Annotated in this window: 49 protein-coding genes and 7 pseudogenes (1 of these 56 only partly in view); 23 read left to right on the forward strand and 33 right to left on the reverse strand. The window is 73.2% G+C overall.

Features of this window, described 5'->3' with window-relative positions; translation table 11 throughout:
• Nucleotides 1-476 precede the first annotated feature (476 nt).
• A complete protein-coding gene (locus ACZ34W_RS18905) occupies nt 477-1,640 on the reverse strand; it encodes a hypothetical protein (RefSeq protein WP_465605518.1) in 1,164 nt (387 codons plus the stop codon).
• A 659-nt stretch (nt 1,641-2,299) separates the two neighbouring features.
• Nucleotides 2,300-3,556, reverse strand: a complete 1,257-nt coding sequence (locus tag ACZ34W_RS18910; protein ID WP_465605520.1) for a serine hydrolase domain-containing protein — start codon at nt 3,554-3,556, stop codon at nt 2,300-2,302.
• 330 nt (nt 3,557-3,886) lie between these two features.
• Between ACZ34W_RS18910 and ACZ34W_RS18915 the strand changes: the two genes are divergently transcribed.
• Entirely contained in the window at nt 3,887-4,264 is a 378-nt protein-coding gene (locus ACZ34W_RS18915) for a nuclear transport factor 2 family protein (RefSeq protein ID WP_329485116.1), read from the forward strand.
• Between the two features lie 70 nt (nt 4,265-4,334).
• On the opposite strand, the pseudogene ACZ34W_RS18920 reads toward ACZ34W_RS18915, so the two are convergent.
• Nucleotides 4,335-4,508, reverse strand: a pseudogene (locus tag ACZ34W_RS18920) (IS630 family transposase); the annotation flags it as partial.
• A 119-nt stretch (nt 4,509-4,627) separates the two neighbouring features.
• Between ACZ34W_RS18920 and ACZ34W_RS18925 the strand changes: the two are divergent.
• The 6 genes and pseudogenes from ACZ34W_RS18925 (at nt 4,628) to ACZ34W_RS18950 (ending at nt 8,271) form a co-directional block, all read left to right on the forward strand.
• On the forward strand, nt 4,628-4,999 hold the full coding sequence (locus ACZ34W_RS18925) for a hypothetical protein (RefSeq protein WP_329485117.1): 372 nt from the start codon (nt 4,628-4,630) through the stop codon (nt 4,997-4,999).
• A gap of 368 nt (nt 5,000-5,367) precedes the next feature.
• A pseudogene (locus ACZ34W_RS18930) lies at nt 5,368-5,445 on the forward strand (winged helix-turn-helix transcriptional regulator); the annotation flags it as partial.
• 290 nt (nt 5,446-5,735) lie between these two features.
• Entirely contained in the window at nt 5,736-6,053 is a 318-nt protein-coding gene (locus tag ACZ34W_RS18935; protein ID WP_465605522.1) for a hypothetical protein, read from the forward strand.
• Nucleotides 6,050-6,316, forward strand: a complete 267-nt coding sequence (locus ACZ34W_RS18940) for a DUF4235 domain-containing protein (protein WP_329485119.1) — start codon at nt 6,050-6,052, stop codon at nt 6,314-6,316. Before ACZ34W_RS18935 ends, ACZ34W_RS18940 begins: the two co-directional genes overlap by 4 nt.
• 610 nt (nt 6,317-6,926) lie before the next feature.
• On the forward strand, nt 6,927-7,496 hold the full coding sequence (locus tag ACZ34W_RS18945) for an Asp23/Gls24 family envelope stress response protein (protein WP_465605839.1): 570 nt from the start codon (nt 6,927-6,929) through the stop codon (nt 7,494-7,496).
• Between the two features lie 565 nt (nt 7,497-8,061).
• Nucleotides 8,062-8,271, forward strand: a complete 210-nt coding sequence (locus ACZ34W_RS18950; protein ID WP_465605524.1) for a hypothetical protein — start codon at nt 8,062-8,064, stop codon at nt 8,269-8,271.
• A gap of 105 nt (nt 8,272-8,376) precedes the next feature.
• Here the strand turns inward: ACZ34W_RS18950 and ACZ34W_RS18955 are convergent, their stop codons facing one another.
• Nucleotides 8,377-8,910: a hypothetical protein gene (locus ACZ34W_RS18955; protein WP_465605526.1), complete on the reverse strand. Its 534-nt coding sequence runs from the start codon at nt 8,908-8,910 to the stop codon at nt 8,377-8,379.
• Nucleotides 8,911-9,109: 199 nt separating this feature from the next.
• Nucleotides 9,110-9,273, reverse strand: a pseudogene (locus ACZ34W_RS18960) (LLM class F420-dependent oxidoreductase); the annotation flags it as partial.
• 391 nt (nt 9,274-9,664) lie between these two features.
• Between ACZ34W_RS18960 and ACZ34W_RS18965 the strand changes: the two are divergent.
• From ACZ34W_RS18965 to ACZ34W_RS18975, 3 genes are all read left to right on the forward strand, one after another.
• On the forward strand, nt 9,665-9,910 hold the full coding sequence (locus ACZ34W_RS18965; protein WP_359838276.1) for a hypervirulence associated TUDOR domain-containing protein: 246 nt from the start codon (nt 9,665-9,667) through the stop codon (nt 9,908-9,910).
• Nucleotides 9,911-10,108: 198 nt separating this feature from the next.
• Nucleotides 10,109-10,363, forward strand: a complete 255-nt coding sequence (locus tag ACZ34W_RS18970; protein ID WP_465605529.1) for a nitroreductase/quinone reductase family protein — start codon at nt 10,109-10,111, stop codon at nt 10,361-10,363.
• A complete protein-coding gene (locus ACZ34W_RS18975) occupies nt 10,363-11,220 on the forward strand; it encodes an SMI1/KNR4 family protein (protein WP_465605531.1) in 858 nt (285 codons plus the stop codon). The genes ACZ34W_RS18970 and ACZ34W_RS18975 overlap by 1 nt, the downstream gene beginning before the upstream one ends.
• An 840-nt stretch (nt 11,221-12,060) precedes the next feature.
• Here the strand turns inward: ACZ34W_RS18975 and ACZ34W_RS18980 are convergent.
• Nucleotides 12,061-12,975, reverse strand: a complete 915-nt coding sequence (locus ACZ34W_RS18980; protein ID WP_465605533.1) for an oxygenase MpaB family protein — start codon at nt 12,973-12,975, stop codon at nt 12,061-12,063.
• 386 nt (nt 12,976-13,361) lie between these two features.
• A complete protein-coding gene (locus ACZ34W_RS18985; RefSeq protein WP_465605841.1) occupies nt 13,362-14,501 on the reverse strand; it encodes a PucR family transcriptional regulator in 1,140 nt (379 codons plus the stop codon).
• A gap of 87 nt (nt 14,502-14,588) precedes the next feature.
• On the opposite strand from ACZ34W_RS18985, the gene ACZ34W_RS18990 reads away from it, so the two are divergent.
• Together ACZ34W_RS18990 and ACZ34W_RS18995 are read left to right on the forward strand one after the other, a co-directional pair.
• Nucleotides 14,589-15,653 carry a ferredoxin reductase gene (locus ACZ34W_RS18990; protein ID WP_465605535.1) on the forward strand — a complete coding sequence of 355 codons (1,065 nt, stop codon included), beginning with the start codon at nt 14,589-14,591 and terminating at the stop codon, nt 15,651-15,653.
• A gap of 7 nt (nt 15,654-15,660) precedes the next feature.
• The gene (locus ACZ34W_RS18995; protein ID WP_465605537.1) at nt 15,661-16,785 is read left to right on the forward strand and encodes a fatty acid desaturase family protein; all 1,125 of its coding nucleotides are present in this window, start codon (nt 15,661-15,663) and stop codon (nt 16,783-16,785) included.
• Between the two features lie 33 nt (nt 16,786-16,818).
• On the opposite strand, the gene ACZ34W_RS19000 is transcribed toward ACZ34W_RS18995, so the two are convergent.
• Both ACZ34W_RS19000 and xylB read right to left on the reverse strand, forming a co-directional pair.
• Nucleotides 16,819-18,012: an ROK family transcriptional regulator gene (locus ACZ34W_RS19000; RefSeq protein ID WP_465605539.1), complete on the reverse strand. Its 1,194-nt coding sequence runs from the start codon at nt 18,010-18,012 to the stop codon at nt 16,819-16,821.
• 73 nt (nt 18,013-18,085) lie between these two features.
• Nucleotides 18,086-19,516, reverse strand: coding sequence for a xylulokinase (gene xylB / locus ACZ34W_RS19005; protein WP_465605541.1), 1,431 nt, complete (start codon nt 19,514-19,516; stop codon nt 18,086-18,088).
• Nucleotides 19,517-19,612: 96 nt separating this feature from the next.
• Between xylB and xylA the strand changes: the two genes are divergently transcribed.
• Nucleotides 19,613-20,785 (forward strand): xylose isomerase, encoded by a 1,173-nt coding sequence (gene xylA, locus ACZ34W_RS19010; protein WP_465605543.1) that lies wholly within the window; start codon nt 19,613-19,615, stop codon nt 20,783-20,785.
• Between the two features lie 132 nt (nt 20,786-20,917).
• On the opposite strand, the gene yjfF is transcribed toward xylA, so the two are convergent.
• The 4 genes and pseudogenes from yjfF to ACZ34W_RS19030 form a co-directional block, all read right to left on the reverse strand.
• Entirely contained in the window at nt 20,918-21,889 is a 972-nt protein-coding gene (yjfF, locus tag ACZ34W_RS19015) for a galactofuranose ABC transporter, permease protein YjfF (RefSeq protein ID WP_465605545.1), read from the reverse strand.
• A complete protein-coding gene (locus tag ACZ34W_RS19020; protein WP_465605547.1) occupies nt 21,886-22,971 on the reverse strand; it encodes an ABC transporter permease in 1,086 nt (361 codons plus the stop codon). Before ACZ34W_RS19020 ends, yjfF begins: the two co-directional genes overlap by 4 nt.
• Nucleotides 22,968-24,491 carry a sugar ABC transporter ATP-binding protein gene (locus ACZ34W_RS19025; RefSeq protein ID WP_465605549.1) on the reverse strand — a complete coding sequence of 508 codons (1,524 nt, stop codon included), beginning with the start codon at nt 24,489-24,491 and terminating at the stop codon, nt 22,968-22,970. Before ACZ34W_RS19025 ends, ACZ34W_RS19020 begins: the two co-directional genes overlap by 4 nt.
• Before the next feature lie 78 nt (nt 24,492-24,569).
• A pseudogene (locus ACZ34W_RS19030) lies at nt 24,570-25,013 on the reverse strand (substrate-binding domain-containing protein); the annotation flags it as partial.
• A gap of 287 nt (nt 25,014-25,300) precedes the next feature.
• On the opposite strand from ACZ34W_RS19030, the gene ACZ34W_RS19035 reads away from it, so the two are divergent.
• Nucleotides 25,301-27,799: a glycoside hydrolase family 9 protein gene (locus ACZ34W_RS19035; protein ID WP_465605551.1), complete on the forward strand. Its 2,499-nt coding sequence runs from the start codon at nt 25,301-25,303 to the stop codon at nt 27,797-27,799.
• 268 nt (nt 27,800-28,067) lie between these two features.
• On the opposite strand, the pseudogene ACZ34W_RS19040 reads toward ACZ34W_RS19035, so the two are convergent.
• From ACZ34W_RS19040 to ACZ34W_RS19080, 9 genes and pseudogenes are all read right to left on the reverse strand, one after another.
• Nucleotides 28,068-29,010: pseudogene (locus ACZ34W_RS19040) on the reverse strand (glycoside hydrolase family 6 protein).
• 46 nt (nt 29,011-29,056) lie between these two features.
• Nucleotides 29,057-29,665: an aldose epimerase family protein gene (locus ACZ34W_RS19045; RefSeq protein ID WP_465605553.1), complete on the reverse strand. Its 609-nt coding sequence runs from the start codon at nt 29,663-29,665 to the stop codon at nt 29,057-29,059.
• A 148-nt stretch (nt 29,666-29,813) separates the two neighbouring features.
• The gene (araA, locus tag ACZ34W_RS19050) at nt 29,814-31,322 is read right to left on the reverse strand and encodes an L-arabinose isomerase (RefSeq protein WP_465605555.1); all 1,509 of its coding nucleotides are present in this window, start codon (nt 31,320-31,322) and stop codon (nt 29,814-29,816) included.
• Nucleotides 31,319-31,522, reverse strand: a complete 204-nt coding sequence (locus ACZ34W_RS19055; RefSeq protein ID WP_465605557.1) for a hypothetical protein — start codon at nt 31,520-31,522, stop codon at nt 31,319-31,321. The genes araA and ACZ34W_RS19055 overlap by 4 nt, the downstream gene beginning before the upstream one ends.
• Nucleotides 31,486-32,007, reverse strand: coding sequence for an L-ribulose-5-phosphate 4-epimerase (locus ACZ34W_RS19060; RefSeq protein ID WP_465605559.1), 522 nt, complete (start codon nt 32,005-32,007; stop codon nt 31,486-31,488). Before ACZ34W_RS19060 ends, ACZ34W_RS19055 begins: the two co-directional genes overlap by 37 nt.
• The gene (locus ACZ34W_RS19065) at nt 32,004-33,701 is read right to left on the reverse strand and encodes a ribulokinase (RefSeq protein WP_329485143.1); all 1,698 of its coding nucleotides are present in this window, start codon (nt 33,699-33,701) and stop codon (nt 32,004-32,006) included. The genes ACZ34W_RS19060 and ACZ34W_RS19065 overlap by 4 nt, the downstream gene beginning before the upstream one ends.
• 300 nt (nt 33,702-34,001) lie before the next feature.
• Entirely contained in the window at nt 34,002-34,769 is a 768-nt protein-coding gene (locus tag ACZ34W_RS19070) for a hypothetical protein (protein WP_465605561.1), read from the reverse strand.
• Nucleotides 34,770-34,927: 158 nt separating this feature from the next.
• Nucleotides 34,928-35,262, reverse strand: a pseudogene (locus ACZ34W_RS19075) (aldo/keto reductase); the annotation flags it as partial.
• A gap of 366 nt (nt 35,263-35,628) precedes the next feature.
• Nucleotides 35,629-36,276, reverse strand: coding sequence for a TetR/AcrR family transcriptional regulator C-terminal domain-containing protein (locus ACZ34W_RS19080; RefSeq protein ID WP_465605563.1), 648 nt, complete (start codon nt 36,274-36,276; stop codon nt 35,629-35,631).
• A gap of 80 nt (nt 36,277-36,356) precedes the next feature.
• Here ACZ34W_RS19080 and ACZ34W_RS19085 point away from each other — a divergent pair, with 80 nt between their 5' ends.
• On the forward strand, nt 36,357-36,797 hold the full coding sequence (locus tag ACZ34W_RS19085) for an ester cyclase (RefSeq protein WP_465605565.1): 441 nt from the start codon (nt 36,357-36,359) through the stop codon (nt 36,795-36,797).
• Between the two features lie 99 nt (nt 36,798-36,896).
• On the opposite strand, the pseudogene ACZ34W_RS19090 reads toward ACZ34W_RS19085, so the two are convergent.
• Nucleotides 36,897-37,040: pseudogene (locus ACZ34W_RS19090) on the reverse strand (IS5 family transposase); the annotation flags it as partial.
• A 332-nt stretch (nt 37,041-37,372) separates the two neighbouring features.
• Nucleotides 37,373-37,891, reverse strand: coding sequence for a DinB family protein (locus ACZ34W_RS19095; protein WP_329485159.1), 519 nt, complete (start codon nt 37,889-37,891; stop codon nt 37,373-37,375).
• A gap of 153 nt (nt 37,892-38,044) precedes the next feature.
• Here ACZ34W_RS19095 and ACZ34W_RS19100 point away from each other — a divergent pair, with 153 nt between their 5' ends.
• On the forward strand, nt 38,045-38,416 hold the full coding sequence (locus tag ACZ34W_RS19100) for a hypothetical protein (RefSeq protein ID WP_465605568.1): 372 nt from the start codon (nt 38,045-38,047) through the stop codon (nt 38,414-38,416).
• A gap of 29 nt (nt 38,417-38,445) precedes the next feature.
• Here the strand turns inward: ACZ34W_RS19100 and ACZ34W_RS19105 are convergent, their stop codons facing one another.
• The 8 genes from ACZ34W_RS19105 to ACZ34W_RS19140 all read right to left on the reverse strand — a co-directional run bounded on the left by ACZ34W_RS19105 (nt 38,446) and on the right by ACZ34W_RS19140 (nt 45,692).
• Entirely contained in the window at nt 38,446-38,937 is a 492-nt protein-coding gene (locus ACZ34W_RS19105) for a S1 RNA-binding domain-containing protein (RefSeq protein WP_465605570.1), read from the reverse strand.
• Nucleotides 38,938-38,986: 49 nt separating this feature from the next.
• Nucleotides 38,987-39,340 carry an STAS domain-containing protein gene (locus ACZ34W_RS19110; protein ID WP_465605572.1) on the reverse strand — a complete coding sequence of 118 codons (354 nt, stop codon included), beginning with the start codon at nt 39,338-39,340 and terminating at the stop codon, nt 38,987-38,989.
• An 81-nt stretch (nt 39,341-39,421) separates the two neighbouring features.
• Nucleotides 39,422-41,068: a SpoIIE family protein phosphatase gene (locus tag ACZ34W_RS19115; protein WP_465605574.1), complete on the reverse strand. Its 1,647-nt coding sequence runs from the start codon at nt 41,066-41,068 to the stop codon at nt 39,422-39,424.
• Nucleotides 41,065-42,831: an ATP-binding response regulator gene (locus ACZ34W_RS19120; RefSeq protein ID WP_465605576.1), complete on the reverse strand. Its 1,767-nt coding sequence runs from the start codon at nt 42,829-42,831 to the stop codon at nt 41,065-41,067. The genes ACZ34W_RS19115 and ACZ34W_RS19120 overlap by 4 nt, the downstream gene beginning before the upstream one ends.
• A gap of 32 nt (nt 42,832-42,863) precedes the next feature.
• Nucleotides 42,864-44,060, reverse strand: a complete 1,197-nt coding sequence (locus tag ACZ34W_RS19125; RefSeq protein WP_465605578.1) for an ATP-binding SpoIIE family protein phosphatase — start codon at nt 44,058-44,060, stop codon at nt 42,864-42,866.
• A complete protein-coding gene (locus ACZ34W_RS19130) occupies nt 44,048-44,473 on the reverse strand; it encodes an anti-sigma regulatory factor (protein ID WP_329485168.1) in 426 nt (141 codons plus the stop codon). Before ACZ34W_RS19130 ends, ACZ34W_RS19125 begins: the two co-directional genes overlap by 13 nt.
• Complete coding sequence (locus ACZ34W_RS19135; protein ID WP_329485169.1) at nt 44,470-44,850, reverse strand: STAS domain-containing protein; 381 nt, start codon at nt 44,848-44,850, stop codon at nt 44,470-44,472. Before ACZ34W_RS19135 ends, ACZ34W_RS19130 begins: the two co-directional genes overlap by 4 nt.
• Complete coding sequence (locus tag ACZ34W_RS19140) at nt 44,847-45,692, reverse strand: STAS domain-containing protein (protein WP_465605581.1); 846 nt, start codon at nt 45,690-45,692, stop codon at nt 44,847-44,849. The genes ACZ34W_RS19135 and ACZ34W_RS19140 overlap by 4 nt, the downstream gene beginning before the upstream one ends.
• Nucleotides 45,693-45,992: 300 nt before the next feature.
• On the opposite strand from ACZ34W_RS19140, the gene ACZ34W_RS19145 reads away from it, so the two are divergent.
• The 3 genes from ACZ34W_RS19145 (at nt 45,993) to ACZ34W_RS19155 (ending at nt 51,530) form a co-directional block, all read left to right on the forward strand.
• Nucleotides 45,993-50,168, forward strand: coding sequence for a SpoIIE family protein phosphatase (locus ACZ34W_RS19145; RefSeq protein ID WP_465605583.1), 4,176 nt, complete (start codon nt 45,993-45,995; stop codon nt 50,166-50,168).
• Nucleotides 50,168-50,482 carry an STAS domain-containing protein gene (locus tag ACZ34W_RS19150; protein WP_352292881.1) on the forward strand — a complete coding sequence of 105 codons (315 nt, stop codon included), beginning with the start codon at nt 50,168-50,170 and terminating at the stop codon, nt 50,480-50,482. Before ACZ34W_RS19145 ends, ACZ34W_RS19150 begins: the two co-directional genes overlap by 1 nt.
• 169 nt (nt 50,483-50,651) lie before the next feature.
• A complete protein-coding gene (locus ACZ34W_RS19155; protein ID WP_465605585.1) occupies nt 50,652-51,530 on the forward strand; it encodes a nuclease in 879 nt (292 codons plus the stop codon).
• Between the two features lie 82 nt (nt 51,531-51,612).
• On the opposite strand, the gene ACZ34W_RS19160 is transcribed toward ACZ34W_RS19155, so the two are convergent.
• Nucleotides 51,613-52,020 carry a winged helix-turn-helix transcriptional regulator gene (locus ACZ34W_RS19160; protein WP_329485174.1) on the reverse strand — a complete coding sequence of 136 codons (408 nt, stop codon included), beginning with the start codon at nt 52,018-52,020 and terminating at the stop codon, nt 51,613-51,615.
• Nucleotides 52,021-52,120: 100 nt separating this feature from the next.
• Here ACZ34W_RS19160 and ACZ34W_RS19165 point away from each other — a divergent pair, with 100 nt between their 5' ends.
• The 4 genes from ACZ34W_RS19165 to ACZ34W_RS19180 form a co-directional block, all read left to right on the forward strand.
• Complete coding sequence (locus ACZ34W_RS19165; protein WP_465605588.1) at nt 52,121-52,972, forward strand: alpha/beta fold hydrolase; 852 nt, start codon at nt 52,121-52,123, stop codon at nt 52,970-52,972.
• Between the two features lie 189 nt (nt 52,973-53,161).
• Entirely contained in the window at nt 53,162-53,494 is a 333-nt protein-coding gene (locus tag ACZ34W_RS19170; RefSeq protein ID WP_465605590.1) for a hypothetical protein, read from the forward strand.
• A 91-nt stretch (nt 53,495-53,585) separates the two neighbouring features.
• A complete protein-coding gene (locus tag ACZ34W_RS19175; RefSeq protein WP_465605592.1) occupies nt 53,586-53,882 on the forward strand; it encodes a DUF3253 domain-containing protein in 297 nt (98 codons plus the stop codon).
• 160 nt (nt 53,883-54,042) lie between these two features.
• Nucleotides 54,043-56,370: the 5' portion of an excinuclease ABC subunit UvrA gene (locus ACZ34W_RS19180; RefSeq protein WP_465605593.1), read on the forward strand. The gene runs 18 nt beyond the window's last position; only the first 2,328 of its 2,346 coding nucleotides appear in the window; its start codon is at nt 54,043-54,045; its stop codon lies beyond the right edge, outside the window.

Below are 56,370 nucleotides of genomic sequence, written 5' to 3' on the forward strand. Positions count from 1 at the left end.
TGAAGCGACGGCTGTCCAACGTGGTCTACCGGATCATGAAACGCGACCATCGGAACCAGCTCACCACCGCTGCTTGACACACAGAGGCGCTATGAGGTCACAGGCGCCCGACCGGCCGCGTGCATGATGGCACCGCCCGGACGGCCGACGATTCCAGCCAAGGACAGCCAGAGCGTCAGTCAGTCGATGGGTCAGACCGCCGAGCGGTGCCATCTACATCCTCACAGTCAGCCGACGATCGACCTGGCCCCCAACGAGATCCGCCACCTGGTGAACGCACTAATCCTCGATCAGCCGCGCTCTCCACTGGTCGATCGGGCGGCCGGACGCACCACGGACGAGCCCGCCACAGCCACTACCGGCGCAGACTCGCCACCTGATCACGAAGTGCGGCCGGAGTACCTGCAGCGGTTCCCCGCCGCCCCTGTGCCCCGGGAGGGCCCGCCGCCGTGCGAAGGAGCGGGCCCGGAGGCTGGTCAGCCCTTGCGCGGGTAGGCGACCAGGCCACCCTCCGAGACCGACGCGACCTTGAAGACGCCCACCCCGGCCAGGTCGGCCACCGGGACGCCGTCCACACCGTCCAGCGCCTGCGCGGTCCCGGTGGCCAGCGACAGCTGGACGGGCGCCTTGGAGCCGCCGATGCCGCCGTCCTTGGTGAGTGAGGTGCCATAGGCCGTTCCGTCGTCGGTGACGACGGTGAAGGTCAGCGGCTTGCTGCTCTTCGTCTCCTCGAAGCAGTAGCCCTTCTTCGCGGTGAGGTCGAAGGCCAGGTGCTCGGAGACCAGGTAGCGGCCGTTCGGCGAGAGCGCCGAGGCGGGGGCCCCTCCGGTGCCGATCAGCGGCTTGTCACACAGCACCGACGCCTTGACCTGGCCGCTCTCGCCGTCCAGGACGGCCCACACGTTGTGGCTGCCCTGGTCCTTCTCCTGCCAGCGGGCCAGCAGTTGGCCGCCGGCCACCGGCCAGACCGCCGCCTGGGCCGGATCCGCCTCGGGCGGTGCCACCGTTGTGTTGTCCCAGCCCGCCGGCGACCAGAACCTGGTCGCGTCCAGGCTGTTGCTGACCACCGGGCCCTTGCCGGTCATCGCCACGACCGGGCCGTTGCACTGAAGGCAACCCGTGGGCGCGGTGAGCGATTTGGGCTCGACGGTCTGCTGCGCGCCGGTGGCCGCGTCGACCACCGTGACCTTGTCGGTCACCGAGTCCAGCAGCAGCTTGCCGCCACCGCCGTCGAGCACCTCGTGCCGGCCGCCGCTCGGCATCGGGATCTCCAGGTGCTGGGCGGGGACGGCGTCCTGGCCCGAACCTTCGGCGGCGAAGACGTCGATCGAGTAGATCTGCTGGGCCTTGGTCAGCGCGTCCCCGCCGGACTTGCCGGTGGACCAGAGCACCACGAACTCCTTGCCCCCGGCGGACACCACCATCAGCCTGGGCGCGTACGCCTCGCCGAGGCCCTTGACCGGCTTGCTCACCCACCGGACCTTCCCGGTGCCGGCCTCCCGCGCGGTCAGCAGATACGTCTGGTCCGTGCCGGACAGCGTGACCACCAGCCCGGCCTTCGGCAGCACCCCGTAGCTCACAGCCTGCTGGGCCGTCAGCTGCCAGCGCGCGGTGTTCCCGTACGCCGTCGGGACCTTCATCGCGAGCGTGGGCGCATCCGACGGAGCCGACGGAGCACCGTTCCCGGCCGTCGTCGAGGCCGCTCCCGCAGCCGCCCCCGCACTCGCGCCGTCACCAGTCCCACCACTTCCGCCGCTCCCGCACGCCGTGAGCACCCCCGCCGCCAGTAGGACGCCCGCCACCCTGGTGATCCGCACCCGAAAACCTCCTCCCCCGAAGGGGAACGCGCACCAGCGCGCTCCCCCGGTCAAGCCGTTCTGGTCGCGATACGGTACCAACGCGGCGGACCTTCGTGACCCGGTTTTCCCGCCGCTCCTGTGACAGTCCGTCAACAAAGCGGCCCCGTACTCCGCGGCCGTCCCGGGGCCCGGCGGGTCGCCGCCGCGCGGCACCCGGGTCGCAGCCCGGAGGCTGCGCGGGAGGGGTGCGGTGCCGCCGGGGCAGCACCGCACTGGCTATCCGGACGAGGGGAACGGGAGCCGAGGGTGGTCCTCACCGCGGACCCGGCCCCGGGACAGCGACCGCGGTGATGTGGCGGTCACCTCGCAGGCGCACACGATCCGGCCGAAGGCCGGGCAGGTGCCACGTCCGGATCCGGGCCACCGCCCCGTTCTCCTCGTCAAGGCGGGGGCCAATCCCCCGGGAATCGGCACGAAGGGGGGCCGGCCCGCCCGGTGGTCTACCGGCAGAGGGCCGCGTCCACGTCGGCGGCGATGCGCGGCTTGGCCTCGACGGCGGGCACGGTGGTGACCGCGATGTTGGCGGCGCGGCCGTCCTCCGTGACGCCGCCGCGGGTCACATAGCCGGGGAGGGTACCGCCGTGGCCCCAGTAGACGCCGCCGCACGTCAGCGGGAAGCTGGCCAGACCCAGCCCGTAGCGGGCCCCCTGGCCGAAGGAGTCGTCCACCGGGACGGTCGTGCGCATCTGCGCGAGCAGCTCCGGGGCGAGCAGGCCGCCGCCGATCAGCGTCGTGTAGAACCGGTTCAGATCGGTGTTCGTGGACACCAGCGCCCCCGCGGCCCAACCCCAGGACATGTCCTGGCGCGTCACGTCGGTGAGCGGGCCGTCCGGCGTCAGCCGGTCGTAGCCCTCGGGGTGCGCCTCGTGCACGGTGGTGTCCCCCGGAACCGGGAAGTAGGTGTGGCGCAGACCGATCCGGTCGATGACGCGGTGGGTGATCTCCTCACCCACCGGCCGGCCTGTGATCCTCTGGATGATCATCCCGGCGACCAGGTAGCCGGTGTTGCTGTACTTCCAGCCGTCGCCAGGGGTGAAGTCGGACGGGTGGGCGAGCGCGAGGTCGAGGAGCTCCCGGGGCTCGTGGTAGCGGTCCAGCCGGTCGCCCTCCAGGTATTCCGTGTAGTTGGGCAGCCCCGAGGTGTGCTGGAGGAGCTGACGGACGGTGATGTTCCGTCCGTCGATGCCGTCGCCGTGCAGCAGGCCGGGCAGGTAGGTGTCGACGAAGGCGTCGAGCCCCACCTTGCCCTCGCCGACCAGTTGCAGCACGACCACCGAGGTGAAGGCCTTGGTGTTGCTGCCGACCCGCACCTGGCCGTCCACCGGCACCTTCGCCCCGGTGGTCAGGTCACCGACTCCGGCCGTGTACCGGCGGGTCCGGCCGTCCCGGCCGGTGACGGTGGCCAGCGCGGCCGGAGCCTTGAAGTCCCTCATGAGGGCCTCCAGTCGCTGCTGGACTCCGTCCGGCCGACGCGAGCCGGACGCGGCGTCACCGACGGTCGCCGGGTCGGCGGCGAAGGCCGCGGAAGCCCCGGAGCCCGGAGACGCCGTGGAGGCCGTGGCAGCCGTGGCGGAGGTCGGCACGCCGATCGCCAGCGTGCCGAGCGTCAGCGCGCCGGCGACGACGGCCACCGCTGCGCGGGCCCGCCCGCCGGGTCGGAGACGGAGGCGGAACCGGGGCGACACACGCTCGTTCACGAAGGAACTCCTGTCGATCGAGGGTTCCCGGGGCCTCCCGGGTGGTTCCCAGCGAACCACCCACCGCCCATGAGGCTCGTCCGCGCGCAGGACGAGACCACCCCCTCGCCGCTGCGCCCCCGGGATAACACCTCCGGGACCCCGGTCCCACCCACCCGTCCTCCCGGAGCCCCACGCTCGCGCCGTGAGCGGCACCCCCTTCCCTCTGCGCCCCCACCGTTGCGGTGGACCGCTTCGTCGCAGCGCTCGTCCTGTGACCGGGACGGTCCACCGTGATCGGAAGGCGGCTCGCGGGATGAGCGCACGCGCCATGGCTGGTATTACTGGGGGATGCAGGAAGAGACGGCACGCTCCGCGATCGACACGTTCATCTCCGCGTTCAACACCTCGGACGACAGCTATGTGACTGCCCTGCTCTCCCGGGCCCTGACCTCAGACGTGGTCTTCTGGGGACCGTTGGGTCGCAGCGAAGGAATCGCGGCAGTCGAGCGGTTCGTGCTGGACATCCGACGCCACCCGGCGGGGAGCGGCACCATGGTGCGCTGCTCAGCGGTGGACATGCCTGACGAGTGGGCCCGGTACCAGTGGGTCTTCACCACGCCGGACGGAGGCCCCCGCCTGGCGGGAACGGACGTCGTCCATCTACGGCGGAGCCTCATCGACCAGTTCATCGTCTTTGCGGGGGAGATCGAGCCGTCCGCCTCCTGATTCGTCGTTCTGTCGCTGTCCTTCTCCTGAACTTGCCCCGTCGGCGTTCGGGGCTGCGGTCCGCGGTCGCTCAGGCCGCGGTGTTGAGGGGGCGTCCGCCCCGGCGGATGCCCTTCTCACTGCGGACACGCGCACGCTCGCGGCGCTGGGCGGCGAGGACGTCGGGGTGGCGGGCGTTGCTGTTGCGCCGGCGCAGGTAGGCGTGCGGGGCCCGGGTCTGGACGGTGTGGTTGGGGTGATGGGAGGTCGTCACCGACGGATCAGCAGCCGCGGAAGTACCGGACGCCGTGGTGCCCCGAGCCCCTGGCCGTCGGCCGCGCGCCGTGAGATCGTCCGCAGGTGACCGACACCGCTGCTGGGGCAATGACCTCGGAACGCCCGGACGACCGCGTTGCGTCCGCGCTCCGCTTCTCGACGGAGCTCGTCGCATGGGTGGCCACCCCCTGGGCGCTGGCCGACTACTCGTGGCTGCTTGCCACCCTCTCCGTACTGGCCCTGATCGGCCTTCCGACGTTGTTCTCCACCCCGGGAGACAAAGCCAACGTGGTCGTCGCCGTGCCGGGTTGGGCCACGATCCTGCTGGTACTGCTCCAGCTCGCGGCGGCGGTGGTCTCCTCGTGGCTGGCCTGGCCCGCCTGGGTGGCGGCCCTCGTGACCGTACTGGCCGCCGCCACCCTCTTCACGGAGCGTCGACGCTGGCGGTGGCTGGTCTCCGCGCACCGACGCGCGGGCTGAGGCTGCCCGCTGCGGAGTTGACCCGGCCCGGGTCCGTCGCGGGGTCCGCGACATCCGCGCCGACGCCCCGCTCCCCCGGCCAGCGTGCCGAAACCCTCCGGCCCGGCCCCGGGCGGTCCCAGGTGCGAAGAACGGCAAGCCAGCCCCCCGCCATGACGTCGGCGAGAATGAACGCGAACCCACGCTCCAAGCGCGCCTGGCCCGTCGAGGTCGAAGGTCAAGCTGGGATCGCTTCTCAGCACTGCCCATGATCTGGTCCAGAACGGCGGTCGGGCTGCCACCCCCGCGCCGCCGGCGGCACACTCCACGTCACACCAACGCCGCAGCCAGGCAAGCCAGTTCGGGGTTCGACCGCTGACCTCCCCCTGCTGGCCGCACTCGACCTGTTCGGGCGGCGGTGGAGCCTGCGCATCCTCTGGGAGCTGAGCGGCGGCCCCGTGCGGGCACTGCGAAAGGCGCTGGAGAAGCACGGCGTTGTCGCCGGCCAGCCACGGCGCGGCGGCGAAACCGCCCGCTTCGGACGTACCTCGCCACCGATACCCCGTCAACCCACCACCCCGTTTCCACCCGGACGGGATCACCTGGGCCGCCCGCGCCGAACAAAGGCGGATGCGCGGCGCGTTCGGGGGTAGCCGGGGCTGTACCGGCCCAGCCGCACCTGCGGAGGACTCGGCCGTACATCGGACGCCGACGGGCGGGCCACGCACCCGGCCCTCGCCGACGAAAGGGGACAGCTGTGAAGAACCCGGCACAGGAGACCGTCGCGCACACCGCCGAGGCGGTTCGCGACACGGTCACCAAAACCGCCCGGACCCTGCGTGACCACGCCCCGAAGGATGTCCTGGACCGCGCCGGAGACCTGGCGGCCCAGGCCCGTGGTACGGCGGCGCATGCCGGGCGTGTCGCGGCGGACCACACCCCGGCGCAGGTCCGCTCGAAGGCGGGCCGGGCCGTGGGCGCCGCCCGCGCCAACCGGTCGCCGCTGCTGGCAGCCGCCGCGGCAGCCGTCCTCGCGGTGGTCCTGCTCCGCAGCCTGCTCGGACGGCGCCGGTGAAGGCCGCCAAGATCGCCTACAGGCCGGTCGGCCTGCTGCTGGGCGCATCCGCCGGCCTCCTGGCCGGCGCCCTCTTCAAGCAGACCTGGAAGGTCCTGGGCCACGACGACGACGCGCCGAACGCGACCGACGAGCACCGTACCTGGCTGGAGATACTCGTCGCGGCCGCCCTCCAGGGCGCGATCTTCGGCACCGTGAAGGCCGCCGTCGAACGGGGAGGCGCGGCCGCCACCCACCGCCTGACGGGCACCTGGCCCGCCTGAACCACGGCACTTTCGAACTGGAACAGCGCCCCCGGCTCCGGTTCGCGCCGAGCCCTACGACCCCCGGCGGTCGCCCCGTTCACGCCCGGGCCGGGGGCCGGGCGTGAACGGGGCCTCCACCCCACCGGCCGGACACCGGGCCAACCCGTTTCCACTGGTTCCACCGGTTTCCGCCAGTGCGGGAGCACAAGCGGGGACGTCGAGCACGAGCTGGCACCGGGCGTCCTGCGCCTGCTGCCCCGCGGGACGGCCCGCGGCGTGTTGTCCGCGGGGTCGGAAGCCCTCGCCCACCTGACGGTTCACCGCCGACGCCCGGGCCTGGCCGTCCGGCCCAGCCCCTGAGCCTCCTGTCCGTCCTGGGCGATGGCCCCGAGGACGGCGCAGGCGTGGGCACGTGGCCCTGGGTGTCCAGCCAGGGGAGGCGGCGGTCGGAGAAGTCGAGGCCGGCCTTGCTCGGTCATCTCCAGTAGCCGGTCCTCAGCCGCCCGCCCGGCTCCCGGCGCCACGGCACCCGATCGCCGGTCGAACCAGGGTTGGTCCACCCGGTGGTGGGAAGGCGCTCGGTGGTCGGCCGGTACGGTCGGCCACGAGGTGCAGGCGGTGAACGATGATGACCTATCCCACCAACCCGACGAGCAGCGGTGCGGTGCAGAAACCCGCGACGACGGCCCCCACGCCTCCCGGCGACTACGCGGCCGCAGCAGCCGAGCCCTCGTCGGCGCCCGGTACCGGGCCCGGACGCCCCGGGCCGAAGCGCCCCGGTCCCGTGGCCGCGGTCCGGCAGCAGGACGCCTCGGGGCCGCCCGCCGGCAGAACGACCGTTCTGAAGGGCGCGGTGGCACGGATCGTGGCCACCGCCGCCTGCGAGGTACCGGGTGTCCACCGGCTGGGCGGCGGACCTTCGCTCACACATGGCAATCACGGGGGCGCTGATCGGAACGACCCCGCTCGCGGGGTGGAGGTGGAGGTCGGCGAACGGCAGGCCGCCGTCGACCTCGATGTCGTGACGGAGTACGGGTTCTCCATCCCGCGCACGGTCGACGCTCTCCGGGCCGCCGTGGTCGCCGCAGTGGAGCAGATGACCGGCCTGGAGGTGGTCGAGGTGAACGTCCGCGTCACCGATGTCCACCTGCCGCAGGACGACCTCCCGGCGGCGGGCGAGACACCACGGGTCATCTGACCCGGACCCTCAGGGCCGTCCGGGGGACCCACCCTTACGGCCTGTCCTGGCGCCCGGTCGGCCGGTCCCGGTCGGCCCGATCACCGCGGGTCCGCTCCCGCACTCCACGGGCCGGCTTCGAGCACCGGGTAGCAGGAACGACCGGCCGCCCGCGCGGGCACGGACGGCCCCTGAGCCTCCTCTCCAGCGGCAGGGCACGCGCATGGCCAGGGGGGGCGACATCGTGTGGTTGTGCGGCGGGGACGTGGTCGGGGAGGCGTTCGCAGAACGTTCCCAGCGGGTGGCGGGCCAGAGCCGTGGCGTGAGGGCGGGGTCGGGCCAGCCCGCCGGTGCAGAGCAGGGCAGAACAGGAGGGTGGAGCCGGGTCGGCAGCTGGACGGTGACGTCGGCGCGGGTGGCGCCGGCCTTCTGAAGATCCGCGCCCTCCTGGTCGTCCGGGCCCGCTACGCAGCTGCGCCAGTCGAGGCGCTGGTGGTGGACACGGGCGAGGCCGCCCAGGAGACCCGACACGGCCGACGCGCCGCCTCGGGCCCCGGTGAGACGCACCGACACGGAGGGAGGCGGCGTGCGCGGCTCCGCTCGCGTCGGCCACCGTGCCGAGGACGGCGGCGAGGGCGAGGGCGGCCGGGGCCCCGCTGGAGAGGCTACTCAGCGCAGCCTCGGCTGCACCACGGAGCACCCCGGGCGCAGCGCCTGCGCGGGGAGCGTGACCCCCGCCGATCCGCCGCTGCCCGGCGAGATGCGGCCCGAGCGGCCGGCCCACGGCGGCAGGTGAGAGCCGCAGGGCTGCCGGTCGGGCCCCCGGAGGCCGCCCGGAGCGAGCGCGACCGCGCCGCGCAACCCGGGCGGCCGGTGCCGGGCGGTCCTTCAGGGGCGCGCGTCAGGCCCGGCGGCGGGAGAGCGCCACGACAGCGGCGGCGACGAGCATGGCGGCACCGGCGGCGGCCAGTACCGGCCCGGCGTACCGGGCGGACTGGAGCACCACGTCCCGGGCCGGGCCCTCCCCGTCGCGCGCGACCGCCGACCCGGCCGTGTCGGTGAAACCCGCGATACCCGCCTTCGCCCGCACCGCCCCGGCGCGCAGGCTGTCGGTGGCCCCGTCGAGTCCCTCCTCCACGGCGTGCCGGGCCTGGTCCGCGCCGTGGCCGACGAGTTCCCGGGCGTGCTCGGCGGTGTGGCTGACGCGCTCCCGTGCGTCGGCCACCCCGTGGCTGACCCGTTCCCGGGCCTGCTCGGTGCTTCGGAGCACGCGTTCCCGGGCCTGTTCGGCTGCCTCGCGCGCCCGGGCTGCGACGTCGCTGCCGGCTTCGCGCTCCGCGCCCGTGTCGGCGAGACGGTCGCGGGCCTCCTCGGCCTGCGAACTCAGCTCCGCCATGGTGCGGGCGGACTCATTGGTGCTGTGGTCGGCGTCCATCGGGGGCACACTCCTCGGTCACGTCGATGTGTCGGTCTCGTCGATGTCGGTCAGGTCGACGGGGCGGTCAGGGTCGGCGGGTCGGTCAGCTGGACGGGGGTAGGGGCGGTCGTGCGGTTGACGTCAGCGCAGGGCCGGCGGGCAGGCTCTCCCGGACGGACGCGGCCCGGTGGGGCCCGGCAGTGGGAGGTGGACCGCGTCACAGCTCACGCAGGGCGGGGAGCAGGGTGCGCTCGGACCAGTCGAGGAAGACCTCCCGGTGGTCACCGCCGCCTGGACCAGCGCCACCTCGTCGAACCCCGCGTCGGCGTACGCCCGGACCGCTTCGACGAAGCCCTCGACGCGGTCGCCGCAAGGTGCCGCGAGGAATCGACTCGGCGACGGGTCCAGCCACGGAGAGTAGTCGTCTGAGATGGCAGCGAAGTCGTAGCCCGCCTGCTCGGCGTGGACGACGTCCCGCACCAGGTGCCGGGGGCCGGCCCGCCCGCTCATCACCGTGTAGCCGAATCTCACCATGTCCGGACGCCTGCCCGGGTCCCGCGGAACCACACTTCCTTGTTCGGTCGTCGGCCCGAGACGGGGCGGCGGGCGCCGCTTCGAGCGACGCCCGCCCGCCTCACGACCGACCGCCGCGCCGGGGCAGCGGCCGGCTGGAGCTCCACGCTCCCGGCGGGGCCCGCGAGATTCGCTTCGGCCGGGGATGGGCACACGCCCGGTCGGACCCACGACGCGGTCGGAGCCGGGAGGACGCACCATGACGACCAAGTCCCACGCCACCGGGAACGGGCGGAAGCGGCTGCGGCGAGGCGACCACGTCTCCTGGCGGAGTCACGGAACCACCGTGACCGGCCGGGTCGAGCGGGAGATCACCTCGCAGGTCGAGGCCGCGGGCCGGACGGTCGACGCCTCACCCGAGGAGCCGCAGTACGAGGTGCGCAGCTCCGCCTCCGGGCGGACGGCCGTACACCGGCCGTCCGCCCTGCGCCGACGGAAGGACTGACCGGACACGGCGGCGCCGGCACGCACCGCTCGCCCTGCCGGCGCGTCAGCAGGAGCGGCTTCAGCCGGAGCGGCGTCAGCAAGAGCGTCGGCGGGTCGCCCTCCGAGAGGAACACGAGAACGTCATCGGCCTTGCAGCGTGAGTCGGCGAGGTCGAAGAGGGACCCGAGCGCGGGCCGGCAGGACCGCTCGAAGGCTCGTGCCCGGCCCAGGTCCGGTATCGGCCGAGCGGGCCGCCGCCCGGCCGCTCATGGCGGAGCACTGGCCCGCCTACGAGGAGTACCAGGCGAAGAACGACCGGGAGATCCCGGTGGTCGTGATCGAGCCGACGGCGTTCGGTCGGCCGCCGGGCCGCCCGGCCGGGCGACCCGGCTCGACGCCGTCGTCCGGCGGGGACTGTCCCCTCCCGGCGGTAGGGTCGTGCCGCCGACGCACCGACCGAGGGGGACCCTGATGACCGACCGCACGACCGACGGCGCCGCGAGCACGCCCAGCGCGGCCCAGGGCGCCGGCAGCGCCGCCGGCGACGACGCCGTACGGACCGCGGGGCGGCTGCGGCGGGTGGCGAAGTCCTCCGAGGGGCTGGTGGTCCTGGACCCGGGGATCAGCGACGAGGAGATGGACGGCTGGCCGGCGCCGGTGCCCGAGGAGATCCGCGCGCTGCTGCGGGTCGTCGGGGGCGTGCGGATCGCGGTCTCGCGGTCCGCGGTCAACGGCCACCTGTCGATCGAGCACGTCGACCTGGGTCACCCCTTCAACCGGGGCTGCTACCCGGCCGGTGACAGCAGCTGGTACGTGGAGCACGCCGGCGGCGCCGGCACCCACTGGTTCGTCTACCTCGACCACGGCGACGGCCACACCTACGTGGACGTCGACCGGGTCACGGGGGCGTGGGGCCCGGTCTTCCGTTTCTGGGACGCCACCGACTCCGTGCGCGTGGCGCCGTCGCTGACCGCCTGGCTGGAGCGCCTCGCCGACTGCCTGGAGGAGTCACTCGCCTCGGCCCGGGCCGAGGCCGGACCCGGCACCGCCATCGAGGTCAGGACGTTCGGCCGCCACTTCGGCGATCGGTGGCCGGACCCGGAGCGGGAGGCGACGACGGTGGAGCCGGTCACCGCCGCGGCGGCCCGGTTGAGCGGTGACCCCCTGCTGCGCGAGGCCGCAGCGGCCCTGCCCGACGACGCCCTGCTCGCCGATCTGCGGTCCGTCACCGGCCCCGCCGCCGTCGACTTCCCGCTGCCGGTGAGCTGCCGCTACGCCCGCTGGTCGGCCGGGGCCCTGCTGTCCGCCACCGCGTGGGACGGCGAATAGCTCCGCGGGGCGGGGCCGTCGGCCCACTTGGCTGAATCTCGCCCCCGGTCGGCGGGCCGACGCCCGTGTGGTCCCGGCCGCGCGGGGAACGCGGGCTCCCGGACGGCGCCGGACACGAGGTCCGGCGCCGCACGGCTGGACGAGAGAGGGCGATCCTCATGATGGCGACAGTGGCGGTGCTGGCTCTGACGATCCTGCTCTTCAGTGCCGGACTCGGTCTCACCGTGGCGGTGGCGGGCCTGGCGAATCGGTTCGGGCGGTCGGCCGCGCGCCGCCGGCGATGACCGGTGGGCGACTGACCCCGTCGGCAGGGGCCGCCAGTGCAGGACGGAGGAGAGCGCCGCACCGCACCCCGCCAGGAACCAGGCCAGGCGGCCATGGGTGCGGGCCAGGCCGATCACCGGAACGGCGAGCGCCTCGCGCCGCCGTTCCAGGCGCCGGGGCTCCACCGCACCCTCCCGGCCGACCGCCCCCGGCAGGCGGCCACCTCGCGGGCCAGCGCCCGGTCCTTCGGTGTCCGGTCCTTCGGTGTCCGGTCCTTCGGTGTGAGGTCCCCACCCTGCTGTCCCGAGCTCCTGACGTCGCTGTGCACCCCTTCCCCCCGGTCAGGGCGGGGGTCGCCGATGGCCGCCCGGCTGCGGGCCGCGGACGGGCTCCGGACACTGCGCTTCCCGGCGCTCCCGGTACGGCGCCCTGGCGCAGGAGGAGTTCAGCGAACCCGGCCACCGGTCTGGTCCTGGCCGTGATCGGCGTCGTCCTCCGGGCGGCGGCCGCCGCCACTACTGGGAGACGCCGGGCGGCCGTCCTTTCGGGCACCGAGGTCCTGACCAGGGGTCCTGGTCAGGTCGGGACGCCCGGGTCCGCCCGCCGACCCGCCTCGCCCCCGGGCGGGCGGGTCATCGCCCATCTGATCCCCCTGGTCACGCCGGCCGCGCCCAGCCGGACCGCCGGCCCCTCCACCACCGGCAGGTAGGGCAGGCGGAGTTCCCGCCGCGCCCACCCCGGCAGCAGCGAGACCGCGCCGGCCGCGAGCAGCCCGTACGGCGGGCGGACCACCCACGGCAGGGGCGGCCGGAGGAGGATGAACCGCGCCGCGTCGAGGGCTGCCCTGGTCCGGTGCAACTCGGCGCGGTACGCCGCGAGGACGCCGGCGAGCTGCCGCTGGTCGCGCGGCGGGTCGACGACACCCAGCGCGGCGGCCACGACGGCGGCGTCGGCCACGTAGCCGTCATAGGCCTCGTCGTCCAACGACCTTTCCCCGTAAGCCCGGTGGGCACGGAGGAAGCTGTCGACCTCGGCGGCGTGCACCCAGCCGAGCAGGTGTGGATCACCGGCCCGGTACGCCTCCCCCGAGGCACTGGTGCCGCGGACCCGCTCGTGCACCGCCCGCACGTGGTCGACCGCCCGCTGCGCGTCGGCCGCCGTCCCGAACGTGGTGACCGCGAGGAACGTGCTGGTGCGCTGGAGCCGGCCCCACGGATCGCCCCGGTAGCCGGAGTGCGCCTCGACGGCGGCCATCGCCAGCGGGTGCAGCGACTGCAGCAGGAGCGCCCGGAGTCCGCCGACGAACATCGAGGCGTCCCCGTGGACGACCCGGATGGGCCGGTCCGGGCCGAACCACCGGGGGCCCGGCGTCTCGTGGATCCGGCTCCGGGTGGCCGGGCCCTGCGGCCCGGCCACCCGGGCGAACAGTTCCGCCCCGGCGCGCCGCCGGAGCGCGGCGAGGGCCGGGATGCCGGAGATGCCATCGGTCATACCTGCCACTGTAGTTCCGCGCCGCGCCGACGGGCCGCCACCGACGGGCCGCCGCCCACGGGCCGCGCCTCCGGCCGGGCCGGTCGCACGGCGATCCCCGCTACCGGCGGCAGGGATCACGGGCGCGGGTGACGGCCCGTGGAGAGCCGGGCGGGGCCGGCTTCGCGGGGACCGTCGGAGCGGACGCACCGGCGCCCGGAGCGGCGGCCTACGAGCCGTTCCCGTCGTCGGTGCCGGAGACGGGCGGACTCAGGTGTCCGCACCGGGCGCCGCACGCGGCCGACCGCGCACCTGACCTGGGAGGACGTGGCCCGGCCTTCGGTTGGGGAATCGCTTCTGATCCCTGGCCCGCGCGCGGACGCGGTCGTGGACGCCCGGAGTACGCGTCAGCCGGCCGGAAGACCCACCGCCAGGGTCAGTTCAAGGACCCGGTACGGCGATGCGAGATCCGGGAACAGCTCCCGCAGCTGCGACATCCGGTACCGGACTGTCTGGGGATGGACGAACAACGCCGCCGCCACCTCGTCCCGCCTGCCCTGGTGCAGCAGCCACGCTCGCAACGTCTCCTCCAGCCGCCGCGCGGTCGCGACGGGCAAGGTCCGCAACGGTGCGAGCGCGCGGGCACGCAGGTCTGAGAACGCGTCCATGTCGGCGCTCAGCACCAGCTCGGGCAGGTGGGCCTCGGTGTCGCGGATGTCAGCGGAGAGGGAGCGCGCGCGTACGGCTCGTGCGTACGAGGCGGACGCACGAGTCCACGGCCGGGCCGGGCCGACCACGGCGGTGCGGTCGGCCAGCTGCCGCAAGAGATGCGATCGGTCGGCATCGGGAACGAGCAGCACACCGGTGGCGTCCGGCAGATCATCGAGGACGAGGGTGCCCGGGTCGAGCGCGCGGTAGGCAGGCCGGGCCTGGGCGGCGGGCAGCAGGACCGCGGTCAGCGAATTCGGAGGCTGCCACCCGGCCCGTTGAACCGAGGCCAGCAGCACGTCCGGGCTCGCGTCGGCGAGGAGGTCGCGGGCCAGGTGTTCCAGGTGGCGCTCGCGGGCCCTGCCCCGAGCCGCCAGTTCGTCGGCGTGGCCCGCGGCGCTCGCGGCGGAGAGCTCGTCGATATAGGCGAAGGTCAGCTCCGCGAACTTGGCGACCTCGGCGGCGGGCAGACCTACGGGTACGGCACCCGCTGCCAGACACCGCCAGGCCACGCGGGCGCCGACGCGGTAGGCGCTGAGCAGGGCGTCCATCGAACGGCCGTCGCGCACCTCGCCGCGGCCCAGCTCGTAGGCTGCGTCACCGGCGTCGCCGCCCGTGGCATTCCCGCTCGCGAGGTCCAGGTAGTGGCCCAGGGCGGTGCGGACGGCTCGGCGGATGGTGCCGCCCATGCGGCCCGAAAGGGCGTTCGCGTAAGGAGGGACCTCGTCGATGATCGCCTGGACGACCTCGTCGGCGGTGGACCTCAGCGCGGCCCGAAGCGCGGTGACCGTCGTCTCGTCCAGGACCAGCTCGCTGGCCCTCCGGATTGCTTGACTCACGCTTTTGTTCCCTGCGAACAATTCGGTCGACCAGATTCACGTCCTACGGTCAGGACTTTACACCCTGAGGCGCAGCAAGCTGGAGTCATGACGAGTGCAGCCCTCCGCAAGAGGGCGTGGAAACTGCTGGAGATGGTCACGACGCCGCTGCTGCCGTCGGACTACCTCGACCTGGTCAGCCCGCTGCGTGCGGGCGCCGACCTGCGCGGGCGCATCGAGGCCGTGCACCCCGAGACGGGTGACGCCGCGACCGTCGTGATCAGGCCGGGGCGGGGCTGGCGCGGCCACGCGGCCGGTCAGTACGTGCGGATCGGGGTCGACGTCGACGGGAGGCGCCTGTGGCGTGCCTACTCCATCACCTCGCCGACAGACCGCCAGGACGGCCGGATCACGATCACCGTGAAGGCGATCCCGGACGGCAAGGTCAGCAACCACCTGGTCCGCAGGGCGACACCGGGCACGCTGGTCCAGCTCGACCAGCCGACCGGTGACTTCGTGCTGCCGCCTGCCAAGCCCGCCAAGGTGCTCTACCTGACGGCCGGCAGCGGCATCACGCCCGTGATGGGCATGCTGCGCGACGTCGAGTTGGATGACGTCGTCATGGTCCACTGTGCGCCGCGGCCCCAAGACGTGATCTTCCGCAACGAGCTGCACGGCCTGGTCGCGGACGAGAAGCTGCGCCTCGCCGAGGTGCACAGCGCCACGGACGGCAAGCTCGACATCGCCCGCCTCGGCGAACTCGTGCCTGACTGGGCCGAGCGCGAGACCTGGGCCTGCGGGCCCGCGGGCCTGCTCGACGCCGCGGAGGAGTACTGGACCGAGCACGGTGTCCGGGAGCGCCTGCGCACCGAACGCTTCCGACCCCGCATCGTCGTCGCCGGCGACGGCGACGGCGACGGCGAGGTCACGTTCAGCGCCACCGGCACGACAGTCGACGCGGACGGCGCCACGCCGTTGCTGGACATCGGCGAGGAGGCCGGCGTGCTCATGCCCTCCGGGTGCCGCATGGGCATCTGCTTCGGCTGCGTCACGCCGCTCAAGGCGGGCGCCGTCCGCGACCTGCGCACCGGCGAGATCACCGAGGCCGAGCCGGGCGTCCTCATCCAGACCTGCGTGTCCGCCGCGGCGGGCCCCTGCGACATCGAACGGTAGACGCACCTTGACCGCCATCGACCCCACCGCCCACCTGACCGCGCAGCAGATCGAGGAGCTCGGCCGCGAGCTGGACGCGATCCGCGACGAGGTGATCGCCGACCGCGGCGAGAAGGACGCCGCCTACATCCGCAAGGTCATCTCGGCGCAGCGCAAGCTCGAGCTGGCCAGTAGGGGCGTGCTGCTGTTCTCGGTCTTCCCGCCCGCGTGGCTGCTCGGCACCGCCGGCCTGTCCGTGGCGAAGATCATGGACAACATGGAGATCGGCCACAACGTCCTGCACGGCCAGTGGGACTGGATGCGGGACCCGAAGATCCACTCCACCACCTGGGAGTGGGATCACGTCTCGCCGGCCGAGCAGTGGAAGCACTCGCACAACGAGTTGCACCACACGTACACCAACGTGATCGGCAAGGACAACGACCTCGGCTACGGCATCATGCGCGTCGACGAGGACCAGAAGTGGCACCCGGCCCACCTCGGCCAGCCGCTGTGGAACTTCCTCAACGCCTGCTTCTTCGAGTACGGCATCGCGGCGTACGACCTGGAGCTCGGCAAGAACCTGCACAAGCGCCGCCGCAAGGACCCGGAGTTCCGCGCGCGGGCCAAGGCCGTGGGCCGCAAGATCCGCAAGCAGGTGCTCAAGGACTACGTGATCCACCCACTGCTGTCAGGCCCGTCGTTCCTCACCACGCTCGCCGCCACGTTCACCGCGAACCTGGTCCGCAACATCTGGTCACACTCGGTGATCATGTGCGGGCACTTCCCCGAGGGCGTACAGGTCTTCGAGCGCCGGTCGATCAAGGGCGAGACACGCGGCCAGTGGTACCTGCGCCAGATGATGGGCTCGGCGAACATCAGCGGCAGCAGGGCCATGCACTTCATGACCGGCAACCTGTCGCACCAGATCGAGCACCACCTGTTCCCGGACCTGCCGAGCAACCGGTACGCCGAGGTCGCGGTGAAGGTGCGCGCGCTGTTCGAGAAGTACGAGCTGGAGTACGTCACCGGGCCGCTCCCCGCGCAGGTGTTCTCCGCGTGGCACAAGGTCTTCCGGCTCTCGCTGCCCACCAAGAAGCCCGAGGTCATGACCCCGGCCGGGCACGCGACGGTCGTGGTCCAGCACCACTGACACGGTGACGGCCCCGGGACGCTCCGCGGGCCGTCAGCCGACGGACAGCAGGGTCGGGTCCGCCATGATCCGGCGGATCGTGGTCTGCGCCGCGCCCAGCACGGGTCCGCGACGCCCCAGGGCGGACGAGCGCAGCGCCTCCGGGGCCCAGGGCCGGACGGTGACCCGGTCGGTGAGTTCGGCACGGACGGACGGCAGCAGCCACGCGGCCAGTTCGGCGTAGGTGCCGCCGAGGACGAGGCCGTCCGGGTCGATGAGGTCGACGGCGGAGGTGAGGGCGAGGCCCAGGGCACGGCCGGCGCGGTCCAGGGCCGCCAGGGTCGGCGGGTGCCCGGCACCGGCCCGCTCGGCCAGCAGGGCGACCGGGTCGCCGGCCTCCGCGGGTGCGGCCGGACCCGGGTCGTGCTGCGCCAGACCGGCCTCTCGCAGCACGGCCGCCTGGCCCGCGTACTGCTCCAGGCAGCCGCGCGCGCCGCAGACGCACCGGAGGCCGTCCGGGTGGACGGGGATGTGGCCGAGTTCGCCGGCGAAGCCGCGGGCGCCGCGGAACACCTGCCCGTCGATGACCAGGGCGGCGCCGATCCCGGCGTCCGCGGAGACGTGCACGAAGGTCTCCGCGGCCTGCTCGGCGTTCCAGTACTCGGCCAGGGCCCCGAGGTTGGCCTCGTTCTCCGGCTCGGGCGCGGTGTCCGGATCGGGCCAGTGGTCGGCGACGCGGACGGTGTGCCAGCCGAGGTTGGGCGCGCGATCGACCTGTCCGGCGGGTTCGTTCGGCACCACCCCGGGCACGGCCAGGACCCGCCCCTCGACGCGGAGGCCGAGGTCGCGGGCCTCGGCCTCCGCGTCGGCGGCCAGCGCGGCGACCTCCGCCAGCACCTGCCCGGCCGGCCGGCGGGCGTTCGACCGTTCGACCCGGCGCCACACCCGGGGTTCTCCGCGCAGGTCCACGACGCACGCGCCGAGGTGCATGACGCCGATCTCCAGACCGAGGCCGGCGGGGCCCCGGTCGCTCACCGACAGCGCGCGTCCGGGGCGGCCGACCCGTCCGTCGGGGGCGGTATCCGTCTCGGTCAGCGCACCCCGCCCGATCAGTTCGTCGACCAGCGAGGAGACGGCCGCCCGGGTCAGACCGACGCGTGCGGCGACATCCGCGCGGGACAGCGGGCGGCTGAGCGGGTTGTGCGCGGCGACCGTGCCGAGGACCACCGAGAGGTTGCGCCGTCGCATGTCCTGTTGCGAAGCGGGCCCGGAGCCCCGGCTGTGCCCCGTTCTGCCGACCACTCCCACGCGCGGGCCCCTCCTACCGGTCCTCGGCCGGGGCTCCCTGCAAGGCCCCGGCCCGACGCAGGGTACCGCTGATCCGTTCGAGTGCGTCCGCGTCCCGTGCCACGGGCTCCAGCACCGGGCCGTCGGCGGTGCGCCACCGGCGGGCCACCGCGTCGGCGGGCTCGCCCGTGAGCAGGGCGGCGGCTTGGGCGGCCGCGCCGAGTGCGACCGGTTCCCGCGCGACGGGTACCCGCACGGCCCGGCCCGAGAGCCGCAGGACGGTCCGCTGCCAGGCGCGGCCCCGGGCGCCGCCCCCGATCAGCAGCAGCGGCTCGTCGCCCGCCGGCTCCTCGCCGCCCGCGCGCAGCACCTCCTCCAGGGCGGTGAGCAGGGCGTGGGCCGCGCCGTCGTAGGCGGCTTGGAGCACCTCCCCCGGTGTGGTGTCGTGACGGAGTCCGTGGACCAGGCCTGACGCGCCGGGCAGGTCCGGTGTGCGTTCGCCGTCCAGGTAGGGCAGCACCACCACAGTGCCGCCGTCCTCGACCTCCTCGCGCCCGCGTCCGAGGAGGCCGGCGACGCGGTCGACGGCGAGGGTGCAGTTGAGCGTGCAGGCGAGCGGCAGCCAGCCGCCGAGGGCGTCGGCGAAGCCCGCGACCGTCCCGCTCGCGTCCACCGGCCTCTTCCGGCCGACGGCGCAGACCGTCCCGGAGGTGCCGAGGCTGAGCACGGGCTGCCCGGGCCGCAGTCCCAGCCCGAGGGCGGCGGCCATGTTGTCGCCGGTTCCGGCGGCCACCAGGGCCCCCTCGCGCAGCGCCGTGCCGGGGCGGACCAGGCCGGCCGGTGCGCCCGGCACGAGGACCTGCGGCAGCAGGGCCGGGTCGAGGCCGATGCGGTCGAGGACGTCCTCGTCGTAGCCGTCCGGCCCCCACCAGCCGGTCCCCGACGCGTCGCCGCGGTCGGTCACCGCCTCCCCGGTCAGCCGCTCGGTCAGGAAGTCGTGCGGGAGGCGGACGGCCGCGACACGGTCGGCCGCGGCCGGCTCGTTGGCGCGCAGCCAGGCCCACTTGGGAGCGGTGAAGGCGGCCGTCGGCAGGCTGCCGGTGCGCCGGACGATCTCCGCCGGGCCGATCCCGGCTCGCAGCGCGGCGGCCTGGGGGGCGGACCGGACGTCGTTCCACAGCAGCGCCGGGCGCACCGGTGCGCCGGCCGCGTCGAGGGTGACCAGGCCGTGCTGCTGGCCGGCGATCGAGACGGCGGACGCGCGTCCGGCCCAGCCCGTCCGCGCGACGGCCTCTTCGAAGGCCCGCCACCACTGCTCGGCATCGCTCTCCCGGCCGGCACCCTCGCTGACGGTGTGCGGGGCTCGACCCTCGCCCAGGACCGTGCCCGTGTCGATGTCGACGGCGAGGGCCTTGGTGGACTGGGTGGAGCTGTCGACGCCGATCACGACACGCTGCTCAGCCATGCGTTCCTCCGATGGGGGGTTCCTTCTGACGCCCCGGCATACTAATTTGTTGAGAGCCCTGACAAACACCCCTGCGCACCGATCCGGAGCCGCTCCATGTCCAGCGACCCGCTCGCCCCCACCCCCGCGCACAAGTTCACCTTCGGCCTGTGGACCGTCGGCTGGCAGGGTCGCGACCCCTTCGGCGACGCGACCCGCCCCGCCCTCGACCCCGTCGAGACCGTGCAGCGGCTGGCCGGACTCGGCGCCTACGGCGTCACCTTCCACGACGACGACCTGATCCCCTTCGGCGCGGACGACGCCACCCGCGAGGAGACCGTCAAGCGCTTCCGCGCCGCGCTGGACGCCGCCGGACTGAAGGTCCCGATGGCGACCACCAATCTGTTCACCCACCCCGTCTTCAAGGACGGCGCCTTCACCGCCAACGACCGCGGCGTGCGGCGCTACGCGCTGCGCAAGACGATCCGCAACATCGACCTGGCCGCGGAGCTCGGCGCCTCGGTCTACGTCGCCTGGGGCGGTCGCGAGGGCGCGGAGTCCGGCGCGGCCAAGGACGTGCGCACCGCGCTCGACCGGCTGAAGGAGGCCTTCGACCTGCTCGGCGAGTACGTCGAGCAGCAGGGCTACGACCTGCGGTTCGCGATCGAGCCCAAGCCCAACGAGCCGCGCGGCGACATCCTGCTGCCCACGGTCGGCCATGCCCTGGCGTTCATCAACGAGTTGGAGCGCCCCGAACGGGTCGGCGTCAACCCGGAGGTGGGCCACGAGCAGATGGCCGGGCTCAACTTCCCGCACGGCATCGCCCAGGCCCTGTGGCACGGCAAGCTGTTCCACATCGACCTCAACGGCCAGTCCGGCATCAAGTACGACCAGGACCTGCGCTTCGGCGCGGGCGACCTCCGGCAGGCCTTCTGGCTGGTGGACCTGCTGGAGTCGGCCGGCTACGACGGCCCGCGCCATTTCGACTTCAAGCCGCCGCGCACCGAGGACTTCGACGGCGTCTGGGCCTCGGCCGCCGGCTGCATGCGCAACTACCTGCTGCTGGCCGAGCGCTCCCGCGCCTTCCGGGCCGACCCGGAGGTGCAGGCCGCGCTCGCCGCATCCCGGCTGCCCGAACTCGCGCTCCCCACCGCCCAGGACGGCCTGGCCGGCCTGCTCGCGGACCGCTCCGCCTTCGAGGAGTACGACGTCGACGCCGCCGCGCGGCGCGGCATGGCCTTCGAGCAGCTGGACCAGCTGGCCCTCGAACACCTCCTCCGGGCCCGCTGACCCCGTCACGGCGAAGCCGGGTCGTGCGAGCCGCACGACCCGGCGCCCCCCGGTGCTCACCTCGGCCGATGGCCGCGGTCCGGTACCCACCCCGGCACGGCCGGGGCGGGCCGGCCGGGGTGGCGCGGTGTTCTACCGACGCCGGACGGTGTTCAGGCGCTGGAGGACGATGAAGACGAACAGCAGCCCGCCGATCACGATCCTGGTCCACCATGAGCTGAGGGTGCCCTGGAAGTTGATGACGGTCTGGATCAGGCCCAGCACCAGCACACCCAGCACGGTGCCCAGCAGGTAGCCGGAGCCGCCGGTGAGCAGGGTGCCGCCGATCACCACGGCGGCGATCGCGTCCAGTTCCAGGCCGACCGCGTGCAGGCCGTACCCGGAGAGCATGTAGAAGGTGAGCAGCACACCGCCGAGCGCCGAGCAGAAGCCGCTGATCGCGTACACGGTGGTCTTGGTCCGCCCCACCGGCAGACCCATCAGCAGGGCGGACTGCTCGCTGCCGCCGAGCGCGTACACGTTCCGCCCGAGCCGGGTGTAGTGCAGCACGACGAACCCGGCCGCCAGCACCAGCAGGGCGATCAGCACGCTCGGCGAGACGAACAGGTCGCCGAGCGGGATCCGGGTCTGCGCCATCGCGGTGTACCACGGATCCGTGATGGAGATCGACTCGATGCTGATCGTGTAGCACAGTCCCCGGGCCAGGAACATGCCTGCCAGCGTCACGATGAAGGGCTGGATCTCGAAGACGTGGATCACCCACCCCATCACCCAGCCGCCGGCCGTGCCCATCAGCAGTACCAGCGGGATGACCACCAGCGGCGGCCAGCCGTGCCGCTCGACCAGCCAGGCGGAGACCATGGTGGACAGCGCCACCACCGCGCCGACCGACAGGTCGATGCCGCCGGTCAGCACGACGGAGGACATCCCGACCGCGACCACGAGCAGGAAGGCGTTGTCGATCAGCAGGTTGAGCAGGACCTGCCCGGAGAACAATCCGTCGTACCGCACCGAGCCGACGGTGAACATCGACACCAGCAGCACGGAGGTGACCAGCAGCGGGATCTGCTCGCGAACTCTGGTCAGCAGGGTGTTGGCGTTCACGCGCCGACCTCCCGGTCGGTGATGGTGGCGGCGGGGCCCGGCCGGACGCCGCTGCGGCGGCCGGCGCCGCGCCGGGCGAGCTTGGCACGGAAGTTCGGCGACTGGATCAGACAGACCGTGATCACCACGAAGGCCTTGAAGACCAGCGTGGTCTCCGGCGGGATGCCGATGGTGTAGACGGTGGTGGAGAGGGTCTGGATGATCAGCGCGCCGAGGACGGTGCCGCCGATCGAGAACCGGCCGCCGTTGAGCGAGGTCCCGCCGATCACCACCGCGAGGATGGCGTCGAGTTCGATCCACAGCCCGGCGTTGTTGCCGTCCGCCGCCGAGACGTTGGAGGAGACCATCAGTCCGGCGACCGCCGCGCACAGCGCGCTGAACACGTACACCAGACCGACCAGGCGCATCGCCCGGATTCCGACCAGCTGGCTAGCCACCGGATTGCCGCCGACCGACTCCAGCAGCAGGCCGAGCGCGGTGGAGCGGGTGAGCAGTGCGGTGAGCAGCGCGACCAGCCCGCTGAGCAGGATCGCGAACGGCATCGCCAGCCAGTAGCCGCCGCCGATCAGCTTGTACGGTTCGCTGGTGATCGTGATGATCTGGCCGTCGGTGATCAGCTGGGCGACGCCGCGTCCGGCGACCATCAGGATCAGGGTGGCGACGATCGGCTGCACGCCGACCCGGGCCACCAGCACCCCGTTCGCGAGGCCCAGCAGTACCGCCGTGCCGAGTGCTGTGCCGACCGCGCCGAGCACCGTGCCGAGGCTCCCCGGGTCGGTGGCCTCGCTGATGTGGAGGCAGGCCAGCGCGCCGGCGATGGCGACCGTGGAGCCGACCGAGAGGTCGATCCCACCGGTGGCGATCACCAGGGTCATGCCGAGCGACACCAGGATCAGCGGCGCGCCGAAGTGCAGGATGTCGACCGTACTGCCGTACAGGTGACCGCCCTTGAGGTGGAGGGCGAAGAAGTCCGAGGTGAAGGCGAGGTTCGCGAGCAGCAGCACGGCCAGCACGGCGGCCGGCCAGAACAGCCGGTGCCGGGTCACCGCCCAGGCCCTCGGGGTGGTCGGCGCCGTGGTCATTGTTCCGCTCCGCTCGCGATGGTGGCCAGGACGCGCTCCGGGGTGAGCTCGCCGTCGTTGTCGAGTCGGGCGACCATCCGGCGGTCGCGCAGCACGCCCACGCGGTGGCTGAGCCGCAGCACCTCCTCCAGTTCGGCGGAGATGAACAGCACCGCCATGCCCCTCTCGGCGAGGTTCGCGACCAGCTTCTGGATCTCGGCCTTGGCGCCGATGTCGATGCCGCGGGTGGGCTCGTCCAGGATCAGCAGCTTGGGGTCGGTGATCAGCCAGCGGGCCAGCAGCACCTTCTGCTGGTTCCCGCCGCTGAGGTTGCGGACCAGCGCCTCCGGGTTGGCCGGGCGGATGTCCAGGGCGCGGATCCAGCGCAGCGCCAACTCGTCCTGCGTGGTGCGCGACAGCGGACGGGCCCAGCCGCGGGCCGCCTGTAGCGCCAGCACGATGTTCTCCCGGACGGTCAGCTCGCCGACCAGGCCCTCGGTCTTGCGGTTCTCGGAGCAGAACGCGATGCCGTGGGCGATCGCGTCGCGCGGGCCGCGCAGGTCCGTCTCGGCGCCGTTGATCCGCACGGTGCCGCGGTCCTTGTGGTCGGCACCGAACAGCAGCCGGGCGGCCTCGGTCCGGCCGGACCCCAACAGGCCTGCCAGGCCGACCACTTCACCGGGGCCGATGGCGAGGTCGTACGGCTCGACGGCACCCCGCCGGGCCAGGCCCTCGGCTTCCAGGAAAGCCCGGCCGGTGGCCGGCGCGGAGCGCTCGCGCCGTTTGCCGCCGGCGAGCTGGTCGAGTCCGGCGAGCTCGGAGCCGATCATCCGGGCGATCAGGTCGATCTGGTCGAGCTCGCTGGTCAGGTACTCGCCCTCCAGCCGGCCGTTGCGCAGCACGGTCATCCGGTCGCAGATCTCGTAGATCTGGTCGAGGAAGTGCGAGACGAACAGGATGGCGACCCCCTGGTCGCGCAACCGCCGTATCACGGTGAAGAGCTGGCGGACTTCGTCGCGGTCCAGGCTGGAGGTCGGCTCGTCCAGGATCAGCACCTTGGCCGAGACGTCCACCGCACGGACGATGGCCACCAGCTGCTGGACCGCGATGGAGTGGCTGCCCAGCGGTGCGCTGACGTCGATGTCCAGCTCCAGCGTGCGGACCAACCGGGCGGCCCGGCGGCGCATTTCGGCCCAGTCGATCAGGCCGAGGCGGCGCGGCTCGCGACCGATGAAGATGTTCTCCGCGACCGACAGGTTCGGGCAGAGGTTCACCTCCTGGTAGACGGTGCTGATGCCCGCCTCCTGGGCGTGCAGCGGACCGGCGATCCGCACCCGCCGCCCGGCCAGCACCACCTCGCCGCCGTCCGCCAGGTGCACCCCGGTCAGCACCTTGATCAGCGTGGACTTGCCGGCGCCGTTCTCCCCCATCAGGGCGTGCACCTCGCCGGGGAAGAGCCGGAAGTCGACCCCGTCCAGCGCCACCACCCCGGGGAACTCCTTGCGGATCCCCCGGACTTCCAGGACCGGTTGCTGACGCACCCCGGTTCTCCTCTCCTCGTGCGAACCCGGTCCGCCCGCGAGCGTTCCGCCGAACGCTCCCGGGCGGGCGGGGGCTTGTCAGTACTGGCGGGTGGGCAGCGCGGCCGCGGCCTGGTCCTGGGTGAAGACACCCTCCTCGGTCTTGATCCGCTTCGGCACCTGCTCGCCGGCCTTGACCTTCTTCACCAGGTCCATCAACTGGTCACCGAGGAGCGGGTTGCACTCCACGTCGACGTTGATCTTGCCCTGGCTCATCGCGGTGAAGGCGTCCTTGACCCCGTCGACCGAGATGATCCGGATGTCGGTGCCGGGCTTCTTGCCGGCCTCCTCGATCGCCTGGATCGCACCGAGGGCCATGTCGTCGTTGTGCGCGTACAGCACGTCGATCTTCGGCTGGGCCTTCAGGAAGGCCTGCATGACCTCCTTGCCCTTCGCCCGGGTGAAGTCACCGGTCTGCGAGGCCACCACCTTGAACTTGGCGTCCGGACCCACGGGCTGTTCCACCGCCGGCCCTCCACCCGTTCGGGGCCGACGGGCGTGAGGCCGACGCCCGGCGAGCTCCGGGTCCGCTCCCCGCCCACCCACACCCCGCACGGACGAGCCGGCGACCTCGGCAGCCCACCGACCGCCCCGGGAGCGTCGCCGGTCGGCACGGCCGGGGTCAGCTCGCCCGCCCCGCAGGATCAACGGCCTTTCGCTGCCGGTCTCTTGACGCGGCCATTGCGAAGCTGGCTTGATTGGCGAGTGGGAGCGCTCCCATCATTGCTGCCCACCCCCTGTACCCTCCCCACCCGAGGAAGGCCCCACCCGTGCCTCCTGTCACCCCCGCCCGAGGCGTGCCGCGGCGCGCGGCCGCCGTACTCACCGGCCTCGCCCTGGCCGCCGGCGCCCTGACCGCAACCGGGCTCACCGCGCCCTCCGCCCACGCCACCGCGTCCCCCGGGGCCGGCCCTGCGGCCGCGGTGGCCGACTCCCCCGTCCGGGTCAACCAACTCGGCTACCTGCCCGACGGCCCCAAGCGGGCCACCGTCGTCAGCTCCGCCACCGCCCCCCTGGCCTGGCAGCTGCGCGCCGCCACCGGTGCGCAGGTCGCCTCCGGCACCACCACGGTGCACGGCGCCGACCAGGCCTCAGGCCAGTCAACCCACCTGGTCGACTTCGGCGGCTACCCCGGTACCGGCACCGGCTACACCCTGGTGGTCGGCGGTCAGGCCAGCCACCCGTTCGACATCTCGGCCTCGCTCTACGACGGCCTGCGCGCCGACAGCATGTCGTTCTTCTACCAACAGCGCAGCGGCATCGCGATCGACGCGGCGCTGGCCGGCAGCGCGTACGCCCGCCCCGCCGGGCACCTGGGCGCGGCCCCGAACAAGGGGGACACGAGCGTGCCCTGCCAGACCGGCGTGTGCGACTACCGCCTGGACGTGCGCGGCGGCTGGTACGACGCCGGCGACCAGGGCAAGTACGTGGTCAACGGCGGCATCGCGACCTGGGAGCTCGTCAACTCCTTCGAGCGGGCCCGCCGGTCGAACGGCGACGCGGCGCTCGGGGACTCCACGCTGCGCCTGCCCGAGCGCGGCAACGGGGTGCCGGACGTGCTCGACGAGGCCCGCTGGGAGCTGGAGTTCCTGCTGCGGATGCAGGTCCCCGCGGACCGGCCGATGGCCGGGATGGCCTTCCACAAGATGCACGACGCGCAGTGGACCGGCCTGCCGACCCGGCCCGACCTCGACGACCAGGAGCGCGAGCTGCACAGGCCGTCGACCGCCGCGACGCTCAACCTGGCGGCCACCGCCGCCCAGTGCGCCCGGGTGTACGCGCCGTACGACGGCGCCTTCGCCGCCCGCTGCCTGGACGCGGCCCGCCGCGCCTGGGCGGCTGCCGGGGCCAACCCGAACGTGCTCGCCCCGGCGACCGACAACACGGGGGGCGGCGCGTACGAGGACGCAGACGTCTCCGACGAGTTCTACTGGGCGGCGGCCGAACTCCTCGCCACCACCGGCGAGTCGCAGTACCGGGACGCGGTCACCTCCTCCCCGCACCACACCGGGCCGGTGGACGGCTTCTGGTGGGGCGGCACCGCCACGCTCGGCCGGATCACCCTGGCGACCGTCCCCGGCGTGGCCCTGCCCGCCGACGACGTCGACCGGTTGCGCTCCCTGCTGACCGCCGCCGCCGACACCCACCTGTCCACCATGGCCGGCCAGGGCTACGCGGTGCCGATCCCCGCCGACGCCTACGTCTGGGGCTCCAACAGCTCGGTCGCCAACGACGCGATGGTGATGGCCGTCGCGTACGAGCTGACCGGCCGGCAGGGCTACCGCGCCGGGGCGCTGGAGACGCTGGACTACCTGCTGGGCCGCAACGCCCTGGACCACTCCTACGTGTCCGGCTACGGCGAGCGCGCCTCCGAGAACCAGCACCACCGGTTCTGGGCGCACCAGAACGACGCGACGCTGCCGCACCCGCCGGCCGGCTCCTTCGCGGGCGGCCCGGACGCCGGGCTGGAGGACCCGATCGCCAAGTCCCGACTGGCGGGCTGCGCGCCGGCGGCGTGCTACGTCGACGACATCGGCTCGTACTCCACCAACGAGGTGGCGATCAACTGGAACGCGTCGCTGGCGTGGCTGGCGGCCTTCGCCGCCGAGCGGCGCAGCACCCCTACGGCGCCCGCGGTGCAGGTGGTCCCGGCCGCGGTGACCGTTCCGGAGGGCGGCTCGGCGACGGTGGGCGTGCGGCTGTCGGCGGCGCCCGCGCAGACCGTCAGGCTGACGGTCTCCCGCTCTTCCGGTGACCAGGACCTGGCGGTGGCGTCCGGCGCCACGCTGGTCTTCACCCCGGCCGACTGGGCGACGGCCCAGCAGGTCTCGCTGACGGCGGCGCAGGACGCGGACGCGCTGGCGGGCGGCGCGGTCTTCCGGGTCGGTGGCACGGGGGTGACCGCGGCGACCTTCACGGCGACCGAGGCGGACGACGACACGGCCCCGCCTACGGCGTCCTGCTCGGTGGCGTACAGGGTGGACAGTTCCTGGGGCAACGGCTTCACCGCGACGGTCACCGTCCGGAACACCGGCACGTCGACGATCTCCGGCTGGACACTGGGGTGGGACTTCACGGGTGACCAGAGGATCACCACCGCGTGGAACGCCACCGTCAGCCAGTCGGGCGGCTCGGTGACCGCCCGGGACGCCGGCTGGAACGGCACCCTGGCACCCGGCGCCACCGCGGGTCTCGGCTTCCAGGCCGGCTACTCGGGCAGCAACGCCGCTCCGACCGGCTTCACCCTGAACGGCTCGGCCTGCGCCTGACCCCGCTGCGCCACGGCCGTTCGCCGCCGGCCCCGAGGTGGCGGACGCTTCGCACCCGCACGGGTCTCGAAGCGTCCGCCGCCTCGCGCCGTCCCGGCGACCGCGCGGCCGGAAGGCCTCGACGCCCACGTCCTGCCGGCCGGGCCCGCCCGCCGCGCCCGGGTCCGGGCAGCCGTGCGCGCCGGCACCGGAGCCGGGGAGCGGTTCCGGTGCCGGGGAGCGCTTCGGCTCGGGAGCGGCCGCGGGACCGCCCCGCACCGGTCCGCGGTCAGTAGCCGTAGATCATCTTGTAGGCGACCTCGGGCAGGAACTGTCCGGCGGTCGATCCCGTGCCGACACCGCAGTTGCCGTCCGACTCGCCGGGCACCTTGATCCACAGGAGCATCTCGGCGCCGCCGCCCCACCCGGTGGGGGTCCCGATCCGGCGTCCCGCCGGGTTGCACCACGCGCCGTCGGACCCGTTGCCGTTGCGGCTGGTGTCGACGACGAACGGCTTGGTGAAGCCCTTCGTCGACTTCAGCGCCGCGTTGACCGCGTTGCCGTACGCCACGTTCTGGGCGGTGGTGAGGTAGTTCGAGACGTTCAGGGAGAAGCCGTGGGCTCCGGCCACCCCGGCCGCGGCCAGGTGCCGGGCCATGGTCTCGGCACTCAGCCAGGCGGGGTTGCCGGCGTCCAGGTAGAGGCGGGTGTTCGGCGCCTTGGCGTTGAACTGCGCGACGGCGCCGTCGAGCAGCGCGTTGCGCTCGGAGATCTGGGCCTGGCTCATGCAGCTCTCGTCGCCGAGCGAGTCGGGTTCGAGGACGACCACCGCCGGCCGGTTGCCGATGCCGGCGGCGAAGGCGGCGATCCACGTCCGGTACTCGGCGGCGCTGCCCGCCCCGCCGCCGGACTGGCCCGCGCAGATGTCCCGGTCGGGGATGTCGTAGGCGACGAGGACGGGCAGTTTGCCGGCGGCGGCGGCCGCGCCCGGTGTAGGCACCGGTGGCCGTTCCGACGGCGCCGCTCCACTTGCCGAACCAGCGGGCCGACGGCACGTTGGCGATCGACGCCTGGATCGCGGCGGCGCGGCCGCCGCCCCGGTTGGCGTTGACCCACCGCTGTGCGCTGGAGTCGGGGTCGGCGTAGAACCCGCTGGTCGTGAGGGCGGGTCCGGCCGCGTGGGCGCTGCCGGGGTCGAGCGCGAGAAGGACGGTGGTCAGCGCGGGTGCCATGAGCAGGGACAGCCTGCGGCTCGATCGGCGCACGGTGGTTCCTCCGCTACGGGGTGGGGGTGGGTGGAAGGTCCTGGACGGCGTGGTTGGTGAGGTTGACGACGGTCGGGGCGTCCGCGCGCGCCCGGTAGCCGATCCGGAGCTGCCCGGCCGGGTCGAGCAGGTACGTCACCTCCGCGCGGAGCTCCCCCGGGAACCCCTGGTCGCCGTCCGGGCTCCGCAGGCGCAGGCGTACCCCGGCCCGCCGGCCCTCCCGGACCGGCACGCCGTCCCAGAGCCGGGTGGCGAACCCGTCCGGACCGCCGTGCAGGGTGTGGCCGCCCGGCTGGGCCCGCAGCCGGTGGGTCGTACCGTCCACCGGCACCGTGCCGCCCGCGATCCGGTTGGCGTAGCGGCCGACCGTCGCCCCGAGGTAGGCCGCTTCACCGAGCAGGTCCCCGACGCCGCCGCACCCGAGGACGACGTTCGCCCGCCGCCCGTCCCGGTCCCGCACGTCCAGGGCCTGGAGGCGGGCGCCGAGGCTGAGCACCTCTGCGGTGGCCCCCGCCGGGGACCCGATGGTCCAGCGGATGACGCGTCGCCCGTCCGGCAGGATCGCGGCGACCTCCTGGGACACCGTCAACTCGCTGCGGGAGACGAGTGCTTCTCTCGGCACGGGGTTGCTCCGTTCCATGCGGCTGGGTGGGTGGCGGCCGGACGCCGGACGCACCGGACCGGCGTTCGGCGGCTCGGGACGGACGGGTTCGGGACAGACGGGTTCGGGACAGACGGCTTCGGGACAGACGGGGTCGGGACGGACGGGGTCAGAAGCCCTGGGCCAGGCGGTGATAGGCCTGGTTCCAGCGCAGTTCCTTGGTGAACCGGCGGATGTTCGTGGCGTCGTCGATGACCAGGAGTTCCACGCCGAGCATCTCGGCGAGGTCGTCGAGTTCCTCCGTGCCCAGCGCGCTGGAGAGCACGGTGTGGTGGGGGGCGCCAGCGGTCAGCCAAGCCTCGGTGGAGGTTCGCAGGTCAGGGCGCGGCTTCCAGACCGCACGGGCGACGGGCAGGTTGGGCAGTGGCGCGGGCGGCTCGACCACGTCTATCTCGTTGGCGACCAGCCTGAAGCGGTCGCCCAGGTCGGCGAGGCCGACCACCACCGCGGGACCGGGCTCGGCGTCGAAGACCAATCGGACCGGGTCCTCCCGGCCGCCGATGCCCAGGGGGTGGACCTCGCAGGAAGGCCTGGCGGCAGCGATCGACGGGCACACCTCCAGCATGTGCGCGCCCAGGATCAACTCCCGCCCCGGCTCCAGGTGGTAGGTGTAGTCCTCCATGAACGACGTGCCACCGGGTCGGCCCGCACCGACCACCTTGAGCGTGCGCAGCAGGGTGGAGGTCTTCCAGTCGCCCTCGCCGCCGAAGCCGTAGCCGTCGGCCATCAGCCGCTGGACGGCGAGGCCGGGAAGCTGGCGCAGTGCGCCGAGGTCTTCGAAGTTGGTGGTGAAGGCGTGGAAGCCGCCCTGTTCGAGGAAGTGGCGCAGGCCGGCCTCGATCCGGGCGGCGTAGCGCAGGGCCGCGTGCTCCTCGCCGTCGGCGCGCAGTTCGGGGGCGAGGTGGTAGCTGTCCTGGTACTCCTCGACGAGCCGGGTGACGGTGCTGTCGTCCACGGCGTCGACGGCGGTGACGAGGTCGTTGACGCCGTAGGTGTTGACCGAGACGCCGAACCGCAGTTGGGCTTCGACCTTGTCGCCTTCGGTGACGGCGACGTCGCGCATGTTGTCGCCGAAGCGGGCGAGCCTGAGGGTGCACAGTTCGGCGCGGCCGGCACCGGCCCGGGCCCAGGCGGCGATCCTGGCGGCGACGGCCGGGTCGCTGACGTGTCCGGCGACGGTCTTGCGGGGGACGCCGAGGCGGGTCTGGACGTGGCCGAACTCGCGGTCGCCGTGGGCGGCCTGGTTCAGGTTCATGAAGTCCATGTCGATGCTCTGCCAGGGCAGTTCGACGTTGGCCTGGGTGTGCAGGTGGAGCAGCGGCTTGCGCAGGGCGTCCAGGCCGGCGATCCACATCTTCGCCGGGGAGAAGGTGTGCATCCAGGCGATCAGGCCGATGCAGTCGTCCGTGGCGTTCGCGTCCAGGCAGATCCGCCGGATCGCGACGGCGCCGGTGAGGACCGGCTTCCAGACGATCCGCACCGGGACGGCGGCGTCGCCGTCCAGGGTGTCGGCGATCCGCCGGGACTGCTCCGCGACCTGGCGCAGCGTCTCCTCACCGTAGAGTGCCTGGCTGCCGGTCAGGAACCAGACCTCGCGGCCTGCGAATGCTTCGGTCATCGGGGTTCGGCTCCTCGGTGGCCGGCGGGCTGCTGGCCGTAGACGTTCTGGTAGCGGTGGTTGAGGCGGTCGATGTCGGCCTGGGCGGCGATCGGCGCCGGTTCACCGAGCTGGCGCGAGAGGTGCACGGTCCGCGCCACGTCCTCGCACATCACGGCGGCCTTCACCGCCGCCTTCGCGTCCTTGCCGATCGTGAACACACCGTGATCATCAGCACGGCGGGCGAGCGGTGGCCCTCCAGGGTCTCCACGATGCCCCGGCCGATCGAGTCGTCCCCGATCAGGGCGAACGGACCGACCGGGATCTCCGCACCGAACTCGTCCGCCGTCGCGGTCAGCACGCACGGCACCGCCTCACCCCGGGCCGCCCAGGCACAGGCATAGGTGGAATGGGTGTGCACCACTCCCCCGACCTCGGGCATGTGCCGGTACACGTAGGCGTGCGCCGCCGTGTCGGAGGACGGCGCGTACCCGCCCTCGACGACGTTCCCGTCCAGGTCACAGACGATCATGTTCTGAGGCGTCAGCTCGTCGTAGGAGACCCCGCTCGGCTTGATGACCAGCAGCTCCTCACCCGGGACCCGGGCCGAGACGTTGCCGGCGGTCCAGACCACCAGGTTGTACCGGACCAGCTCCTGGTGGAGGTCGCTGACCTGGCGGCGGATGAGGTCGATGGACGTTTTCACGGGGCCTCGCTCGGTGTGGTCAGGGCGGCGTTGCGGATGTCGCGCAGGCGGTGCAGGAGCTTGTCGGGCCCGGTGCCGAAGTGGTCGTGCAGGGCGCGGTACTCGGCGAAGAGCAGGTCGTAGACGTCGGCGGCGGCCCGGTCGGGCTGGTACGCCCCGCGCCGTACCCGGCCCATCGCGGCGGCCGCGGCCCGTACGTCGGGGTAGGCCCCGGCGGCGACGGCGGCGTGGATCGCGGAGCCGAGCGCCGGGCCCTGCTCCGACGCGGCGACGGAGACCGGACGGCGCAGGACGTCCGCGTAGATCCGCATCAGCAGGTCGTTCTTCTTGAGACCGCCCGTGACGATGAACTCGGTGACGGGGACGCCGCCCTGTTCCAGGGCCTCGACGATGACGCGGGTGCCGTAGGCGGTGGCCTCCAGCAGGGCGCGGTAGACCTCCTCGGGCCGGGTGGCCAGGGTGAGGCCGACGATCACTCCCGAAAGGTGGTGGTCGACCAGCGTCGAGCGGTTGCCGTTCATCCAGTCGAGCGCGACCAGGCCGTGGCCGCCGACCGGCTGGTCCGCGATCTTCCGGGTGAGCAGCTGGTGGAGGTCCTCGCCGTTCTCCTCGGCCTCGGCGAGGTAGTCGGCGGGAACGCCCTGGCGCAGCCACCAGGCGAAGATGTCGCCCACCGCGCTCTGGCCGGCCTCGTAGCCGTACGCGCCCTCGACGATGCCGCCCTCGACCACGCCGCAGATCCCGGGGACGTCCGCGAGGGCGGCGCCGTTGATCACGTGACAGGTGGACGTGCCCATGATGGCAAGGAGCTGGCCGTTCTCGACCGCCTGCGCGGCGGGGGCGGCGACGTGCGCGTCGACGTTGCCCGCGGCGACCGCGATGCCTGCGGGCAGGCCGGTCCACTCCGCCGCCCGCGCGGTGAGCGAGCCGACCCGGGAGCCGAGCGGGGCGAGCGGGTGCTCCAGCCGGGTGCGGGCGAAGTCGGCGAAGTCGGGGTGCAGGGCGGCGAGGTAGTCCTCGCCCGGGTAGCCGCCGTCCTGATGGATGCCCTTGTAGCCGGCGGTGCAGGCGTTGCGGCTCTCGGCGCCGGTGAGCTGCCAGACGATCCAGTCGGCGGCCTCGATCCAGCGCGCGCACGCGTCGTACACGGCCTGGTCCTCCTCAAGGACCTGGAGGGCCTTGGCGTACTGCCACTCGGCGGAGATCTTCCCGCCGTAGCGGAGGATCCACTTCTCGCCCCGGGCGTGGGCCAGCGCGTTGATCCGGTCGGCCTGGCCCTGGGCGGCGTGGTGCTTCCACAGCTTGGGCCAGGCGTGCGGGCGGCCGGACCAGTGCCCGGTCTCGGCGAGCGGGGTGCCGTCGGCGAGCACCGGGAGGACCGTGCAGGCGGTGAAGTCGGTGGCGATGCCGATCACCGCGGCCGGGTCGACGCCGGCGGCGGCGACGGCCGCGGGGACGGCGGTGCGCAGCACCTCGCGCCAGTCCTCGGGGTGCTGGAGCGCCCAGTCGGGCGGCAGGCGGCGGCCGGTGCCGGGCAGGCGGTCCTCGATGACGGCGTGGGGGTAGTCGTGGACGGCGGTGCCCAGTTCCTCACCGTCGCGCACGCGGACCACCACGGCGCGGCCGGAGAGCGTTCCGAAGTCGACGCCTACGACGTATCTCTCCGAGTCCTGGGCGGCAGGAGTCACGGTCACTTCCTCATCCTTCGTACGACCGGTGTTGTCACCTGTCGCCGGCGCGGCCCAAATCCGGGGCAGGGCAGGGCGCGCCGACGACAGGATCCGTTCCGCTGCCTCTCCCTCAGGAGGACGGAACGAGTGGCCGCCGGCGGCGCGGGGAAGCGGGGCTTTCAGCGCCTCGCCGGCGGAGTGGGAAGGGCGCTGTTGTTCACGCTCACAGGAATTGTTCCGGCCCGCCCTCATCGTCTGAGCCGTCGTCCTCGCCGCGGCGACGGCGGGCGGTGGCGCGGCGGTTCGACCGGGAGGGACGGCCGGTCAACGGAGGCGGCGGGCGCGGAGCCGGTGGGCGCGGAGCCGGACGCCGTCGTTCCGGAAGAAGACCACGGCGATCACCGCACCGAACAGCCAGAACACCGCCGAGAGCAGTAACGCGAGCCAGGACGCACCACGGCCCGTCAGCAGCCCGGTCACCGGCCAGAGGGTCCAGACCCCGAACCACACCCAGGCGAACGCGCGGTGACCCATGGTCCCGAAGAAGGTGATCGCCCGTCCCCCGCCGAACACGGCCCACAGCAGCAGGCCCAGCCCCGACCAGGCGAGCAGGAGGTCCCACAGCAGCCGACCGGAGGCCGAGGGCGGCTCCCGGTGGTGCCGGCCGGCGACCGTGATGCCGACGACCTCGGCGTACCACGTCTCCAGGTCGGCCGCGGCCTCCCGGTCGGCCCCGTCGTACAGCGCGGAGTCGACCTCGATCCGCTCGACCGCCCCCGAGGCGCGCCGGACGGAAAGCTCGTAGACGGTCTCCGTGGTCGTGGACGAGGTGTCGGTGCTGCCCGTGGTCGTGGTGCGGGTGGAGGTGTCCTTGTCCACCACCCGGCCGGTCTCGTGCCCGATGCAGCCGCGACCCTCGTCCGCCGCCGCTCCCCCGCCGGCCCCGGCGCCGTCCGTCGTCGCGACGGGACAGGCCGCGGCGTGCCGGAACCGCACGGTGTCCCGGTAGGGCTCCCCCGCCAGATCGGTCCCCGCCCAGAGCCCCGCCACACCGAGCAGGGCCGCACAGCACCGCACGATGATCCGCAGCATCCCGGCACCTCCCGCCTCGCCCCCATTCTCGCGGGCGGCCCGGTCGCCCGGCAACGCGTTCGCGCGACCGGCTGACGGAGCATCCGGTCAGCCGACTTCCGCGTCCGTCCCGGGAGTTGGGCTTCGATCCGCGCGGGAGGCCGGCCCCGCGCCGTACCAGGCTCGGGCCACCGGAGGTACAGGTCGACGTACTCCAGGCCCAGCTTGGCGAGGCTGGCGTCGAAGGCGCGCGGCGTGGCGTCCTGGCCCTGGTCGGCGTTCCACCGCTTGGTGGTGACGAACGGTTCCTCGCGCGGCACGCCGCCGGAGGCCAGGGCCCGACCCACGCCGGTCTCGTTGCCGTAGATCGCGGCGGTGTCGATGCCGCGGTAGCCGGCCCCAGGGCACGGGAGACCGCTGTGGCGGTCTCGTCAGGGACCTGGAAGACGTCGAAGCCGAGCTGGGGGATCCGGGTCGTCGGGGAGGACGGACGGGACCGGGCCGTCGGCGGCATCCGTGCAGAACCGCGCCGGGGGCCGGCGGGGTGGTAGCGGGATGTCCCGGTACCACCCCGCCGGCCCCCGGCGCAGCGCGGGCGCCCCTCAGGAACGGGCGTGGCGCGGGCGGCGGTCCCCGGCTCGGCGCGCCGGCCGGGGGCCGGCCCCTCGGTGGTTACCGGGGGGCGCGAACGCGGTCACGAGGGCAGCGACGATGAGCGGCACGACCAGCAGCACCATGGCAGTGGACATGTGCACCTCCGGGAGAGGAGTCGGGCAGGTGACGTCCGCCTGCCCGACTCGTCCGGGGTCATGCCGACGGCCACCCGTCCGGACGAGAACCCCGTTCCCCGGGGCACCCCAGGGCCGACGGTCGCGGCCGCTCAACGGCGCTCGTCGACTCCTACCGGCAGGCCGGTCAGCAGGGCGTCCAGCGCGAGGTCGAAGCGCGCCTGGTGGTCGGCGGGGGTACCGAGGCCGCCGGCCACCGCGGCCGCCAGGACCGGGAACCGCGCCGCGTCCACGTCGACACCGGTCGGCTCGTCCTCGTGCCCCGGCGTGGCGGCGGCCTCCGCGAGGCAGTGCCCCAGCACCAGGGTGCTCACCGCGTTGACGATGCGCAGCGCTCGGACCGGCGGGATCCCCGCTCGGCCGAGGGCGGCTGCGGCGTCCTCCGCCGCGCGCAGTGCGGCCGAGGAGCGCACCGGCCGGGTGGCGACGAGGGCGATCACCCCGGGATGGAGCAGCAGTTCGGCCCGGAGGGCGACGGCGAACTCCCGCAACCGCTGCGGCCACTGGTCGGCGGGGCCCTCGAAGGACGGCCGGACGGCGGAGAGCACCAGCTCCACCAGGCCGTCGAGCAGGGCGGCCTTGTTGGGCACGTAGTGGTACAGCGTCATGGCCTCGACGCCGAGCTCGGCACCCAGCCGGCGCATGGACAGCTTCTCGACACCCTCCCGGCCCGCCGCTTCCAGTGCGGTGCGCAGCACCCTGTCGCGGGTGAGTCCCACCCGCCTGCCGGTCGTCGCCATCGGCCCTCCTTGACATTCTTACGCCGTAAGGACAGGGTATCCCCAGATCGATCCTTACAGCGTAAGAGAGAGCCGGGAACATGACCTCCGCCCTGACCGTGGAACAGAACAAGAAGCTCGTCCGGGAGTTCTTCGACGCACTCAACGAGGTGCGGATCGGGGACTTGGGGGACTATCTTGCGGCCGACGTGGTCGACCACAACAAGATCATCCACGGCGAGCCCGATGAGCCGGGCGCGGCCTTCGCGGCCATCGAGACCCAGCTCACCGCTCTCGCCCCGTACCGCGCCCGGGTCGACGCGCTGATCGCCGAGGGCGACTCGGTCGTCGCCCGGATCACCCAGACCGGTGTCAGCTCCGGCGGCCATCCCCGGATGCCCAGCCCCACCGGCCGCGGCTTCGAGAACGAGGCGATCTTCGTCTTCACCCTCACCCACGGCCGGATCAGCGAGATCCGCGGCGTCTCCGACCGGCTCGGCCTCTTCCTGCAGCTCGGCTGGGACTGGCCCACCGCGGACTGAGGGGGCCGATCCGCCGGGCGGTGCGGCATCCGACGTGGCGCGGGGCGACGCGTCGATCGGGCCTCGTTCCGGTGGGGCCGGGGCGGAGAAGAATTTCGCCAGGTCCCGCAGCTCGTGCTCGGGGGGTCGGCCGAACGCGAGGGCCCGTTCGGTTCGAGCCTGGCGCCAGGCGGTCAGGGTGGGCTCGACCAGGGCCCACCGGGCGTCGGACAGGTCGCTCGGATACGGTCGACGACCCGTCATGATGACGGCTTACTGCGGGATTGCCGATATGCCCGGAGGCCGCGGAACTCGGGAGACACTGATGCTTCCAGCCCGTGGGAATTGGACTTCAAGCAGATCCTGACCAGGCGTCCGACCATCTATGGGTGCCGAGAACTCCATCCGTAGGTTGCGGCCTTGTCCGAGTAGATCGGGGTGGCGTTGCCGCCAGCTTCCCCATTGCGGCAGGCACGCCGCCGGCGAACGCCTGCGCGCGGTCGTCGCCAGGGCAAACGTTGCCTGATGCGGCAGCGCGGCAGCCAGGTAGGCGGTCGCACGGGAAGTCGGCGGGGCCGACTTCCCGTGCGCGGGTGTCACTCGCCGGTGGCGCCGTCGGTGAGTTCGCGGACGATGTCGAGGTGGCCCGCGTGGCGGGCGTACTCCTGGAGCACGTGGAACAGGATCCACCCCAGGGTGGGGCGCTCGGTGCCGTCGTCGGGGAAGCGGCCGCCGGCCGCGGCGACGGCGGACAGGGGCGTTCCCGAGGCGACGGCCCGGGTGTACTCGCCACCGGCACGCAGGGCGGTGAGGAGGTCGGCGGCGCTCTCCTGCGGGGTGACGTGCCAGCGGTCCTCCGGACCGCGGTCGCCCCAGGGGGCCGGGACCGGCTCGGCGCGGAATCCCCATCGCAGCCAGCGCTGCTCCATGTGGACGAGGTGCTTGAGGAGTTCGAGCATCGTCCAGCCAGAGGGGAGGCGGCTGGTGCGCAGCTCCTCGTCGGCCAGTCCCTCGATCTTGGCTCCGATCACGGAGCGGTAGTAGTCGAGGTAGTCCAGCAGCAGGGTGCCGGGGTCGGAGAGTCGCGTGCTGGGCTCGGACAGGGGGGTGATCATGGCGTCGAGTCTGCCACGGCGTGTCACATCACTTGCCCACCGAAGCTGGCGGCGCCTGTCTGGAGCGGTCACGTGGGCGAGCTGTGCCACTCCCCCTGGCAACCCGCTCGACGCGGCGTGGCAGGATGTGGCAACGGGTTGGGAGGGACGCCGATGAGCATGCCCGAGTGGTGGCGGAACGTGGTGGCGGTCAGCGATGCGTTGGATGTGACTGTCGACGACGACCTCTCGCTGATCTTCCGGGCCGCCCGGCTGGCCGACGCCTTCGTCGGGGCCGCGTCGGAGCTGACGCAGGTCCAACGGCGTCGAGTGCTGGGGATCCTGGAAGGGGTGCTCTGCGAGGGCAGCGAGGACGATGCCGCAGCGGTCGCCACCGGCTTCCTTGAGGCCCTTCTGAACGCACGGGACAACGGTTTCGATCTCGGCCTGGTCTGGGATGACCTGGGACCGGAGTCGCAGTCCCACTGCCTGGCCTGGAACGAGTTCTGGGGCATCAGGTCACCGGCGTGGACGGGCTCCTCCTGACGCTGCGACCGTTGTCCCGCTCCACGTGCCTACGGCAAGCCTTCCGCCGACAGGCTGATCCGGCGCCGTTCGAGGCCGACAGCGAGGATCCGCACGAAGATCTCCTGGCTTTCGTGGACGTCTCGCCCGACCTCCTTCGCGGGTGAGTTGGAGGGCGCGGTGGAAGGAACGAGCCCCTCGACGCCGTGGGCGATGCGGACGAACGTTCCGATCGACGCGGTCTTGGTGACTCGTCCGGTGACGACTTGGCCGATGCGGTCGGCGAACGTGGGCAGCAGGTCCTCGTGGTGGGCCCACGTGGCGAGCGTGATCCCGACCTGGTGGTTGTGATCGGCGCGCCAGACGACCTCCCCGGTGACACGCCGGCCGACCGCGGGAAGGTCCAGGCATCCGGGCATGGCGGTGGCTTTGGCGAGGCCGACGGCGTCGGACCGGCCGTCGATTGCGAGGAACACGCCGAAGGGCTGCCGTCCGACGACCTCGCCTGTGATCCGGATACCGACGACGCCGACCTCGCTCATGGCCCCGACCACGGCCGCGCCCCAGCCGCCGGGCCTAGGACCGGCCCGGTCAGCCGCAGGCCGCGACGGCCTGGTCCACGCTCTCGTAGAGGCCGAAGATCCGGTCGATACCGGTGATCTGGAGGATCTGTGCCAGGTCCCGGCCCGCGCCCGCGACGGCGAACGGCGCCGAGGCCGCGGTGGCCCGCTGGTAGCCGGAGATCAGCGCCGAGACCCCGATCGAGTCGCAGAACGACAGGCCCCCGACGTCCAGGACGAGCGGGACGGCGGCGGTCATCGGCAGCCCTTCCACCATCCGGCTGAGCCGCGGGGCCGTGTGGTAGTCGAGCTCGCCGGTGACGGTGAGGACCGTCGCCCCCGAGGGATGGGTGTGGACGGCCATGGCCAACGCGAAGTCGGGCACCGGAACTCCTGGAGGGACTGGGACGGGAGGCGGGGAGGCCCGTGCGGTGCGCACCGGCTCGGGTCGTCTCGTGCGGGACGGTCAGTTAATTCTCGCTGCGAGGAGGGCGATGTCGTCCGTCTTCGCCTTGCCGAAGTCGTCCAACAGCCGGTCGCACAGCTCATCGAGTCCCTGCCGGGCGGCGGACACCGCGCTCCCGAGAGCGGCGAGACTCTCGTCGAGGTCCTCGCCGGGAACCTCCACGAGACCGTCGGTGAGCAGCAGCAACGTGGAACCGGCCGGGACGGCGTGGGTGACGGCCGGCGGGTGCGGCAGGTTCAGGCCCAGCAGGATCCCGTGCTCGGTGAGGTAGCGGGTGGAGCCGTCGGGAAGGCGCAGGAGCGGCGGCAGGTGGCCGGCGTTGGCGATGTGGACGCGCCGTCCGCCGGGTTCCACCAGCACCAGGCAGACGGTGGCGGTCATCGTCGGCCGCAGGCGGACGAGCAGCGCGTCCAGCCGCTCCAGCAGGGTCCGCGGGTCGTGCCCCTCGATCGCGTAGGCCCGCAGCGCGTGGCGCAGTTCGCCCATGACCATGGCGGCCTTGAGCGAGTGCCCGGCGACGTCGCCGATCGCCAGCAGCAGGCCGGCCGGGGTCTCGATCGCCTCGTAGAAGTCGCCGCCGATCTCCGTGTGGTCGGCGGCCGGCTTGTAGCGGACGGCGAGGTCCACCCCGGCGACCTCGGGCAGCCGGTCGGGCAGGAAGGTGCGCTGCAGGGTGAGGACGAGCGCGTGCTCCTCGCTCCGGGCCCGCATGGCCTCCAGCGCCAGTGCGCAGGCCTGGCCGAGCTGGGAGAAGAGCCCGCGGTCGTCGGGGCCGGTCAGTGCGGGCGCGTCCACCACGAGTGCGACCGGGGGCCGGCCGTGTTTGGTCCGGGTCAGGAGTACCGCGACCTCCCCGGGGAGGAGTTCGGTGAGTCCGGCGTCCAGGCGGGCGGCCAGGGCGTGCCAGTCGGCGCGGGACAGGACGGCGGTCTCGGCGCCGGTCGCGTCGCCGAGTGCGTGGTCCGTGAGCCGGTCCAGGAGGCCCGCGTCCGCCGTGCTCAGTCGGGGGGCGGTGGTGGCGCCGTCCGGGGCGGGCCGGTCGACGACCGCCACGTGCAGGGCCCGCTCGTCCGGGCTGAGGGCGAGAGCGACGGCCGGGGAGGACATCAGGGTGGCCGTGCCGGCGGCCGCTCTCGACGTGAAGGCCTCGGCACCGCTCACCCCGTACACGGCCAGCGTGGTCCGGTTCAGGATCGCCACCCGGGCGGCCAGCCGCTCGGCGCGACGGCGGGCGCGGGCGTAGCGCAGCGCCGCCGTGACGGTCGCCAGCAGCTCGGACGGCGCTATCGGCTCGGTGAGGTAGGCGTCCGCGCCGCGGTGCAGGCCCTGGGCGCGGTCGTCGACCTCGATGGCGGTGGCCGAGATGTGGATGACCGGGACGGACGCGGTCCGGGGGTCCGCCTTGATCCGTTCGCAGACCTCGAACCCGCTCATGTCCGGCAACCGGACGTCGACCACGGCGAGTTCGGGCAGGTCCTGGTCACCGGCCGCGGCGAGCAGGGCGAGGCCCTCGGTGCCGTCCGCGGCCTCCACCACCGTGTGGCCGCCGCGCACCAGCCAGCTCCGGACGAGGTAGCGGTTGATGTCGTTGTCGTCCAGGACCAGGATGGTGGCGGCCGCGCCGTCGGCGGCGGGCCCGGCGCTCACCGGACACTCCGTCCATCGGCGGCCGGCCCACCGGGGTGGTCACCGGGGTGGTTGCCTCGGGCGGGCGCCGCGAAGGCGGCGGCCAGCTGGTGGGACCTCAAGGTGGCCTTCTCCAGGACGGCGCGGGCGTGGACCAGCCGGTCGTGCTCCAGGCCGGCCGTGCTCGCGGAGGTGATCACGACGACGGGGACGGCGCACAGTTCGGCGTCCGCCGCCAGCTGGGCCAGGACGTGGTACCCGTCCAGGTCCGGCATGTGCAGGTCGAGCAGGACGGCGTCCGGGCGCTCGCGCCGGATGGTCTCCGCCGCCCGGCCGCCCTCGGAGACCTCGATGATCCGCTCGGCCAGTTCACCGAGCAGAGGGCGGACGGTGGCCCGGTAGGCCTCGTCGTCGTCGACGGTGACCAGCACGGCCACGCGTTGCGGCGGATCCTCGACGGGCGGTCCCGGGACCGGCAGCCGGACCACGACACGTGTTCCCTCGCCCGGGCTGCTGGTGAGCGTGAGGGTGCCGCCGAGGAGTCCGGTCAGGCGGCGGGCGTAGGGCAGGCCGAGGCCGGTGCCGGAACGGCCCCGCTGGTGCGCGCCGCGCACCTGGTAGAACTCCTCGAAGACGCGTTCCTGTTGTTCCGGCGGGATCCCGACGCCGGTGTCCGCGACGGTGAGGACCAGTTCCTCGCCGTCCGGGCCCTCCCGCAGCGCCACGTCCAGTGTGACGGTGCCTCGTTCGGTGAACTTCAGCGCGTTGGACAGCAGGTTGCGAAGGATCCGGGTGAGCATCACCTCGTCGCTGACGAACCCCGGTACCGTCGTCGGGTCGGCGATGCTGAGCGTCACACCCTCGCCGGCGCGCACGCCCAGGGTGCCCCGCAGTTCGGCGAGCAGGGCCCGCAGATCCACCCGGGCCCAGACGGGCTCCAGCCGCCCCGACTCCGCCTTCGCGACGTCCAGTAGTTCGTCCACCAGCGTCAGCAGGGTGCTCCCGGATGCCGCGATGAGCCCGATCTGTTGGCGCTGATCCTCGTCGAGGCGGTCGGCGCCGCTCGCCAGCAGTAGTCCGGCCAGCCCGACCACGGAGTTGACGGGGGTGCGCAGTTCGTGGCTGACGTTGGCCCAGAACCTGGTCTTCGCCTCGCTGGCCTCCCGGAGCTGGCGTGACTTCTCGTCGAGTTCCGCGTAGAGGGCCACCACTCCGCGGTTGGTCTCCTCCAGCTCCTGCGACAGCTCGGAGTAGAGCGCCATCACCCCACGGTTGGTCTCCCCCAACTCCTCGTTGAGCCGCTGCAGTTCCTCGCGTTGAGCGCGGGACTCCCCCAGGGCCGCGATGAGGTCCCTGGTCTGGGCCCGGGCGTCCTCCGACGCCGAGGACCCGCCGTGTGCGCTGAGCACCTCGCGTGCCCCTTCCATCAGGCCGGCCAGTGCTTCGCCGGACGTGAGGAGTGTCTGTCCGACGACCAGGTACTCGGCCGCGGGCCCCTCCCCCCGGCGGACCTGTACCAGGCGGGCGACGGCGCCGAGCGCGTCCGGGCTCGGTCCGGGGCCGCCCTGCCAGCGCATGGTGACCTGGAGCACCGCGGGGACCCCGCCGGTGACGGCGAACTCCACCGTCAGCGCGGTCGCGGTGAGCAGGTCGCGCCCCAGTTCGCTGAGCGCGGTGGCCAGCCTGACCTGGTCCTGGTTCTCGACGCCGAGCACCCCGGCGACCGACCGGCCGCAGCGCCGCAGGGCGAAGGTGTCCTGCTCGGTGGCGACCGAGATGGTCATCAGATGGACGGTACCCGTACCGCCCGGCAAGCTCACCACGCTCCCTTCGCCACGAGCACCCCCGCGTCGTCCCGACGCACGGCCGCCTCGCGCAGCAGCTGGCCCGCGGCCACGAGCGGGATGTGTCCGAGCAACCCCGGCAGATCCGCCGGCCGCCACCGTTCGGTCAGTCCGTCCGAATGCATGATCACCGCGCTGCCGGCCGGCAGGTCCTGCTCGATCGTGCGCAGGGACGGCAGGTGGTGGCCGACGATACCGGGCGCCGAGGGCAGCGAACGCCGGCCGCCGGTCGCCGGATCGAGGACGAAGGTGCTGACGTTCCCGACGCCGCAGAACAGCACCCGTCCGGCCGACGGCCCGATCAGCACCACCGCGACCGCGCCGCCGCGGCCGGCGTTCAACGCACGGTGGATGTCCGCGAGGACGGCGTCCGGCCGGGTGGCCCGCGAGGCGTGGAAGGCGTCGACCGCCGACCGGGCGGCCCGGGCCGCCAGCGGACCGTGTCCGAGGCCGTCGCAGAACATCAGGAGCAGGGCGTCGGAATCCGGGGCGGCGCTCCTCTCCTCGCGCACCGGCGCCGTTCGCGGCGCCGCGGGGGCGTCGACACCGGCCAGGGCCGCCCAGCTCAGGGGGGCGCGGGGGGCCGTGCCGCCACGCGGGGCCGGGCCGGTCCCTGGGCCGTCCCCCGGCGCCGCCAGGGACCGGGCCGCCCACGCGTCCCCGCAGGTCTCCTCGCCACTGATCGGCCTGGTGAGCCCGGCCACCACCGGTTCACCGGCCATCCGGGCCGACGCCGCGGCCTCCCTCGTCCAGAACCGGGCCGCCAGCACGGTGCCGCGCCCGGGCAGCGAGTGCACGTCGAAGGTGTCGGCCAGCCGGGAGATCGCGCCGAGCCCGATGCCCAGGGTGCTCGCGGAGGACACCCCGTCGGTCAGCGCGCGCGGGACGTCCGCCATCCCGGGGCCGGCGTCGATGGTCACGAACTCCAGGCCGGCGTCCGTCGCGGTGCGGATCACCCTCAGCAGCAGGGCACCGTCGACGGCGTGGCGGCACAGGTTGGTCGCCGCCTCGCTCACCGCGAGCGCGACCTCGGCCGCCCGCTGGTCACCGAGGCCGATCCGGCGCGCCAGCGCGGCGGCGGCACCACGCGCCGCCACCGGCATGGAGTGCTCGTCCCGGAACCAGGCGACATCCTCGGTCCCCGGCAACATCGCGCTCACCGAGCCCACTTGATCACCGACACCAGCGTGCCCCGGCCGACCTCGGTGTCGAGGACGAAGTCGTCGACCAGACGCCGTGCGCCGCTCAGACCCAGACCCAGCCCGCTGCCCGAGGTCCAGCCGTCGGTCAGGGCGAGGTCCACGTCGGCGATGCCCGGCCCGTTGTCCTCGAAGACCGCCGTCACGCCGAGACGGCTGTCCCGGCGGACCAGCCCGGTCCGCATCACCCCGCCCCCGCCGTAGACCAGCGTGTTGCGGGCCAGCTCGCTCGCGGCCGTCACCAGCTTCGTCTGGTCGACCAGGGAGAGCTTGCAGCGCTGGGCGAGCGAGCGGACCAACTGCCGGGCCCGCACCACGTCGTCGTTGGACCGGACCGGGATGCTCTCCTGCTCACCCTCGGGCGTGGGCGCGAGGCCGGTCACGGCCGGACCGAACGGCGGCCGTCGGCCGACCGGCCCAGCATCGCCAGGCCCTTCTCCAGGCTGAGCGCGGTGCGCACGCCCCCGAGCGAGAGCCCGAGTTCGACCAGGGTGATCGCCACGGCGGGCCGCATGCCCACCACCACGGTCTCGGCGTCCAGCATGCGGGAGATCGCGGCGGTCGTGGCGAGCATCCGGCCGACGAAGGAGTCGACGATCTCCACCGCGGTGATGTCGATCACCACCCCGCTCGCACCGGTCGCCACGATACGTGCGGCCAGGTCGTCCTGGAGGTCCAGGACGGTCTGGTCCTCCAGGTCGACCTGGATGGACACCAGCAGGACCTCGCCGATCTTCAGGACAGGTACGCGTTCGGTCACGGCCGGCCACCGGCCGTCGTCGGGTCGACTCCGCCGCGGCGCAGCGCGTGCTTGAGCGCGTCGGCGAGCGTCGCCTTGGTGACGATGTCCCCGAACTGGATGCCCAGCGCGACGATGGTCTGCGCGATCTGCGGGCGGATGCCCGAGATGGTGCACTCGGCGCCCATCAGCCGCGCGGCCACCACGGTCTTGAGCAGGTGCTGGGCGACCTCGGTGTCCACCGCCGGCACCCCGGTGATGTCGATGATCGCCTGCTCCGAGCCCGTGTCCACGAGCGTCTGGAGCAGCTTCTCCATGACCACCTGGGTGCGGACCGAGTCGAGCGTGCCGACCAGGGGCACCGCCACGACGCCGTCCCAGAGCTTCACCACGGGGGTGGAGAGCTCCAGGAGCTGCTCCGACTGCGCGCTGATGAGCTCCTCGCGGGTTCGCGCGTACACCTCCATGGTGAACAGCGCCAGCGCGTCCATCAGCTGTGACAGGCGCAGGTAGGCGGTGATGTCCTGCGCCGAGCTGTCGGTGGTGGGCGCCAGGATGGCCTTGAAGGCGAGGACGCTGGTCGCGGTCTCGGTGGTGGTGAAACCCTGGCGGGCCCGGTTGCGCGAGAGCTCGGTGAGCAGCGCGCGCACCTCCGCGAAGTCCTCGCCCTGCCAGTCGAAGCCTCCCTGGCGCAGGCCCTCCACCAGGGCCGTGAACAGTTCCTGCAGCTCGCGGTCGAGTTCGGCCTCGCTGATCCGCCCCCGGAGCGTCCGCGACACCGCGTCCACCCAGGCCGAACCCAGCTCCTTCCGCTGCTCCGTCAGGAGCTCCACCAGTCGTACCGACATTGCCTTATCCGCCACTTGGGCACTCTCCATCGATCATGCCCGACGTCACGGGCTGTCCCGCACCCGTATGCCACGGACGCGGCGGTCCAAACCTGCGTCTTCGCGCACGGGTCCGACACCCTCCCGCACGGCGGGGGCGGCGCCGGCGACGCTGTCATCGGACGACTCGAAACGCCCGTCCGGGGCAGACGGGGACGTCGTGGCTTCTACGATGGGGCCAGGTGCCCCGACACGAACGGGGCGACGGTCGGGGCCGGCGGCGCGAGGTGCGGATGGTCGCCGGTGTGGACCGTACGGAAGGAGAGGACGCGTCGGATGGGCCAGCCCGAAGGAGTCGAGTACGGGGCGACGGCGGGTGCCGGTGTCGACATCTTCGAAGGCGACCGCGAGGTCGGGCGCGATCTCGCGGCGGTGGACTGGACGGCGACTCCGCTGGGCGCGCCCACCGGCTGGCCGCAGAGCCTGCGCACGGCCGTGAGCATCCTGCTCTCCTCCCGGTTCCCGATGTGGATGGCCTGGGGCGACGACCTGACGTTCTTCTGCAACGCCGCCTACCGGCGCGACACCCTCGGCCGGAAGTACCCCTGGGCGCTGGGCCGGCCGGCGAGCGAGGTGTGGGCGGAGATCTGGGGCGACATCGGCCCGCGGATCGGGACCGTGCTGACCACGGGCCGGGCGACCTGGGACGAGGCGCTGCTGCTGTTCGTGGAGCGTTCCGGATATCCCGAGGAGAGCTACCACACCTTCTCCTACAGTCCCCTGCGTGACGACGACGGCCTCGTGAGCGGCCTGTTGTGCGTGGTCAGCGAGGAGACCGACCGGGTCATCGGCGAGCGGCGGATGGCGACCCTGCGGGACCTCGGCTCGGACCTCAGCGTGGTGCGCACCGAAGAGGAGACGCTGGCCTTCAGTACCCGCCAGCTCGCCGCCAACCCTCATGACCTGCCGTTCGTCCTGACCTACCTGGCGCTGCCCGACGGGTCCGCCCGTCTGGCCGCCGCGACCGGCCTGCCCGCCGGGCACCCCGCAGCCCCGGCGCTCCTGCCCCCGGGCGGCACACCAGGGGTGTGGCCGTCGGCGCGGGCGGCGCAGGCCGAACCGGTGGTCGTCGCCCTCGACGGTCCCGCGTTCGCGGACCTTCCCACCTTCGGCCGGCCGGCTCCGCCCACCCATGCCCTGGTCGTCCCGCTGCTGCGGCGGGGCGACGCGGCCTACGGCTTCCTGGTGGCGGCGCTCAACCGCTACCGGGCAGCGGACGAGGGCTACCGGGGATTCGTCGAGCTGGCCGCCGGCCACGTCGCGGCAGGGATCGCCGGCGCCCGCGAGTACCAGGCCCAGCAGCAGCGCGCCGACGAACTCGCGGCACTCGACCGGGCCAAGACCGCCTTCTTCTCCAACGTCAGCCACGAGTTCCGCACCCCCCTGACCTTGATCATGGGCCCGCTCGAAGAGCTTCGGACCAGGCTGGCCGACGCCGATCCGCGCACGAGGGAGGAACTGGACGTCATCCACCGCAACGGGCTGCGGCTGGGCAGACTCGTCAACACCCTGCTCGACTTCTCCCGCATCGAGGCCGGCCACCTGCGGGCCAGCTACGAACCGGTCGAGCTGGCCGCGACCACCGCGGAGCTGGCCAGCGTCTTCCGCTCCGCCGTCGACAAGGCCGGCCTGGCCTTCACGATGGACTGCCCACCGCTGGCGGAGCCCGTCCACATCGACCGGGACATGTGGGAGAAGGTCGTCCTCAACCTGCTCAGCAACGCCCTCAAGTTCACCTTCGAGGGCTCGATCGGCGTCGCCGTGCACCGTGAGGACGACCACGCGGTCGTCACGATCACCGACACCGGCGTCGGGGTGCCCGCCGCCGAGATGCCACGCCTCTTCCAACGGTTCCACCGGATCGAGAACACCCGCGCGCGCTCCCACGAGGGCAGCGGCATCGGACTCGCCCTCGTCCAGGAACTCGTCCAGGCCCACGGTGGCACCATCACCGCCCGCAGTCGCGAGGGCGAGGGCACGGCCTTCACCGTCCGCCTGCCGTTCGGCCACGCCCACCTCCCCCAGGACGCCCTCGCCCCCGCGCCCGCGGCGCCCGCCCGCGCGTCGGCCGCGGCCGACCCCTACCTGGAGGAGGCGCTGCGCTGGCTCCCCGGGAGCGAACGGGCCGACCCCTCCCGGTCCACCGAGGTGCCGGACCGCGCCGCACCCCTCGGCGGGCGGTCGGCCCGGCCCCGCGCCCGGGTCCTGATCGCCGACGACAACGCCGACATGCGCGAGTACCTCAGCCGGCTCCTCACCGGCCCCGGCTACCTGGTCCGGGCCGTCGCCGACGGCCTGGCAGCGCTGGAGGCGGTCCGTGCCGAGGCCCCCGACCTCGTCGTCAGCGACGTCATGATGCCCGGCCTCGACGGTGTGCGGCTCGTGGCCGCGCTGCGCGCCGACCCGCGGACCGCCGCCGTCCCCGTCATCCTGCTCTCGGCCCGCGCCGGACAGGAGGCCTCCATCGAGGGCCTCGACGCCGGCGCCGACGACTACCTGGTCAAACCCTTCGCCGCCGCGGAACTGCTCGCCCGGGTCCGCGCCACCATCGACATGACACGGCTGCGCAACCGCCACGCGCGCTGGCGCACAGCCCTGGTCGACTCCCTCCAGGAGGGGTTCTTCGTCTGCGACGAGCACGGCGACGTCATCGAGGTCAACGCCGCGTTCACCGCCATCCTCGGCCACGGGCCCGAAGGCCTGCCCTACCGGTACCCCCAGCCGTGGTGGCCCGAGCGCGACGCCGACCCCGACGCCCACCGGCTGGTGGCCGGCGCCCTCGCCGAACTGACCGGCCGGGAGCACGGCACCTGCACCATCCCGGCCACCCACCGCGACGGCCGTCAGGTGTGGGTGGCAGCCGCCTTCAACCGCGTCCAGGAGCCGGAGAGCGGGCGCCGCGTCATCGTCGGCACCATCCGTGACGTCACCTCGGAGCACCACGCGGCCCAACGGGCGACGGCCCTGGCCTCGCTCGGCACGCGCCTCGCGGAAGCCGCCACCCTGCCCGACGCCATGGCCGCGGCCATGGCCGAGCTGCGACGGGTCTGGCGGGCCGACACCGTCCTCGCCGTGCTGTTCCCGCCCGACGGGGCCCCGGTGCTGACCGCCACCGACCCGGAACAGCGCTGGGACGACCTGCCGGCCGAGCGGCGCGAGACCCTCACCGCCCTGGGCACGCGCCCCGCCCTCACCCCGGTCACCGACCGGGCCGACGGCTCCGGCATCGTCCTCGAACACCCGCGCGGCACGCTCCTCCTGTGGATCGACCGCGAAGGGCCGCGACCCTTCACCGAGCAGGACCGGCTCCTGCTCTCCCAACTGGCCGGCCGCCTGGCCCAGGGACTGGCCCGAGTGCACCGGATCGACCAGCAGCGCGAGACCGCGATAACCCTGCAACGCGCCATCCTCGGCCCCTCCCACCTGCCCGGCGGCTTCGCCGTACGCTACGAGCCCGCCACCCGCCCCCTGGAGGTCGGAGGCGACTGGTACGACATCGTGGCCCTCCCCGACGGCCGCACCGGCATCGTGGTCGGGGACTGCGTCGGGCGCGGGCTCACCGCGGCCACCGTCATGGGCCAACTCCGGAGCGCCTGCCGCGCCCTGCTCCTCCAGGACCCCTCACCCGCCCGCACCCTCGCGGCCCTGGACCGCTTCGCGGCCGACATCCCCGGGGCGATGTGCACCACCGTCTTCTGCGGAGTGCTCGACCCCGCCGACGGCCGCCTCGTCTACTCCAGTGCCGGCCACCCTCCCGGCGTCCTCACCCACCCCGACGGGACCACCGTCCTCCTCCAGGACGGCAACGCGCTGCCCCTCGCCGTCCGGACCGGTGCGGACCGGCCCGAGGTCCGGTGCACCATGCCGCCGCGCTCCACCCTGCTGCTCTACACCGACGGTCTGGTCGAACGCCGCCGCCGCCCCCTGAGCGAAGGCGTCGACCGGGCCGGAACCATCCTGCGGGAAGGGCGCGCGCTGCCGGTCGACGACCTCGCCGCCCGCCTCATGGCCGCGCTCGCCCCCGACGACGGGTACGACGACGACGTGGCCATCCTGCTCCACCGCCACCCCGCCCCGCTGGAGCTGACCTTCCCCGCGGAGTCCGGGCAGCTCGCCCCCGTCCGGAACAGCCTCCGCGGCTGGTTGAACCGGTGCGGGCTGCCCGCGCCCACCGTGCAGAGCGTCCTGGTCGCGGCCGGCGAAGCGTGTGCCAACGCCATCGAACACGGTCACCGTGACGCGCCGGGCGCCCGGATCCGCCTGTCCGCCGTCGCCACGGCCGCCGAGCTGCGCCTGACCGTCGCGGACACCGGCCACTGGAAGATCCCCGGACACCGGGCCGACACCGACCGCGGTCGCGGCGTCGCCCTGATGAACGCCCTCATGCAGCAGGTCACCATCACCCCCGGCAGCGGCGGCACCACCGTCGACATGCAGCTAAGGATCGCCTGATGACCACCGCGCTCGTCCTCACCCCCGGCCACGGCCCGGGCGGCTCGCCCGTGCTGCGGGCGGCCGGCGAGATCGACCTGGCCAACGCCCACGAACTCGCCGCGGCCATCGACCGGATCCCCGAGTCCGACACGCCCCTGACCGTCGACGTCAGTGCCGTCGAGTACCTCGACAGCGCCGGCCTCACCGTCCTCTTCGCGCGTGCCCACCGGATCCGGCTGATCACGAGCCCGCTCCTGACCCCGCTGCTCACCGTCTCGGGCCTGAGCCAACTCGTCTCGGTCCGCGAGGTCATCGACCCGCCGCCGAACTGAGAGCTCCCCACGCGCGGGGAGAGCGTGCCGTGGCGGGGGATGTGGCCCGCGCGGCTCCGCACCGGGCGCCGAGCCCGGCGCGCCCCGCCAAACGCGCCGACGGCACGGTCCCACCGTCCGTCCACGAAGGGCATCACAATGAGTCGCAGTCCAGTCACCGGAGGCACTCATGACCATGATGCTCGTCAAGGGCCGCTACGAGATCAAGAACTTCGAACCGGACGGCGACACCGTCCACTTCCTCCCCGACGACCCCGGCTTCTGGCCCGAGCTGCCCGGTGAGCACAAGGTCAAGCGGAACGCCCACGGCGGCGCCGGCCTCCGGCTGGACGGGATCGACGCACTGGAGACCCACTACCAGGGAGTCGGCCCCGACTTCGTGCACCAGCCGCTCGATCTGGGAGCCCACGCGGCCCGGGACGCCCTGCTGACCTGGCTGGGCTTCACCGACGTCACGCGCGGGGCGGACGAGAAGGTCACCTCCGCCACCCCGGACACCGTCCCCGGCTTCGTCCTCGCCAGCGGCGCCGACACCTACGGCCGCTGCATCGCCCTGGTCGGCAGGGGAACTCCGACGCCGGACGCCAGGAGCGGGACGATGGTCAGGGTCGACGTACCGCTCCTCCGCCAGAGCGCCAACCACGAACTGCTCTCCCGCGGCCTGGTCTACCCGACGTTCTACTCGAACCTGCCCCGGGAACTGCGCCTCGACATGGCGGCGACCGCCCGGCAGGCGCAGGCCGCGAAGGCACCCGGCAGCGTCTGGGCCACGGACGTCACCCACAGCGGCGCCCAGATCGAGGACCTGAGCTCGATCACCGACCGCCTGGTCATCCTGCCCAAGCTGTTCCGGCGCCTGGCCGACTACCTGCGCCTGTTCGGCCCCTCCCTCGACTCGCTCCCCGCCTACCTGGCCGGCGCGGACGACGAGTTCTTCCTCTCCGAGCAGACGACCTCCACCAGAGGCCTGCACCGCGTCATCGACATCAACGACGGCACGGTGAAGCTGCGCCCCGGCATCGAGGACATCGTCTTCGTCGAGAAGTGAACGAGAAGTGAACCGGAGGGCCGACGGCAGGTGTGCCGCCGGCATCCTCGGTCCGTGACGCCGCGTTGGCTCGACGCCCTCGTCAGAGTGACTCGTCGGCGAGGCGGTTGCTGCGGTCGATCTCCGCCATGTGCGTCTCGGCCCAGACCCGCAGGGCGGAGAGCGGCTCTTCGAGGGAGAGGCCGAGTTCGGTGAGCCGGTAGTGGACGGCGGGGGGCACGGTGGGCTCCACCCGGCGCGCGACCAGGCCGTCGCGGACGAGGCTCTGCAGGGTGACGGACAGCATCTTCTGGGAGATGCCGGGGAAACGGCGCCGCAGTTCCGCGAAACGGAGCTCGCCCGGCGCCTCCTCGGCCAGCACCTTGACCGCCATCGACGTCCACTTGGTGCCGATCCGGTCGAGCAACTGGCGGGTCGGGCAGAGCGGATCCAGCAGATCTCCCCGCTCACCGGGCCGCCGACCGGGTTCGCCGGGCCTCGATGTGGTCACTCCGGGCTCACCACCTGAAGGAAAAGTGCCGTCTTGGAGGAGCCAGCGTAGTTCCCTAGCGTGACCTGGTCACCATTCCTCACCACCTCTGGAGCCCTCCATGCCCGAGTTGCGGCGCGTCCCCGTCAACGGTGTCGAACTGAACGTCGCCCTCGCCGGATCGGGCCCGGCCGTCCTGCTGCTGCACGGTTTCCCGCACACCTGGGAGGTGTGGACGGACGTCATGGCCGGCCTGTCCGGCCGCTACCGCGTCATCGCCCCGGACCTGCGCGGGTTCGGCGCGAGCAGCGGGACCGCCGCCGGATACGACGCGGGAACCCTGGCCGAGGACGCCGCGGCGCTTCTCACCACGCTCGGCGTGGCCTCGGCCGCGGTGGTGGGCATCGACGCGGGTACCGCACCGGCCTTCCTCCTCGCCCTGCGCCACCCCGGTCTCGTCCGGCGCCTGGTCGTCATGGAGGCCCTTCTGGGCAGGCTGCCCGGCGCCGAGGAGTTCCTCGCCGACGGCCCGCCGTGGTGGTTCGGCTTCCATGCCGCCGCGCCCGGCCTCGCCGAGTCCGTACTGGAGGGCCACGAAGCGGCCTACGTCGACTGGTTCCTGCGCTCCGGCACGCTCGGCGACGGGGTGCGCCCCGCCCTCCGGGACGCCTTCGTCCGCGCGTACACCGGCCGCCAGGCGCTGAGCCGCGCGTTCTCGTACTACCGGGCGCTGCCCGAGAGCGCGGTACAGGTCGAACAGGCGGTCGCCGCCGCGCGCCTGACGGTGCCGACGATGGCGGTGGGCGCCCGGCCCGTCGGCGCGGCGCTGGAACGCCAGCTCCGCCCGATCACCGACGACCTCACCGGACACGTCATCGAGGACTGCGGCCACATCATTCCGCTGCACCGCCCCCGCGCCCTGCTCGGGCTGCTGCGTCCGTTCCTGGCCGGTGCGGAGGCGAAAGCAGGGTGACCCGGCCCGGGGGCCGGCGTCCGATGCACGCCCCGGCCGAGGTGCCCTTCTCCCGCTCGCACATCCTCGGCCCCGAACCGGGTCAGGACTGCGGTGATGTCCCTTCTCCTCCCCCACCGGGCCGGCGGAGGCAGACGGCTCGGCGATCAGCTCCTCGGCTCGCGCCGATGGCCCCCGTCCCCGAGGATCATGCCTGTGGGCACCCAGCGGCAGGGACCTGAGAAGACGGCCGACGGGCACTTCGTCGTGATCGACGGCCGCCGGTGGCGGGCGACGGACCCGTCCCTGCCCGAATCCGCGGCCGCTCGTCTCCGACACCACCTGATGGCGGCCCGCCGCGCCGTGCGCGCCGCCCTGGCGGCGGGGGACTCGGAGGCGGAGCGCGACGCCCGGTCCCGCGTGCATGCGGCGAAGACGGCCCTCGGGGAACGGGGGACGCCGTGGTGGGAGCAGTCCCCCCACGAGCGCCGCGAGCGATGGGAGCGGGGCCTCGCGGACCTGGACGCCAGGAGCGAGCGGTGACGGCCACGGCCACCCGCACCGGCTCTCCGAGCACCGCTCCGACCCGCGCCTGGTCGGGCCGACCCGACCGGCACAGTGCGATACTCGGGTGGTGGCGAAGGATCCGCAGAAGGTCGACCGGCTCGTCGAGCGGACCATTCTGGCTCTGCTGGAGCGTCGTGGGCCGACCTCGTCGATCTGCCCCTCCGATGCCGCCCGAGCGGCGTACGCGGGAGAGGACGAGGGATGGCGCGCGTTGATGGAGCCGACTCGCCGGGCCGCGTGGCGGCTGGCTTCGGCGGGTGAGGTCGAGGTCACTCAGGCCGGGCGCCCGGTCACGCCCGCCGAGGCCCGTGGCCCGATCCGCATTCGTCGAGCGCGGGGACGAACGACCCGCACCGAGCCGTAGGCCATCCCCGCGGTCCCGATGGTGGTGGCCGGTGAAGAGAGCCGTGCTGTCAGAGCGCGCGCGGACGGCTGCGCCGCGAGGGCCCCCGCCGGGGGCTCGCCGGGTGCGGCGCGTCGCGCGCAGCACCCCGTCCCCGTGGGCCGCGCCTACGATGGCGGCCATGGCCGATCACGCTGCAGCAGGCGAGTCCCTCATCCGTATCGTCGGAGCGGCCGCCAACAATCTCGCCCAGGTGAGCGTCGACCTGCCGAAGAAGGCGTTGACCGTGGTCACCGGGGTTTCCGGGTCCGGCAAGTCCTCACTCGTGCTGGACACGATCGCCGCCGAGGCACAACGTCTGGTGAACGACTCGTACCCGTCGTTCGTGAGGAACCGCCTTCCCCACATGCCGGCGCCCGAGGTGCAGTCGATGAGCGGTCTGACGTTCACGGTCATCATCGATCAGCGCCGCTTCACCGGAAACGCCCGGTCGACGGTGTCGACGGCTTCCGACCTCGCTCCCCTGCTCAGACTCGTGTTCTCGCGGATCGGCGTGCCCTCCGCCGGATACTCGCCGGCCTACTCCTTCAACGATCCGACGGGCATGTGCCCCGCGTGCGAAGGCCTCGGCACTGTCGTCGACATCGATGTGGAGGAGTTGATCGACCCGGAGAAGAACATCGACGAGGGGCCTGTTCGATTCAGCCAGTTCCGCCCCGGCGTCTACCGCTGGAAGCGCTTCGCCTACTGCGGGCTGTTCGACCGGGAGAAGCCGCTGAAGGACTACACGCGGGACGAGATGCGGCTGTTCCTCTACGCGGATCAGCTGAAGCTGCCGAATCCGGATCCGCGCTTCCCCAAGACCGCCCGCTTCGACGGCGTCGTCACCCGGATGCGGGACGTGTACGTCAAGAACCGTCCGACCAAGATCTCGCCGCAGGTGCGGGAGGAGCTGGACCGTCTGACGACGCACCGCGTCTGCCACGAGTGCGGCGGAGCCCGCCTGAACGCCGCGGCCCGTGCCAGCCTGATCGAGGGGCGCTCGATCGTCGACTGGTCGGCGATGCCGGTGGCCGAGCTCCGCGAACTCCTGGCGGCGCTGGAGGATCCGCGGGTGGAACCGGCCCTCGACGGGATCCGGCGGACCTTGGACGCACTGCTCTCCGTCGGGCTCGGATACCTCTCGCTCGACCGCGAGTCATCGACGTTGTCCGGCGGCGAGGCACAACGGGTCAAGATCGTCCGACACCTGGGCAGCGCCCTCACCGACATCACCTACGTCTTCGACGAGCCCTCGACGGGCCTGCACCCCGCCGATGTGCAACGTCTCAACCACCTCCTGCTGCGGCTGCGCGACGCCGGCAACACCGTGGTGGTCGTGGAGCACCACCCCCAGGTGATCCGAATCGCCGACCATGTGATCGACATGGGACCGGGGGCGGGTTCACGGGGCGGGCTGGTGCAGTTCGAAGGTACGCCGAAGGCTCTGGCCGGCAGCGACACCGTGACCGGACGGCTGCTCTCGACGCCCCTGCCGCTCGCACGCGCGAACCGCGGGCCGCGAGCCTTCGTCCGCGTGGAGAACGCCTCCGCGCACAACCTCGCCGGCTTCGACGTCGACATTCCGCTCGGCGTCCTCACCGCGGTCACGGGCGTGGCGGGTTCCGGCAAGAGCTCGTTCGCCACCAACGAACTCCCCCGGCAGCAGCCCGAGTTCACCGTCGTCGGGCAGGACCCGCTGCGCGGCGGGGTACGGTCGATGCCGCTCAGCATCCTCGGCGTCGCGGACAGCGTGCGCGAGGCTTTCAGTGCCGCCTCCGGGCTCGAACCGGCCTGGTTCAGCTTCAACTCCAAGGGCGCCTGCCCCACTTGCCGGGGCAGGGGCTACATCACCACCGAACTCGCCTTCCTCGACGACGTCGCGACACCCTGCGACGTCTGCGGGGGCGAACGCTTCAACCCCGCCGCCATGAAGGTCCAGCTCGACGGCCGGACGATCGCCGACGTCCTGAGAATGCCGGCGGGCCCCGTGGCGGACCTCTTCGCGGACCGCTCCGACATCGTGCGGACGATGGGCTGGCTCGAACGCGTCGGGCTCGGCTACGTCGCCGTCGGACAGTCGCTCGACACCCTCTCCGGCGGCGAGAAGCAACGCCTCCTGCTGGCCCGGCACCTCAGCAGCTCGCCCGGCTTCGCCGAGGAGCGGATCGTCCTGGACGAACCGACGACCGGTCTGCACCCCAGCGACGTCGAACGGCTCGACCTGCTGTTCGCCGACCTCGTGGACGCCGGTGCGACGCTGGTGGTCGTGGAGCACAACCTGCGCGTCGTCGCCCAGGCCGACCATGTGATCGACATCGGCCCCGGAGCCGGGACGGACGGCGGCCGCCTGCTCTTCGCCGGCCCGCCCGCCGAACTGCTGCGCCGGACGGACTCCCTCACCGGGCGCGCGCTGGCGGCGGCCACCGAACAGCGGGCCACCGGGGCCGCGTCCCGCAGCACGGCCGGA

The sequence above is a fragment of the Kitasatospora sp. NPDC022856 genome, assembly GCF_055561235.1.

What these genes read in the sequence shown, in the direction of transcription:
- ACZ34W_RS18905 (WP_465605518.1), bottom strand. Translation starts at nt 1,640, where the DNA reads ATGAAGGTCCCGACGGCGTACGGGAACACCGCGCGCTGGCAGCTGACG.
- ACZ34W_RS18915 (WP_329485116.1), top strand. Translation starts at nt 3,887, where the DNA reads ATGCAGGAAGAGACGGCACGCTCCGCGATCGACACGTTCATCTCCGCG.
- ACZ34W_RS18925 (WP_329485117.1), top strand. Translation starts at nt 4,628, where the DNA reads ATGACCTCGGAACGCCCGGACGACCGCGTTGCGTCCGCGCTCCGCTTC.
- ACZ34W_RS18945 (WP_465605839.1), top strand. Translation starts at nt 6,927, where the DNA reads ATGACCTATCCCACCAACCCGACGAGCAGCGGTGCGGTGCAGAAACCC.
- ACZ34W_RS18955 (WP_465605526.1), bottom strand. Translation starts at nt 8,910, where the DNA reads ATGGACGCCGACCACAGCACCAATGAGTCCGCCCGCACCATGGCGGAG.
- ACZ34W_RS18965 (WP_359838276.1), top strand. Translation starts at nt 9,665, where the DNA reads ATGACGACCAAGTCCCACGCCACCGGGAACGGGCGGAAGCGGCTGCGG.
- ACZ34W_RS18975 (WP_465605531.1), top strand. Translation starts at nt 10,363, where the DNA reads ATGACCGACCGCACGACCGACGGCGCCGCGAGCACGCCCAGCGCGGCC.
- ACZ34W_RS18980 (WP_465605533.1), bottom strand. Translation starts at nt 12,975, where the DNA reads ATGACCGATGGCATCTCCGGCATCCCGGCCCTCGCCGCGCTCCGGCGG.
- ACZ34W_RS18990 (WP_465605535.1), top strand. Translation starts at nt 14,589, where the DNA reads ATGACGAGTGCAGCCCTCCGCAAGAGGGCGTGGAAACTGCTGGAGATG.
- ACZ34W_RS19000 (WP_465605539.1), bottom strand. Translation starts at nt 18,012, where the DNA reads ATGCGACGGCGCAACCTCTCGGTGGTCCTCGGCACGGTCGCCGCGCAC.
- xylB (WP_465605541.1), bottom strand. Translation starts at nt 19,516, where the DNA reads ATGGCTGAGCAGCGTGTCGTGATCGGCGTCGACAGCTCCACCCAGTCC.
- xylA (WP_465605543.1), top strand. Translation starts at nt 19,613, where the DNA reads ATGTCCAGCGACCCGCTCGCCCCCACCCCCGCGCACAAGTTCACCTTC.
- ACZ34W_RS19020 (WP_465605547.1), bottom strand. Translation starts at nt 22,971, where the DNA reads ATGACCACGGCGCCGACCACCCCGAGGGCCTGGGCGGTGACCCGGCAC.
- araA (WP_465605555.1), bottom strand. Translation starts at nt 31,322, where the DNA reads ATGACCGAAGCATTCGCAGGCCGCGAGGTCTGGTTCCTGACCGGCAGC.
- ACZ34W_RS19070 (WP_465605561.1), bottom strand. Translation starts at nt 34,769, where the DNA reads ATGCTGCGGATCATCGTGCGGTGCTGTGCGGCCCTGCTCGGTGTGGCG.
- ACZ34W_RS19080 (WP_465605563.1), bottom strand. Translation starts at nt 36,276, where the DNA reads ATGGCGACGACCGGCAGGCGGGTGGGACTCACCCGCGACAGGGTGCTG.
- ACZ34W_RS19085 (WP_465605565.1), top strand. Translation starts at nt 36,357, where the DNA reads ATGACCTCCGCCCTGACCGTGGAACAGAACAAGAAGCTCGTCCGGGAG.
- ACZ34W_RS19095 (WP_329485159.1), bottom strand. Translation starts at nt 37,891, where the DNA reads ATGATCACCCCCCTGTCCGAGCCCAGCACGCGACTCTCCGACCCCGGC.
- ACZ34W_RS19100 (WP_465605568.1), top strand. Translation starts at nt 38,045, where the DNA reads ATGAGCATGCCCGAGTGGTGGCGGAACGTGGTGGCGGTCAGCGATGCG.
- ACZ34W_RS19105 (WP_465605570.1), bottom strand. Translation starts at nt 38,937, where the DNA reads ATGAGCGAGGTCGGCGTCGTCGGTATCCGGATCACAGGCGAGGTCGTC.
- ACZ34W_RS19120 (WP_465605576.1), bottom strand. Translation starts at nt 42,831, where the DNA reads ATGACCATCTCGGTCGCCACCGAGCAGGACACCTTCGCCCTGCGGCGC.
- ACZ34W_RS19145 (WP_465605583.1), top strand. Translation starts at nt 45,993, where the DNA reads ATGGGCCAGCCCGAAGGAGTCGAGTACGGGGCGACGGCGGGTGCCGGT.
- ACZ34W_RS19150 (WP_352292881.1), top strand. Translation starts at nt 50,168, where the DNA reads ATGACCACCGCGCTCGTCCTCACCCCCGGCCACGGCCCGGGCGGCTCG.
- ACZ34W_RS19155 (WP_465605585.1), top strand. Translation starts at nt 50,652, where the DNA reads ATGACCATGATGCTCGTCAAGGGCCGCTACGAGATCAAGAACTTCGAA.
- ACZ34W_RS19165 (WP_465605588.1), top strand. Translation starts at nt 52,121, where the DNA reads ATGCCCGAGTTGCGGCGCGTCCCCGTCAACGGTGTCGAACTGAACGTC.
- ACZ34W_RS19170 (WP_465605590.1), top strand. Translation starts at nt 53,162, where the DNA reads ATGCCTGTGGGCACCCAGCGGCAGGGACCTGAGAAGACGGCCGACGGG.